Here is a 40,448-nt window from a genome sequence, read left to right as displayed (position 1 = left end):
CGCAAGGTGTTTTAACAAATCAAAAGGGGTTTTAATATCTTATTCAAAGCTGAAAGCTTTACGGAACCCCCAGCCTAGCTGGGGGTTTTCTATACACAACAAAAATAGAAACCCGCAAATAGCGGGTTTCTAAGAAATATTACATAATGACCAATATGATTAAATCAGCTCTTTCACTTCAAAATTTACTTCACCGCTGAGATCTGCATCATAATTGACACCATTTAGGCCGAAGCCAAACAAACGGAGAAACTCAGCTTTATAGCCTTGGTAATCCGTTAGCTCATTGATGTTATTATCATTCAGCTGCTGCCAAATTTCACGGCATGTATTTTGTACGTCATCACGTAATTCCCAATCATCTAAGCGTAGACGATGTTTTTCATCAGTATCTGGCACTGAGTCATTGAATAATTTAGTAGCAAATAAGCGCTGAATTTGTTCAATACAACCTTCATGGATCCCTTTCTCTTTCATAATTTTAAAGACAATAGAGATATATAAAGGCATGACAGGAATTGCAGAAGAGGCTTGAGTTACAACAGATTTTAGTACTGCGACATAAGCGGCTCCACCCTTAGCTTGCAATTTTTGGTTGATTGCATAAGCCGCACGGTCCAAATCTTCTTTCGCTTTGCCTAATGTACCATGCCAGTAAATTGGCCATGTTAAGTCCGTACCAATATAAGAATAAGCCACGGATTGTGCATTATCGGCTAAAACGCCTGCTTCATCTAATGCGTCCATCCACAGTTCCCAGTCTTGGCCGCCCATGACTTTTACTGTGTCTGCGATTTCTTGTTCATTTGCAGGTTCAACAACCGCTTCAATCAGTACATCTTTGTTGGTATCTAACGCAACAGATTTATACGGCTCGCCAATAGGTTTCAATGCCGAGCGTACAATTTCGCCCGTTTCAGGCATTTTACGCACTGGAGAGGCCAGTGAATAAACAACTAAATCAATTTGGCCTAAATCTTGTTTAATTAAATCAATGACGGTTTGACGGCATTCATCAGAGAAAGCATCACCATTAATGCTTTTCGCATACAGGCCTTCTTCTTTTGCTGCTTTGTCAAAACCTGCAGAATTGTACCAACCCGCAGAGCCTGTTTTACCTTCACTGCCTGGCTTTTCAAAAAATACGCCGATGGTAGCCGCACCACTGCCAAATGCAGCATTGATACGAGAGGCAAGACCGTAACCGGTGGATGCACCAATAACTAAAACTTTCTTAGGGCCATTTTTCAGTTCGCCACGTGATTTCACGTAGGCAATTTGCTCACGCACATTGGCTTCACATCCTGCTGGATGAGCTGTAGTGCAGATAAAACCACGAATTTTAGGTTTGATAATCATAGTAATTTTTTCTTGGTAGCTAACAATCAGGCTCTAATATACCTGATATTATCCATTTACTTAAGACAGAGTGACAATAAATAAGGAGAACAGACCAGTTTACTGATGACTTTCCCATTAATTGCTCATTTAAAACCAGTAGAACTTTAATAGCACGTCGTAACGGATCTAATTCCCGCGCTATTGTACCTGTCCAACATCGACGCGTATTTCCGCCTACTCGACAGCCATTGAAGAGTGCATCTAGAGACAAAACCATAGATGAAAACGCATTGCCAAACGAAAGAACAAATAGCATTAACGAGTATGAAATAGCTTAATAGCTGCTTATTGTGGCATAGTTGGTATTAAATTATGGATAACCATCACTGAGTAAACAATGTCTTTTTTATCGTGGATTTTACGAAAATGGGCATTACTAACAATACCGACCATAATCTGCATGCCACTTTTTTCATAAACCCGCTTAAATGGCGTTGTTTCGTCATCCGATATTTTATCTAAGAAATAAACATCCCGTTTATAGCGTTCAATGGTTTGCATTGGTAAACCATAAACTTCAAACATTTTCTGGTTAATTGCATCATACTCAGCCAAAATGGCTGATTGGTCTCGACTATCTTTTCCTTGGGAAGAAACTAGCATTAACGTATTATTCTCCCGAGAAAACATCAATAAAAACAGCTTATTTGCTATTTGAGGGGAGTCTGTTGATGAACATAATGCACCTCCTTCTTGAAACTCAGTACATTGCAATCCTTTTAAATGCAGTTTTCGTATCTGCTCGGGGGTTTGCCCCCACTTAAAACCATAAGGGGCATCTAGTTTTTTCGTTGTACAACCAGAAACGAGTACGAGTATTAACGTAAACAAAATTCCTTTTATCATCACTTCTCAAATTCCAATTAAGTCATCTAATTTGATACTATCAAAAACGAATAATTAATCAAAAAATTAACTTTTCTATAAGCACATTAAATGACTCGATTGATTTCTGCATAATTAAATCTGCCTTACTCTTTCTTATTTTCCTGCTGCTTAACCTCTGCCATGGCAATTTCCTTCAACCAGTCGGCTAATAAAGGTTTTGTTTTCACTGTATCTAATAATGCTCGTTCGTGTTTGGTTAATCGTACAACTACAACTTCAGTTTTCATGTTAGACATAGCTCGTTCCTCTTCAAGGATCAGAATAGTGACATAAAATACTAACGGAACGGTCTGACTTACGGTTTTTTACACGAATAGCGAGTTAATTGACACAATGAAACAACAGCTTCATTTTTTAATAAACCATTGAATATAAATAGGAAACATTACAAAGAATCGATATTAATTGAGCTGGTATAAAATACTTGAAAGGAAGTAAATACAAAAAAACCACCTAGAGGTGGTTAATTGCTAATTTCAAACCATAACTGATTTAAATTTAGATGGTGCCCAGGGCGGGACTTGAACCCGCACAGCCTAAAGGCCGAGGGATTTTAAATCCCTTGTGTCTACCGATTTCACCACCTGGGCTAAATTTTCGTTCTCAAAAACTTGGATAAATTATTAACTTACCCGGCTAACCCATATATTTGATATATTGTAGTCAGCTAAACTTAAAATAAAACACTTAATCGTGTTTAGATTACTTTAAGATGGTGCCCAGGGCGGGACTTGAACCCGCACAGCCTAAAGGCCGAGGGATTTTAAATCCCTTGTGTCTACCGATTTCACCACCTGGGCTAAATTTTGGAGGCGCGTCCCGGAGTCGAACCGAGCTACACGGATTTGCAATCCGGTGCATAACCGCTTTGCTAACGCGCCTTATCCGAATTTCTTTCGAAATTTGGAGCGGGAAACGAGACTCGAACTCGCGACCCCGACCTTGGCAAGGTCGTGCTCTACCAACTGAGCTATTCCCGCATAAGCTTCACTTATCAGCTTATGCTTTTCAAACTGGCTGATTTACTTATTTATTTTCGTAAACCATGTTGCCGTTCGATGCGTTGCATTCTACTGATTTCACCTATCGAGTCAATACAATTATTTAAATAATTGGATCGTTCGCTGTTTTTTCAATCATTTCGATCACGCTTCGCTCAAATCGGCCCATGCAGCCTTTAAATATTGGAACATTGACCAAAATGTTAAGATAGCCGCAACATACATTAGTGCAATTGAAAGATTTTCAATTAATGGCGTTGGACGCCACAATAGACCGACTAATGACATCATCTGAGCAGTTGTTTTAAATTTACCAATCCAAGAAACGGCCACACTGCTGCGTTTACCAATCTCTGCCATCCATTCACGTAAAGACGAAATAATGATTTCACGTGCAATCATCGTTGCTGCAGGCAAAGTTACATACCAAACATCATAACTTTCTGTAACTAATACTAATGCCGTTGCAACCATAACTTTATCGGCAACAGGATCTAAAAAAGCACCAAACTTTGTAGTTTGCTTCCACAACCTTGCTAAAAAACCATCAAACCAATCAGTTACCGCTGCAATAACAAAAATAAGCGCACATGCAAACGGCCCCCAAGCGACAGGGAGATAAAAGGCTAATACAAAAAACGGTATTAGGATGACGCGAAATAATGTCAACCACGTTGGTATGTTTAATTTCATCACGCTCACTAACTTTTTGACCAAGTTGGATATTATGAATATGTTGCCCTAAGACACTCACTGTTTCAATGCATTATAAATCTTTTCTGCAAGGGCGTATGAGATCGAGGGCACTTTTGCGATTTCTTCTATACTTGCATTACGTAAAGGTTGTAACCCACCCATATATTTTAGCAACATCTGCCGACGTTTTGGCCCAACTCCCTCGATTGACTCTAATGCACTCGTACTTTTGACTTTTGCTCTTCGTTGCCGGTGCCCCGTAATCGCATGATTATGTGACTCATCTCGGATATGTTGGATAACATGCAAAGCGGGAGAATCAGGTGGTAGTGAAAAACCTTCGCCCTCAGGCTTTAAAAATAACGTTTCAAGCCCTGCTTTGCGGTCACTACCTTTAGCAACACCAATTAACAATGGGTGTTTTTTATCCCAATCAACCTCAAGTGAATTAAATACATCCTTTGCCTGCCCTAGTTGCCCTTTACCGCCATCGATAAAGATAATGTCAGGAACTTTGCTTTCATCAATGTGTTTACCATATCGGCGCGTTAAAACTTGGTGCATTGCTGCGTAATCATCACCAGGAGTGATACCAGTAATGTTATAACGACGATATTCAGATTTCACTGGACCCGATTTATCAAACACAACACAAGAAGCGACGGTTTGCTCCCCCATCGTATGCGAGATATCAAAACACTCCATACGGTTGATATTTTCTAAATTAACCACTTTTGCAAGCGCTTCCATGCGCTGTTGCACCGTCGAGTGTTGTGCAAGTTTAGTTGAAAGTGCAATCGATGCATTCGTTCTCGCTAGTTTTAAGTAACGAGCTCTCACACCACGAGGCTGACTTTGAATATTAATTTTGCGCCCAGCGACCTCTGAAAGAGACTCCGCTAATAATTCTTTTTCTGTTAATGCAAAATCTAATAATATTTCGCCAGGTAACGTTCTATTTTCACTACCTTGCAAATAAAACTGACCTAAAAAGGTTTGAACCACTTCCTCAAGCTGTGTATCTGTTGGAATTTTGGGGAAATAGCTGCGACTTCCAAGCACTTTCCCTTGGCGAATAAAAAGTACATGCACACAAGCAAGGCCAGATTCAAAAGAAACACCAATAACGTCCAGATCATCGCTGTCACCCGATACATATTGCTCCTCAGTGACTGCCCTGACTGCTTGAATTTGATCTCTAAAACGCGCTGCATCTTCAAAACGTAGCTCTAAACTTGCCTTTTCCATACGGTCAACTAAGCCAGCCAAAACTTGTTTATCTTTTCCGGTCAAAAATAAACGGACATATTCAACTTGTTGGTTATAGTCTTCATCGGAAACTAAACCTTTGACACAGGGGCCTAGGCAACGGCCAATTTGATATTGTAAACAAGGCCTTGAGCGATTTCGATACATGCTATCTTCACATTGACGTATTGGAAACAACTTCTGCATTAATGCCAATGTTTCCCTTACTGCATAAGAGCTTGGGAAAGGGCCAAAGTACTCACCTTTAGCATGTTTCGCCCCTCGGTGCATCGAAATTCTAGGGTGAGCTTCGCTGCTTAAAAATAGATAAGGATATGATTTATCGTCGCGTAACAATACGTTATAACGTGGTTGGTACAACTTAATATAGTTGTGTTCAAGTAATAGTGCTTCTGTTTCAGTATGAGTCACCGTCACATCAATAGAGGCTATCTGCTTAACCAGCTGCTCTGTTTTGCGGCTCCCCACATTTTCACGAAAATAACTTGATAAGCGCTTTTTAAGATCCTTTGCTTTTCCTACATAAATAACCGTTTCCCCAGCGTCATACATTCGGTATACACCAGGTTGATTAGTCACTGTTTTTAAAAAAGCCTTTGGCTCGAACTGTTCTGACACTCGAATAAACCCTGTTTTGCTGTAATTAAACCATAACTGATGGCTATATGAGTTAATTCTACATCACTACAGATATTAAGTTTACTAAACATTCGATATCGATAGGTATTGACTGTTTTAGGGCTCAAGGAAAGTGACTCTGCCACCTGCTTGATAGGCATTCCCTGAGTGATCATCAACATGATTTCTAATTCACGCCCTGATAATAAATCATATAAATCTTGTTGATTACTATAGACTAACCGCTGAAGAGCAAGATCTTGGGCAATATCTGGAGATATAATCCGTCGTTTAACACTCACAACTTGGATAGCTTCAATGATATCCTCTTCTGTCACATTGATACTTAGTAAACCGAAAATACCGATATCTAACGCTTTTAAAAAAAACGAAGGATTATTTCTGACATTGTAAATAATGATCCCGACATCCGGCTGAGTTCGACGGAGTGTTTGTATGGTTTTTAGTGAGTCATAGCGGAAACTATCACTGCTGATTAAAATCATATTTGCTTTTTGGCATCTATTCCATGTAACTACATGTTCCACTGATGGAAACGAAGCAACAACTTTATAGCGTATATGACGTGAAAAAAACGCTTCAAAACCACGAATTGCAATATTATTATCGTCAATTATTATTATATTAATCAATTAATTCCCCTATTGGACTTTAAAATTAATTGCAAAAATAATAAATGAATAAATAAAAAAATTATATACACTTTTTTGTTTATCTTTGTTTTATTAAAAATAACATTAAATTATAATTTAAAGGAATGATTCATGGTGATTAATAATTAAAGACCACCTTATTGAGTGGTCTTAATATTAAAAATAAAATGATACGCTATTTTTTTCCAACTAAACGACAGATGGTTTCTGATACTAAATAGCTTTTCTCAAAAGAACGGACAGGTAGAAACTCAAAACATGAGTGGAAATTAAGTGCTCCCGTAAAATAATTGGGAGTTAAAATGCCTCTTGCCGATAAAGCAGAACCATCAGTACCACCACGCATCGGAATTACCTTAGGCTCAACCTCTTGGATTTTCAGTGCTTCAAAAATTAAATCGATCGCTGTACGGTCATCTCCCAATGAGTCACTAATATTGCTATACACATCAACAATATTACACTCAATTTTTGCACGCGGATGACGAGCTTTTATTAAATCAATCGCTTGTTCTATAAAACGTTTCCGTGCCGCAAAGCTATGGCGGTCAAAATCACGGATCGCCATTTTAATTTTAGCGTTATCTGGGTTTGCGATTAAATCTGTGACATAAAAATAGCCTTCGCGATGCTCTGTGTGTTCTGGGGTATCAAAGCGGTCAAAACAACCAATAAAATCATGTGCAACACGAATAGGATTCAACAATACATTCTTAGCTGACATGGGATGTGCGGTAATACCTTTAATTGAAACCTCGATAGAAGCGGCATTAAACGTTTCATACACAACCTCACCAAGTGCGCAACAATCAATGGTATAAGCAAAATCAACGTTAAAGCGGGATAAATCCATAATTTTAGAGCCACGCAGGCCAATTTCTTCATCCGGTACAAATGCAACGTAGATATCGCCACAATCAAAATCAGCATGCTGCAGCTTATTCATTAATTCCATAACAACCGTTACAGCGGCTTTATTATCGGCACCCAGAACGCTGGTTCCATCACTAAAAATAATATCTTCACCAACATAAGGAGCTGCTTCTGGATGCTCTGCTACCTTAAACCAAATATTTTCTTTTTCATTTAAACATAAGTCATGACCCTCATACTTCAAGGTTTGAGGCTTAATGATGGGAGATAAACCAACATCGACCGTATCTAAATGAGTTACAAAACCTATTTTTGGTGCTGAAGGTTTATTTCCTGGGCGCATTGCATATAAGATGGCATGGTCATCAATATAAACATCTTTGAGACCATAACTTTCAAGCTCTTGCGCTAATAATTTTGCTAGTTCACGTTGCCCCTCTGTACTTGGAACAATCGTGCTTGCTGCGTCACTTTGGCTTTCAATAGCGAGGTAGCGGTAAAAACGCTGCTCTAATTGTTTACCTAACTCGTTCATTTTATATTCCTTGCATTAACTATACTTACCCTATCTATTTATTTAATAGACAGGGTATTGGCTCTACCTATTGTGCAGGATGCCACGTGTAACCGCTATCGAAACCAATTGGGATATCAAAAGCCCAGAACAAATATAATGTTGAAGTCAAAATAATTAATAACCCAACAGTGAATGGGATCATCATTGAGCACAATGTTCCTATTCCTGCATTTTTATAATATTTTTGACAATACATCAGAATTAACGGATAAAACGGAAACATCGGTGTGCTCACGTTCATCGCAGAGTCACTGACACGAAATGCTGCTTGTGTTAATTCAGGTGAAATTCCCACAGCCATTAGCATAGGTACCAATACTGGCGCCATAATTGCCCATTTAGACGTCGCTGAAGTAATCATAATATTTAAAATAGCGGTTAATAGAATTACTCCAAAAACAGTCATTCCAGATGGCATATCGAGTGTACGTAATAACTCAGCCCCTGAAAGCGCCAATAATGTGCCTAAATTAGAATGTTGAAATGAATATAAAAATTGGGCAGCAAAAAAAGCGAAAACAATAAATGGGATAAGTGATTTAGTAATATTCTCCATTGCTTTAACAACATCTTTTGTTGATGTAAAAGATCTCGTCATGTAGCCATAAACAATGCCTGGCAAAGCAAAGAAAATAAACAGTAAAGGCACAACAATTTGCATAATAGGTGCTTTCGGGCTAGTTAAGCTACCGTCAGGCCCACGTAATGGTGAATTTTCTGGCCATAACAATGCAAATAACCCGATACCTAAAGCAATTAGCACTAAACCTGCAATTCGAAAAGCACGATTTTCAGCAACAGTAATTTTACCTAAATCTTTTTCAGAATCAGTGTCAACTTCATTTAAACTGATCGGGCAGTTTTTATTCAGCCATGGCTCAACAATTTTTTCAGTGATAAACCAGCAAGTAAAAATAACACCAAATGTTCCGCCCAAACTAAAGAAATAGTTACATAGAACATTCACGCTATAACCTGGCGCTAGCATTTGCGCAGCATCTTGCGTAAAACTTTGCATTATTGGGTCAATAATTGATGGTGTATAGCTTGCAGTAAATCCACCTGCTAAACCTGCAAATGCAGCAGCAATCCCAGCTAACGGGTGACGACCACTCGCATAAAACATCATCGCTGCAACTGGCATTAAAATGACATAGGCAGAATCCGAAGCAATATGAGAAACGATCCCGACAAATACTACTGTAGGCGTTAGCATTCTAGGTGAAATAAACGACAGCATTTTTTTCAATGCAGTATTAATAAAACCACTACTTTCCGCAATACCAATACCTAACGTTGCCACTATCGTTATACCAAGAGGAGGGAAGTTAATAAAATTTTTAACTGCCGCAGTAATAAATAATATTATTTCCTCATACTGAAACATATTAACTATAGCGATTTTATCTTTTGAAATAGGATGGTAATAACTAAAATCTACGAAAGAAAGCAGATAAGATAAAAACCAACATATAATCAGGGCATAAACAAACAGCATAGTCACATCAGGCATAACATTACCAATGCGCTCAACACGGTTTAAAAACCCTTTCTTCTTGGGGAGTGTTTTTGTTGTCATATTTACAAGCTACTTATGTTATTAGAATAGAAACTTTATAACAGTAAATAACCTATATATAAAAGTAAAATACTTTTGTGATTAGTTTTAACAGGATAAACCAGTTTCAAAATAAAATATTAGAAATTTTTATATTAATTTTAATTACCAAATATCACATATCTTAAATTTTATTAATTTATAGATTTAGATGCAGAATATATAGCTTAAGTATTTGCCTTCGATGTCACACATACAAAAAAAGGAATAATAATTACACCTTTTTTTGCATGCCAGTAAATTATATTAATGTATGCTATTCACGCTTTAATTTTTCAGTGTTTGCAATATAAAGTGCAACAACAAGTACTAAAATTGCTCCTGCATGCAAAAGCGTTGTCATTGGGTCACTATGGTCAACAATAATTAAACGAATTATTGCCGTTATACCTATATATATAAAGTACCTTAATGGGAAGTGATACCCTGACATAAAATACTTTATAATCAAGGCAATAAACTCAAAATACAGAAAATAAATGACAATGCCTTCTAATAATTCATAGGCCGTTGCCCCTTTTGAGCTACCAAACATTAATGAGGCCATTGTTACCGTTTCTTTAGCTAAAAAGAATACAAGTACAGCAGCGAGTGAGATCAAGCCAATATTTAGTATCCATTGTAGTACCCACGCAATATTACTCGCATGACGCATTCCTTTCATACTATTCATTTGTTATCCCTCTGAACAACGTTTAAACCTAGTTATTTTCTTAATTGTAAAACAAATTTAAATCACTCGCATGACAAACAAGAAATTAATTTAACGAATAGTATCAAAAAATACAGTCTGAACAGCTACCGTTAAACCCCTTATGGCTTACTATTAACGTAATAATTAGAAATTTTAATCCGATGACGGTGACATCATTTCCATAATGTCTTTCTCTGTCAACATGGGCGTTTTTTCTACAAAATTATAATATTGGGGCTTACTATCTATGTAAATCTGCATACTCATTTGCGCATCTTTACTCTCTTTAAATAAGGTTGCTGATACATAGTATGTTGAAGGTGAAAGTAAATGGTAAAAAAGGTGTGAACCACAATTCTTACAGAATGCACGCTCTCCCCATTCGGATGATGCAAAGATCGTCACAGCTTCTTGCCCCTCTACTATTAAATCGTTACCACAATCAACACTAAAACCTGGGCCACCATTCCATTTTTGACACATTCCGCAATGGCATACACTGACATGGCTAATATCTTTTGCTGTTGTGATTTTTACAGAACCACATAAACATTGGCCTTGATGCATAGAATTTCCTTTATTTAGATAGCTGATTTATTACTCAATATGAATATAACCACAGTAAAAATTTAGTTATTACTTACTTTGTATCTATTCTAAATTGCCGACCAGTAAAACGTTTATCATTAATAATATTACGCAGTTGAGAACTATCAAGCTCTTTTGTTTCTCGTTCAAACTCTATGTCTGCTTCACTTTGGTTTGTATTTTGTAACACATACTCATACGTCACTTGATTATGTGCTATAAATTCTGTTAATACGGTATTATTTGCAGCTTGAGCTACTATTGAAGAACCGGTCAAAATAACAATCACAATAAATATACGAGCCAGTAATGTTCTTTCCATCATTATCTCCTATTTCGTTATGATTGTTTTAGCGCAAATCCTTGTCAGAAAAAACAGACTAAAGGTAAGTGTGCTCATGCTTGAGTAAAGAGATGTCAGAATTGTCAAAGACGTAAATTGGAACCAAATAGGGTACTATTCCCTATTTGGCTAATAAATATATCTAGTTATAACTCTTCATGATTAGCTTTATCTGAAGAATTAACTTCTCTTAATAAATACCAGCAAAAATAGATCAATACTAAGATACCAATAAATAACAGTATCCATAAAGTAATTGTCAACCAGTTAAAATTATCATCAGCCTCTTCTACTGAAGTTAATCTATCTACCCCTCCCAACTCAATGATTGTGTTATCAAGAAATAACTGGGGGTAATTCGTCATTAATTCATCAATACTATCTGGTTTTCCTACAAGCTGACTTGTGGTTAATTTATCAAAGCTTGCTTGTTTATTTCCCCAAACAAGCAAATACGGCGAGGGACCTTGTAAATTAAAAATAAGGTTATAAGCATCTCGTTTTCCCGTTAATCTTGGCGGTTGATCCTCCCAACTGCCTTTGAGCGCAGAAATTTTTACTTTCCCTACCATTTCGCCATAAAGTGCAGTGCTTGGATTACTGACTAAATCACCATCTATTGTTTGATTATAGGCGACAATATTAGTGAGTAATTTCCAGCTTTCACCGCGATCAGATGAATACTCGATTTTTAAGGGGATCACGCGGTTTGGTTGTTGCAACTGTATTTGTAATTCACTTAACGGCAGTGCTCTAGGTAACTGATAGATTATATGATCTTTTGAAACTCCATCGTTCGTCATCTCAAAATGAAATAGTTCTTGACGGTGAGTTGAATTGAATACGCTAGAAGTTGCATCTACTTTTAATAAATCGGGTATAACAATATCTGGAGCACTTACAATTACAGCCATAAGATAAGGCGCATTTAATGCTTTTGAATTACCATTCAATAATTCAATATTATTACTTACAATAGTTTCAGAATTTAATTTTAAATTCATAATTGGCTGGTTCGATGCTACATTTAACCAATTTTCTTTATCATCGCTAGCAAAAATAGATACCTTTGCCTGCCACTCTTTCTCACTTTTAGCCCAGTCTAATGTCAGGCTCTTAACGGGGGCATCTTTAGTTTGGTTTTGATTTCTCGTTAATAAATAAGCCTGATAAGCAACATTATCTTTCACTTGCATACTAGGCAACTCAATTCTATTCACTTTACCTGGGATAGATTCGACTAGTAGATGTTGCCTTTCTCTACGCACATCATCATCGGAATTAACGCTGTCAACTTGGGTCACTAAACGTTGTGGTGTAAAAACCACTTTTTCATTAGAGACGGATTTTTCAGTATCAGAAAATAATACGGAAGGCATTTCATTACCAGTGCCATTAAAAACTCGAACATCTTGCAACGTTTTAGGGTACGCTGAATTAATATACGCATTTGCGGGAAGCTCTAACCAATAAAAAGGGGTCGATGTATCAAGCACATTTATTTCTGAGCCTTGATAAAAACTATAAGGTGTCGTCTCTTCTACTGTCTCTGCATTCATGTAACTAGAAAATAATGATAAAGAGAGGACAGCAATAAACTTTCCTAGTCTTGTGTTTTTTATTAAACTCATGGTTGCATCTCCTGTTCGACTTTCCCTTTTGCTTCTTTTGGTGGTAATGGCGAAAAATACCCAACAATTAAAATTAACAATGCAACACCAATAAAGGAAATTGCACGAGAAATACCACCTTGCCCATAAATATCAACTAAGAATAACTTGGCAATAACACATGCAAAAATACCTGCCCCTATAAACCAGCAAATACGGTTTTTCTTGAGAGCGGCAACAATAATGCAGGCTAATGCAGCCAATGCCCAACTGATAGAAAGTACAGTTTGTACTAAGCGCGAATCATAGAGGGTTTCATAATTCCAGCTCAGTGCTGCGAAATCTGCTGTTGCACGAATTAAAATACCGTTAAACCAATAAGCAGAAAGTGCAATAGTGGCCACTAATAAACTACGCAGAACCCAAAAATTAACCGCTGTCACTTTACGTATTTTCTGCGTGAACCCTCTACGTATCAAAACTAGCGCCGCGATACTAAATAACCCAGCTTCATCTAATGGATTGATTAATGGTATATAACTCCAAAACGTCAGTTTGCCATCTTCTAAATTAGCATAGCTAGACAATATAATTAGCCCGACAGCGACAGGAAGCATCGAATACCAATAAATCAGTCCATTTCGTTTCATCGGTGGCATTCTACTTTGTTGTAGCCAATACAGAACAATAATGGTTAGTGTTATGGCCATGATATACATAAAATACCCGACTTCGTGCATTCCCCAAGGTAAAATAGAAACGAACCAATTTACTTGAGTACCAATAAACGCAAGAATTAACCATAAATTAGCGCTATGGAGACATCTTTGCATCCAGGGGTCACGAAGCTTATATGCATGAATAACAAATAAAACAGAGCTGCCCAAAACAACTGGCCATATAAGAGAACCTTCGCCACGTCCCATTGGGTTTTGGTCGTTAACGAAATCTAAACTAAGATAATAATAGCCCGCAATCCACAAGATAGATTGGCACAGTAACAACGGCACCCAATTAATATGGATAGCATATAAACGCCAAAACCAAACAGAAATAACAACCAAGACTAAAATAATAAAGCCTTCAGATTCACGGCTCCACGATAAAATATCGGTAAATAAAGGTAACCAACAAAACCACGTTACCAACCCTATAATTAAGAAACCATAACTAAATAAAGTAAAGTTACTATCTTCTTTACGACGAGTATGGAAAAGCCCACCCGCCATAAAACATGCGACTAATAGCACTGGAACCATATAAGTACTACTGCGACTCCAATATAGATAAGGATAATCACTTAATAAAGTAATTGCGCTAATAACTATCAATAAAGAGCCAATCGCCGCCATTTTTTTCTGGTTTTGCTGTAAACCAAACCAAAGGATTAACAGACCTTCTAATGACCAAATAATGGAGGTCCACTCAAATGTTAACGCTAGTGGAATAGCTAACGTGATAAATCCAGCACCAATAATAATATTTACTAATGCCATATTCTTGCCAGCAGATTTATAGCGTTTATGCACTTGCAAACCAGTAACCAGATATAACAAGCCTATCATCAGAGAAATAAAAGCCGGCAGCAAACCTTCCCCTTGTGAAATAAAGAATTGAAGAGCAATACTGACAAAGGGAGGAACAAACAGAAGCGTATTATCAACAATAAGTTGCTTGCTATGTTCAAAACGTAGTGAAAATAGTTGAGTTAAAGCATTAAATACGACTAAATTAGCAATAATAAAGAGTTGGCAGGATAAATAATAGTCTGGCTGGTAATTATCTACCCCCCATAAAACGGCAACGCCATAAGTCATCACCATACCGACTAAATTTAAAGGGCGCCAAGCCTGCCACACACTAATAACTAAAATACCGATAGATAGCATCAGGTAATAAGAAAATAAAACAACATGGCTTCCACCACCAGTCGATAGTAATACAGGTGCTAAATACCCGCCTATTGATGCCAAAACCGCTAAGCTAATCGTTCGCTGCAATAATGCCAAAGCAATACTTGCAGCACAGATAAGCAACATAAATGCAAATGCCATTCCATATGGCACCATCGTATATAATTTAAAGGCAGCAAAAATAGTGATATACAAGCAGCCTATTGCTCCCCCTTGTAAAATCAACCCAAATAATGCCTTTTTATTCCGTAACCACCAGCCAACGCCAAGTAAGCCTAAGCACCCTACTGCACTGAAAATTAAACGCATTTGTGGTGAAATAATGTCATTTTGCACGCTATAATTCAGTAAATACGCCACACCTAGGAATAACAACAGAATACCTATTTTCGCAACAGGATTTCCTTTTATTAACCAGCTAAAGAAATGGCTGAATATTGATTTATCATGACTAACCGCATTTTGATTATTTTGATCTGTTTTACGTTCATTATGATTAAACCGATTTGGGTCTATTTGCGGTGCTGCCGAGTTATCAAACCTATTTGGGTTAATGTTTTCATTAATTGGAGAGCGTTCGAGAGGATCTTCATAGACAGTTTGTTCCGTAATGGGAACCGAGCTCGCATGACTAGATAAAGCATGATCAGATAAACCATGTTCTTTTTCAGCCTGCTGATAAGTAGCATGGCTCATTGAGAAGACATCTTGTTTTTCATCGAAGCTTGGTTGGGGAGCCGTTACACCATCAACAGATACACTTTGTGAGGGTTTAGAGTTAGAAAGGAGAGCTTCTAATGAGGAAACCTTCTGATTTAATAGCGAAATTTGATACTGCAACCGACCAGTTCGATTGATGGCAATGATAGCAAGTATCGGAGCTAGCACTAGCAGAAAAACTAATACGAGTCCTACTAGTATCCAAGTATCCACAAATAGGTTTCCTCATAATAAAATTCACAATTTAGAATCTGGAAAATAAAGACCACGATTACTGCTAGTGTAGATAGCATTGATCCCCTTGCCAACCAAATGTAATAAACTGTTACAAAATAATTCATTACACTCTACTTTTAGCTATACTCTGAACAAAAAAGAAGCAATACCCTCACCCGTTTTTTATGACTTATTAATACTCTCATTCGTTATTTTAGTAACTAAGAAAACCCTTAATCATCATTTAATGATAGTTTAATTCATGGAAAATAGATAATTGATTGAGTGTCTATTTTTCGATATTCATTTTCAGATACTTAACTAATTAATAATAAAAATTTTATTAGTACAATTATTTTTATTATGTTATTTATATAATATATTTATTTTAAAATATTTACTCTAATATTTATTATCCTTAAATGACTATAGCCACTTAAAGATAATATTAATTATTTTCTTTATTACACATTGATGAAATGTATAAATTTTTTAATTAGACTGAGATTAATCGCAAGGGAAAGTGTTAACTGTCATTTAACTGAATTTTTATGAAATAAGGCCTACCGCATAATATCGGGAGAATTTTTTAATGCTAACTCACATTATACTTGCTGCTTTAGGGCCCATTGTTCTTGGATTAGCCGTTGGTTGGCTATCGGGTAAATATGGGTTCATCAAACGAGAGTATTCCCAAGCTTTTGCTGACTTTGTTGTTAAAATAGCATTACCGTTTGCACTATTTCTTGCTGCTGCACAAGCACCACCCTCGGTATTACTCAATATTGACTATTTATTAGCATTGGCCGTAGGATTAATTGCAACATACGTGATTGGTTTTATTTTTGGTAAATTTATTTTTCGCCATAATAAAAAAGATGCAGCTATGCAAGCCTTGTCGGTATCTTTTCCTGATATGGCCTACTGTGGGCCACCTGTATTACTTGCAACTGTCGGCTCATCAGGCTTAATAGCAATGGTATTAGGTAACCTTATTTATACCGTTATTATTATTCCATTTACTCTCTTAATGATCAGCGGGTCACAACAAGGAAACAGTATCTTAAAATCTGTTGGTAAAGCCATTGCCCAACCCTTAGTTTTTCTTCCTATTCTAGGGGCAATACTGGCTATTTTGGGCGTTAAATTACCGGAGATATTACAAAATTCAGTCAATGAATTAGGGAAAACAGCAGGCGGAGTCGCCCTATTCTTCCTTGGATTACTCCTTTCTGGGATCAAACTGACAATTAGTAAGGAAATTGTATTTAACGTTTTTATTAAAAACTTTGTTCAAGCAGCCCTAATTTTAGGAACTGGACTCGCTTTAGGTTTACAAGATGATTTACTGAAAGCGGCATTTATTATTGGTGTATTACCCACCGCGACCGCAGTGCCCGCATTGGCCATTAGCAACCAAGCCTATACTGAAACCTCAGCAGGAACCGTGTTATTAAGTACATTAGCTGCCTTAATTTCGATTATTGGCGGTATCACTATCGTCGAGATGCTTTAATTTTCAATTAATGGTAGCCGATGTTTAGGCTACCATTACATTCTGCCGCCAAATTCTCTGTCGATTTAATCACCCATTATTTGCCAGATAGATCACAAAAAACGTATCATAGTGATAAATACTTTTCTTTTATACATCTGGGATACAAACAAAAAATGAAAATTAGTGATGAGTTAGCTTCTGCTATCGCTTCCGTTACCGAGGTCGCTGCAGTTGCTGCCTTCGATTGGGTGGGTAAACAAGATAAAAATGCTGCAGATAAAGCCGCGGTAGAAGCGATGAGAAATCGCCTAAATGAAATTGATTTTCATGGAAAAATTGTCATTGGTGAAGGTGAAATCGACGATGCTCCCATGCTATATATTGGTGAACAAGTTGGCAAACAATCTGGTTCTGTTGGATTAGATATTGCGGTAGATCCTATCGATGGAACTCGCATGGTCGCTTGCAATGAAAAAAATGCCATTGCCGTACTGGCGGCGGCACCAACAGGAACACTACTTCAAGCACCTGATATGTACATGGAAAAACTGGTTGTTGGGGCCGCAGCTAGAGGGGCCGTTCACCTTGCCAATCCCCTAGAGAAAAATTTAGAGTTCCTTTCCTCTGCATTGAATAAACCAATCTCAAGTCTTTCAATCGCAGTGCTTGATAAACCTCGCCATCAACATATTATTAAGACTATCCGTAATTTTGGTGCAAATGTGATTACCATTCCTGATGGTGATGTACTCGCCTCATTACTGACTATCCTTCCTGAGCACCCAATTGATATGATGTATGGAACTGGCGGTGCTCCTGAAGGTATTATCAGTGCAGCCATCGCACGTGCTTTAGGTGGTGACATGCAAGCAAGGCTAGTTTCTCGAGATAAAGCTAAAGGAGATAGCGAAGAAAACAAACAACTCGCGGCACAAGAAGTTTTGCGTTGCCAACAAATGGGGTTAGAAATTGGTGAGGTTTTATCTTTAGACCAGATGGTCAGCACTTCTGATGTTATCTTTGCCGCCACAGCCATCACACCAACAATCTTGATGGATGGCGTATCAATAGATGCGTACAGCCGTATTTCGAATACCATTTTGGTTAATGGCCGTGACCGCTCGCTAAAACTGATTAATAATCGCTATTTTAATTAATACGTCTATTACCGTATGTCACATATATCAAAAGGGCTTCTTAGCCCTTTTGATTACTGCAACTTAAGATGAAAATTAACGCTCAAGAGTCATACGATTTAACATCGGAGCGGTTAAAACCATCAAAATTGCAATCACACCAGTCACTAAACCAATCTTCAAGAATACGTCACTATACACAGCCAAAGATTCGACTTTGCTGGTAAGTTCACCTTCTGGTGCCGCCGCCATTGAGGCAACATATCCCGCAATAAATGCAGCTGCTGAGTTGGTTAGGAACCATGCACCCATAATGAAGCCCATTAAGCGTTGCGGAACTAACTGAGCCACCATCGCAAGCCCAAGGCCAGAGATCATCAGCTCACCAATGCTTTGGAAGCCGTAACAAATAATCAGCCATTCAACGGAAACAATACCGGCTTCATTTGCAAATTTAGCGCCTAGTGGTAAAACTAAGAATGCAGCTGAACATAGCAACATACCAATCGCAAACTTATGTGGCATTGGTAAGTTATCCCCCATTTTATTATAAATCGCGGCTAAAATTGGGCTTCCAATCATAATCCATAATGGGTTCAGAGCTTGATATTGCGCAGGTTCAATAGAAAAACCAAGAACTTCATGTTCTACGTTATGTAATGCAAAGAAGTTTAATGAGGTAGGCATTTGGCTATAAAGAACGAAGAATACTATCGCTTCAAGCATTAAAATCAATGCAACAATCATGCGACGGCGAGCCGTACCTTTCAGTGCTAATGTTTCTTTGATAAAGATAACTAAAATAACCAAAGAAATAATCGCTAATGCTGCACGTGCGATACCAAGGTTATGCAATAACCATGTAGAAATCGCAATTAATGCAATAACACCTGCAACTGTAGCAACTAACCTTGAAATAACGACAGGCGCAAAGTCAGGCTTTGAGCCATGTTGAGAAACCCATTTTTTACACATATAGAAGTTAATCAATGTGATAATCAAGCCCACAACACTAAGAGAGAACGCAACATCCCAACCATAATGTTTCGCTAACCATGGCGTTGCAATCATTGAGAAAAATGAACCAATATTCACGGACATATAGTACATGGTAAATGCGCCATCTAACCGTGGGTCATCTTTTTCATAGCAGGTTGATAAGAGTGATGATGGATTCGCTTTAAATAAACCATTACCAACCGCAATAGTCGCCAAGCCAACATAGACCATCGACACATCATGCCCTGAGAAAGCAACAAATGCATACCCTGCAATCAGAGTGATTGTTCCAAGAACAATCACACGTTTTGTGCCAAGGACTTTATCCCCTAACCAGCCACCTACCGCAACAAAGCCATAAACTAACGCTGCGAACGCTGAGAAAAGTGTAATTGATTCTTTTTCTGACATACCCAGCACTTGGCTTAGGTATATTGGAAGGATCCCTTGAAGACCGTAGTAACCAAAACGTTCCCAGAGTTCGATAGAAAAAATAAGATAGAATGAGCGAGGTTGCTTAAACGCGTTAAGACTAACTTCCTCTTTGTTATTTGTTGTGGACACAAGTTACCTCTAGTACAACCTGTACATATGCAAAAAAACCACGGAACGCTCTATACGCTCTCGCATTGTTATGATCTCAAGAATTCAAAGTTGAAAAGATTCACTTTTGGTAGGAGGAGTATCATTCCCTGACCTCAAAATAAACAAAACTGTGTGTAGGCTTGTTTATGGATCTCAAACATAAATTCAATGAGTTAAAGCACATTTGATTATTTATTCAACATTAACTGGTAGATAACCCGCCAAGAACCCAATAATCAATTGAGCCATATACGGTATTTATGCACCAAAATTAAAGAATTAGCTAGTATTAATTACTACATCAATTGAATTTAATCGTGATTAACTTCAATTTTTTACAAAATTACCAAATTATTATCGATTACTAATTAGTCATTTGTTCATTAAATGTTAAGAACATTATTCTGCATTGAAACTATAATGTCGCGATTTATAACCTTATGATTTATTGCTGTAAGTATTATGTGAAACAAAAATCATCCATATCAACCAGACGCTTTTTATTTTACTGGTAGGAAAAACTTTAAAGGAGTGCGGTGAAAAGTACATGCAAACTGGAATTTTGGATAAAAAAAAGCCCAGTAGTAAACTGGGCATAATGCATTCTACTCAAGGATCTTTTGCTAAATTCAAACTATCACTACGTAGATGCATTATTACATTACTTCATGTAAAGAAATGAATGATGAGGGTAAATATATGAATGTTTACGCAAGCAAACAGTATATAGATACTACTAAGAGTGGTTATAACGGAAAAAAGTTCATCTTTTTTTAAAGTTTTTTATGTGTTTTTTGCCCAATGTGCTAATAGCAACAATTAACCATTTGATTTAGTAGAATTAATATAAAATATCTATCAATCGTTGCAGGAACTTACCTAACAAGATAACTTAGCCATTGAGCGCTTAGTCGAAAGGATGTCATGTGAAAAAAATATTTTTATTATTTTTTATCTTTATTAACGTATTTTCTCCCCAGGCTTTCGCAGAAGAGACCACTCCACTCATCAATGAAGAAGCGCTAATCGCACTTGCAGAACAAGGGCAAGCTGAAGCTCAATTTAATTTAGGAATGTTTTATCAGTCTCATCAACAGTTTGACCAGGCTTTACACTGGTACCTTCTCTCTGCCAATCAAGGGTTTACAAAAGCTCAAATTAACCTTGGCTTAATGTACCAGCAAGGAACCGGTGTTGCACTCGATGAAAAAAAAATGCTCCATTGGATGCAAACTGCAGCCGAAAATGGTGACCCTATTGGCCAGATGAATATGGCCGAATACACCTTATACGGCCTTGATAATTTATTAGAGAAAAACCCAGAAGAAGCCGAACAGTGGCTAAAAAAAGCGGCTGAGCAACATTTTCAACCTGCGATGCTCACCCTAGCCTATTGGTATGAAGAAGGGAAGGCCATCACAAAAGACCCACAAAAGGCACAAAAAATATACCTTGCTCTCGCTGAGAAAAACCACCCTCAAGCACTCTATTTATTGGGTTATCAAGCTGCAGTAGGTATGTATGATAAAACAAACTACCCCCTCGCCTTTCAATATTTTACCCGCGCCGCAGAATTAGGATTTTCACCCGCCCAAAATAGCTTAGGTATGTTGTACTTAACTGGACAAGGCACTAAAAAAGATATCCAATCCGCCATAAAATGGCTAACCCAAGCGGCTGAACAAGGTGAAATGTCAGCTCAATTTAATGTTGCACTTATCTATGCACGCGGTGATGGTATCAAAGCTGACCAAGCGAAAGCATGTCATTGGTTTATAAAAGCTGCCCAGCAAAATAGTGCCGATGCGCAATATGCAGCAGGAGCTTGTTATCAATATGGCATGGGTGTTGAAACTGATGATAAAAAAGCCCTACGCTGGTATCAGCTTGCAGCGGCTAAAGGCCATGAAAGAGCTAAAAAGAAAGTGTTAATTTTAGAGCATCAACAGCAATAAATTCTATTTCTCAAGCTTACTGTTGTACCACCAATATAAACAAGGTAAAGAAAATCTGCATTGGTAATAACCAATGCAGGGCGTCTATCGACATATACTATGAATACAAACACTCACAATTTGCTACGGTAAATCCGCTGCGGCCGGCCAACTTTACCATACTCAATTTCAGCTTCGATTTTATCCTTCGCTAAACAATACTCCAAATAACGTCTTGCAGTGGTACGACTGAGCTTGATTGTTTCAGCAATACTTTCTGCCGTAAACTGCACATCAGGCTCTGTGAATAAAGCGAGTATTTTTTCGAGTGTAATAATATCAATACCTGTTGGAAGTTCTTCCTTAGATTCCCCACGTGCATAGGTATTAAACATATCATCAATTTTACTTTGATTCGTTTTACTGCTGTCTTGTAAAACAGATTTACGTTGAATATATCTATCCAACGTTTGACCTAAGCGCTCGTAGGCAATTGGCTTCACCAAATAATCAAAAACGCCTAAACGAATCGCTTCAGAGACTGTATCCATATCACTTGCAGCCGTAGTAAATACAATGTCTGCATTATTTCTTTCTTGTATTAATTCGTGAACCAGATCAATGCCTTTTCCATCAGGTAAATAGTTATCTAACAAGATCAGGTCTGGTTTCATGTATTCAACCATTTTTCTTGCTTCTGCAAGGTTACCAGCAAGCCAAACTTTGTCACATGCAGGATAGGCTTTTATATATTCACTGTGCATTTCGGCAAGCAGCAACTCATCTTCCACAATGAGGATTTTTATCTTAATCATTTTATATCTTCACTTTCGGAATAAATATTGAAAATACTGTACCATGCGGTTGGTTTTCTTCAATAAGAACCGCACCATTACAGCGTTTAACATAAGACGCAACAAGATAGAGCCCGATACCATGGTTATCTGCCACATCAGTTTTGGTTGTCACACCGCGCTCGAACCATTTACTTTGAATTTCTGGCGGGAAACCACACCCCTGATCCGCGACTTCAATGACAATCTCCCTTCCTTCATCAGAAAGGTATAATTCCACTTGTTTATTACCCTGATTATTTTGCAAACTTGCTTCAAATGCATTATCAAGTAGATTCCCCAATATGGCACAAAATTCAGTACTATTTAATGAATTAGGTAATTCATGTAACTGGCTACCTGCAGTAAATTTTAATTGTAACCCTAACTCTTTGGCTCGATGGTGCTTACCAAATAATAAACCAGCGACTTGCTTATCAAAAAACTGCCCACGGAGTGTATCAATTAATTGTTGCTGAGATTCTGATTCTCCTTTAATCAGTGCCAACGCTTGGTCATACTCTTTCATTTGCAATAACCCGCTAAGTGTTGACATCCAATTAAGGTGTTCGTGCCGTAAAGTCCGTAAACTCTCTATATATTGACGAACTTGGGTCAACTGAGAGTTTAACGATTCAATATCATTTTGGCTACGAAAGCTAATAACCGCCCCCACAAGATGTTCTTCATCACGAATTGCCACACGGCTTGCAATCACATTTAGGCCATTAAACTCACAAATTACATCATGCTTGGTCGTTTCAATATCAGTAATAAAAAAATCAACTGGCGAAATATGCTCCGACACAAAAGTGCCCGTTAACTGGCCCAATGGCTTGCTTAGAGATAACATTTTCCGAGCATTAGAGTTAATATTAATTATTTTCCCTTGAATATTTACTGCGATAATGCCTTCAAAAACAGCATCAAATATCCCTTTTTGCACTAAGACTAATTGCGTTATTTCTTCAGGCTCCATACCCAGCATTTGTTTTTGAATTAAACGTGAAAATGCCCACGATAAGAAGAGCAATATAATCAGTATCCCTAAAAAGGTAGCACCTGTTTGTACGAACAATTCACTACGTGATGTGTCTATTTTGTTGGATAGGTAACCAATGGACACAACGCCAATCACTTTGCCTTGTTCATCAAAAATAGGCGTCTTTGCTCTAACCGCATTTCCCATCGAGCCTTCACCATTAATGAAATAGCTTTCCCCTTTCTCTAAGGCTCCTGGCTTGTTCCACTGCATTTGAAAACCAATTTTTTGGCTATTTGGATGATATAAGCGAATTGATTTTTCATCACCAATAACCACATAATCTTAGTTAGAATCTTGGTTTAGTTTGTCAGCAATAACCTTCAGCCTCGGAATATCTCTATTCTTTACTGATTGCACAACACCATCAATAGAAGCAATCAGCTTTGCTTGGCTCATCGCCAATGATTGAATGTTCGCAATCAATCGATTTTCAGCTGTATCCGTAAAATATTTACCCAACCCGAGAGTTAAAAAAACAGAAACTATCAATAACAGAAAAAATACTCGTACTGAAAATGAAACTGAATTTACTTTTTTCAATGAAGAGAGCGCATATTCTTTTTTCATGTTATATCTCGTTACTGGCTGAAAAGTAAAAATTTTGTTAACTCAATAATGATAGGATAACCGATAAATCAGATTCAAGCCAAAGGTATAATACACATATTAATAATTAAACACATTAAAACCAAGCAATAAAAAACTTATCAAGTAATTAAAAACTTTAAAACCATTAAACAAATACAATCTCATTTGAGAAACATGAAATAGGTCAAATATATTAAATACAGTACCTTTAATATAAATATCAAAGAGGGTAATTAAATAAGAAAATCTATTTATTATTATAAGAAAAGCAAAAGAGAATTTATTTAATTAACTTTAACATTAGCAACATTTTAAAAACATCTCTAAATGAGATGCAGGATACTATTATGTTCGAAAACATAACGTTTAACCAAGTAAAACGTCATGAGAACAGGAAACTTGCTGAAATAACTCAGTTTTTAAAGGAAAACGATTTAGAGCTTGATTCAAGCATTGACGTTTTCATTACGATTTCTCGCAATGAAAAATTAATTGCGTGTGGAGGATTAGCCAAAAATGTTATTAAGTGCGTTGCTATTAGTGATGAAGCTCGAGGTGAAGGCCTTGCATTAAAATTAGCAACAGAACTGGTTAATCTTGCTTACGAAAATAATACAACTCATTTATTTATTTATACCAAATTTCAAAATGAAAACCTATTTCAACAATGTGGTTTTCATACCATTGCCACTGTTCCTGATATTATGGTGTTGATGGAAAACAGTTGTTGTTATCTAAAGCGTTATATCGAAAGTTTAAAAGCACAACGTAAAGAAGGAAAAAAGATTGGTGCAATCGTCATGAATGCCAATCCCTTCACACTAGGCCACCGCTATTTAATAGAGCAAGCTGCGAAATCCTGTGATTGGCTACACCTATTTGTTGTCAAAGAAGACACATCGCGTTTTCCTTATAAAGTAAGATTAAATTTAATCGAAGCAGGAACCAAAGGAATAGAAAACCTCACGATTCATAAAGGCTCCGAATATATTATTTCTCGGGCGACTTTTCCTTGCTACTTTATTAAAGACAAAACGGTTGCTAATAACTGTTATACCGAAATAGACATTAAGATATTTCGCCAATATATCGCCCCTGCTCTGGGGATAACCCATCGATTCGTAGGCTCGGAACCTTTTTGCCAAGTCACCAACCAATATAACCAAGACATGCGCTTTTGGTTAAAAACCGATGCTATGAATTTTCCACCTATAGAACTCGTTGAATTTCCGCGAACAATCATCAATGGAACGGCAGTTTCTGCCTCACAAGTGAGACGATTGCTCGCTAAAAAAGATCTTGCGGCAATTAAGCCGATTGTGCCTGAGGCAACCTATCAATATTTGCAAGAGATGGTTGCCAACCAAATCGCATCAGCTCAAAGCCACACCGAAAGTTCTGAATTAGCCATAGGTGAAATATGAAGATAAAGCACGCAGCAGTAGCTGGCACACTTGAATCAAGTGATGTCATGGTTCGCATAGAACCGCTAGAAGACACTCAAGAGGTCTCAATACAAATTACCAGTAGCGTTGAAAAACAGTTTGGAGATGCTATCGCAAAAATCGTACAAGACGTTATCCAACAACATGATATCCAAGGGGCACAAATCATTGTAGATGATAAAGGTGCTCTGGAATGTGTACTTAAAGCCCGTTTAGAAGCTTTACTGGCTCGCGCCTGTGATATCGACTACCTGCCTTGGGAGGATAAATAATGACTCCAGAACAAAAATCACGTACACGCAGAAGTATGCTATTTGTTCCCGGTTCCAATGCAGCGATGTTGAGCAATTCCTTTATTTATAAAGCCGACGCTTTGATGTTCGACCTTGAGGACTCAGTCACTTTACGCGAAAAAGATACCGCTCGTCGCTTAGTTTACCATGCATTGCAACATCCACTTTATCAAGATATTGAAACCATTGTACGGGTCAATGCATTAGATTCCGCTTTTGGTGTTGCTGACCTTGAAGCGGTTGTTCGCGGTGGTGCGAAAGTCGTCCGTCTTCCTAAAACAGATACTGCGCAAGATGTGATTGATATTGAAAGTGAAATCTTACGTATAGAAAAAAGTTGTGGCCGTGAAGAAGGTAGTACCGGTTTGTTAGCGGCTATCGAATCACCAATGGGCATCACTCAAGCAGTGAATATTGCTCATTCATCACCAAGACTTATAGGCATCGCATTAGGTGCCGAGGACTATGTCCGCAATTTGCGCACCGAGCGGTCTCCAGACGGCGTAGAACTCCTCTATGCTCGGTGCGCCATTTTACAAGCCGCTCGCTCAGCAGGTATTCAAGCATTTGATACCGTTTATTCTGATGCGAATAATGAAGAAGGTTTCCTACGCGAAGCCGCTCACATTAAACAACTCGGCTTTGATGGCAAATCATTAATTAACCCAAGACAAATTGAGTTACTTCATAATTTATATGCACCAACTCAAAAAGAAGTCGACCATGCACAGCGTGTTGTTGAAGCCGCTGATGCTGCAGCCCTTGAAGGTAAAGGCGTAGTTTCACTGAACGGAAAAATGGTCGATGGCCCAGTTATTGACAGAGCTCGCCTCGTGTTATCACGAGCAGCATTATCAGGAATTAGGGAAGAGTGAGGCAATAAAAATGACAAATAATACTCAGCGCCAGGCTCGCGTATCAGCCTACTTACAACCAAATATTGACGATGTTCTACGTGAATTTAAAGATATCGGTAAAGTACAGCAGCAGGTGCAAAAACCGAGAAATCGCAAATTGTGTGATGATTTGCAAGTCGCTATTCGTCGTTCTGGCCTTAAAGACGGTATGACAATTTCTTTCCATCACGCCTTCCGTGGTGGAGATCTTACCGTCAACATGGTAATGCAAGTTATTGCAGAGATGGGCTTTCGCAACTTAACACTTGCATCCAGTTCATTAAGTGCTTGCCATTCACCACTTGTTGAACATATTCGTCATGGCGTTATTCGTAAGATTTATACCTCTGGTATCCGAGGCCCACTCGCTGAAGCCATTTCACGCGGCGAATTAGAAGAACCTGTACAAATTCATTCACATGGTGGAAGAGCTAATTTGATTCATAGCGGTGAACTCGTTATTGATGTGGCATTTATTGGCGTACCATCATGTGATGAATACGGTAATGCAAACGGATATACCGGAACGGCTTGCTGTGGTTCTTTAGGTTACGCCAAAATTGATGCAGAAACTGCAAAAAAAGTGGTGATGTTAACGGAAGAAATACTCGATTACCCCCACAACCCATCCAGTATTAAACAGGATGAAGTCGATTATATCGTCAAAGTTAAACGTGTGGGTGATGCGGATAAAATCGGGGCAGATGCGACTCGTATGACGTCAAACCCTCGTGAGCTTCTGATTGCTCGTACTGCTGCTGATGTTATCGAAAAGTCGGGCTACTTCAAAGAGGGTTTTTCACTACAAACCGGTACGGGTGGTGCTTCTCTTGCCGTTACTCGTTTCCTTGAAGATAAAATGAGACGCCATAATATTACTGCAGGATTTGCCTTAGGTGGCATCACATCAACCATTGTCGACTTGCATGAAAAAGGCTTAATTCGCAAATTATTAGACGTTCAAAGCTTCGATAAAGCAGCGGCTGAGTCGCTCGCTCGCAACCCAAATCACATTGAAATCAGTGCAAATCAATACGCTTGTTTTGATTCAAAAGGTGCATCTGTTGATATGCTTGATGTCGTTGTGTTGAGTGCGTTAGAAATCGATACACGCTTTAATGTCAATGTATTAACGGGTTCTGATGGTGTTATTCGTGGTGCATCTGGTGGCCATAGCGATACTGCCGTTGCCTCTAAACTGTCTATTATTGTTGCCCCTCTAGTGCGTGGACGCATTCCAACTTTAGTGGACGAAGTGCTCACTTGCGTAACGCCGGGATCAAGTGTGGATATTTTGGTCACTGACCATGGGATCACCGTTAACCCTGCTCGCCCTGAATTAAAACAGCAACTTGAAAATCAAGGCATCAAAACCGTTTCAATGAGCTGGTTAAGAGAGCGTGCACAATTACTCACTGGAACGCCTAACCCAATTGAATTTACAGATAAAGTCGTTGCTGTTGTGCGTTATCGTGATGGCTCAGTCATTGATGTTGTTCATCAAGTGAAGGAGTAAACTATGTTTTGCCCACTGCCTGATACTCAAGAGCAATTTGAAATTTCTTTACCTGAACTGTTGGATAGCCGAGATGCCCGTCTGGCTCGTCAACAAGCATGGATTGGTCTCCATCAGGTAACCTTGATTTCATTTACTGTCGTTTTTCCAGGAGCTGTCAAAGACAACTCTCTTGTTAGACATGTGTTTAATCAGGGCCTAAATGCGCTTAAACAAATTGCTTCATGCGGGCAGTGGGTGTTTTTATCACAACAATCGTGGGCGCTAAAAACTGGGCCGGAATGTTTGGTCGCTGTTGATGGCGATGCTATCGAGATTAAAAAGGCGTTAATTCACCTAGAAGAGTCGTCCCCCGTTGGTCGATTATGGGATTTTGATGTATTTGATGCGAATGGGCAGCAATATTCGCGCTCCCAGTTAAATTTACCACCAAGGCAATGCTTAGTTTGTGAAAATGAAGCGAAAATTTGTGCTCGTCAACGGACACATTCATTGGTAGAGATACTTAATCGTATTGAGGAGCTAGCGAATGCAACCTATTAAACAGCTCAGCCATATAAATGAGAAATTAACTCGCTATTACAGCCAATTAGCATGGCAAGCGATGTTAGCCGAAGTGAATTTGACACCTAAACCTGGATTAGTTGATAAACACAATACCGGCGCTCATAAAGATATGGCACTCACTGACTTTCATTTAAGTGCCAATGCCATCGCGGTACATTTTCCTCGATTTTTACAGGCAGGTGCTCAATATAAAAATTGTCTTATCGATCAGCTATTACCCCTCATTCGTCCTATCGGCATAGATTGCGAGAAGTCGATGTTCCGCGCGACTAAAGGGGTTAACACCCATAAAGGCAGTATTTTTTCCTTGGGTTTAGTTTTAACCGCAATAGGCCGTTTGATTGCACAACAACAATTTGTTTCACCTGAAAGTGTAAGCTTATTGGTTGCCAGTATGTGTAAGGGAATTACCAATGAACTTAAACAAAAAACCGAAAACCCTACCGCAGGCCGCCGCTTATATCAGGAACATGGGTTAACAGGCGCAAGAGGTGAAGCGGAAGGCGGTTATTCGTTAGTAATCAAACATTCACTTCCTTATTATTTGCAACAACTTGCTAAAGGTAAACTAGCCGATATCGCCCTACTCGATACCTTAATTCTACTCATGAGCCTGAATGATGATACAAATATTGTTAATCGTGGTGGCGTCAACGGATTAACATGGGTAAAGCAACGCGCAGAACAGCTATTAGTCACTGGTATTAATACCCATGATGACTTAGTTAAGGTTAAACAATTCGACAGTGAATGTATTCAACTAAACATGAGTCCAGGAGGAAGTGCGGATTTATTAATTTTGACTTGGTTTTTTGCCCGATTACCCAGCCAGTCTTTAATTAACATGAAGTAATTATTTTAATATCAATTAACACAGGAATAATTTAAAAAATAAAAACAAATTAACCAAATAAAAACCAATTAATTATTTAAATAAATTATATACCTTAGAATGAATGAGTAATGAAAATAAGATTCATTATATTCATTCAAGATACAGCCATATTAAAAACATTGTCATTTTAACAAATTCCTAATATTAAAGTTCATTCAATTTAATATTAAATAAATTTAATATTGATTTAATCAAGGAAATTGGCTTATGCAAAAAGAAAAAATATGGAAGCTATTAGTCTTAATAGCCATTCCAATTATTATTGCTTTAATACCAACACCTGCGGGGCTACCACATATTGCATGGTTGCTATTTGGTCTTTACCTTGCCGCTATTGTTGGATTGGTACTTAAACCCTATTCAGAGCCTGTTATTTTATTAGCCACTATTGCTGCCAGTGCGGTAATTATTGGGGTAACAGGGACTAAAGATGTCAAAGCAAGTGAAGTTTTAAGCGGATATGCATCCGGTACGACATGGCTTGTATTTGCTGCATTTACTCTGAGTGCTGCCTTTGTTATTACTGGTTTAGGTAAACGTCTTTCTTATATCTTGATTGGCAAGTTAGGCGGTACAACATTAGGGCTCGGTTATGTAACCGCAATCCTTGATTTAATTATCGCGCCTGCGACGCCATCTAATACCGCACGTGCTGGAGGGATTGTTTTCCCAATCATCAATAGTGTGGCCGTTGCTTTAGGGTCTGATCCAGAGAAAAGCCCACGAAAAGCGGGTCACTACCTCCTCGTCAACGTCTATATGGTGACCAAAACCACCAGCTATATGTTCTTAACCGCAATGGCACCGAATGCACTCGCCCTTGCCATGATGAGTGACATTATGGGCATCCATTTAAGTTGGGGCGGATGGGCGCTTGCAGCCTCTGTACCTGGTTTAATTATGCTGATTTTGACGCCATTAATGATCTACAAACTGTATCCACCTGAGTTGAAAAAGGTGAACAATAAAGAGATCGCAGCCAAAGGCCTTGAAGATTTAGGCCCAATGACTATGCGTGAAAAATTGCTAGGTATTGTCTTCATTATCGCGCTGTGCGGCTGGATTTTCTCTGATCTTATCGGGGTCAGCGCTTCTAGCGTCGCGATTGCGGTTATGGCATTAACTCTGATCCTCGGTGTTGTAACTTGGGATGACGTGCTGAAGAATAAAGGCGGCTGGAATACCCTGATTTGGTACGGTGGTATTATCAGTATGTCAGGCGTACTCACAAAAGCAGGTTTCTTCAAGTGGCTCGCAGATACCATGAGCCAATACCTTTCTTTCGGTGACCAAGCAATGCTAGCGTTCTTTGTCATCATGTTCATCAGTGTTGCCATTCGCTACTTATTCGCCTCTGGTGGTGCCTACGTTGCAGCCATGGTTCCGGTATTTGCCACTGTGGGTATGGTTGCTGGGGCTCCTCCGATGTTGCTCGCACTGGGATTATTGTTCTCAAATGCCTACGGCGGAAGCGTTACTCACTATGGCGGCGCGGCAGCACCTATCGTATTCGGTGCAGGTTATAACGATATCCGTTCTTGGTGGATCATCGGTGGGTTAGTTGCCTTCATTAGTTTATTCGTTCACATGACTATCGGTTTAGGTTGGTGGGAAATTTTAATCAGTACTGGATTAATTTAATTCTTAGTCAATAAATCGACACGACGGGCACCATCATGATTGTGCCCTATTTAACAACAAAATGATTAATTTCTCGCTGTTCCAGAGTTATTTGCAGTCTTGGCGCTATAACGTGAATTTTATTGGAGCAAGCTTAATTCTTTCTTAGGTTTACCTAATAATATTAGCCCAGCTTACCCTAAATAGTTCACGTTGTAGCAAGGCGGCAAAACAAAGACATCCCAAGGAGCATACATCAGTATGTGACTTGGGTGGCTGAGTGTAGCCAACACAGCTACAGCGCGAAATATGACGGGTAAACAGATGAAAAAAATCCCTTGCACACTAATGCGTGGCGGAACCTCAAAAGGCGTATTTCTATTAGCCGATGACCTTCCCACTGATATTCAACAACGTGATGAACTGATCCTCGCTATTATGGGTTCTGGCCATGCTTTGCAAATTGATGGCATTGGTGGAGGCAGCCCACAGACCAGTAAAGTCGCTATTATTAGCCCTTCCTCCCACCCTGATGCCGATATTGATTACCTATTTGCTCAGGTTTCTATTACTGAGCATCTTGTTGATACAGCACCGAATTGTGGCAATATTCTTTGTGCAGTGGGTTCTTTTGCTATTGAAAAAGGATTGGTGCCCATCACGGGTGAAACAACCACGGTTAGGATCCGCAATGTAAATACGAATACTTTCATCAACTCTAGGGTACAAACCCCTGATGGCCATGTAACTTATGATGGTAATACCGAAATTGCTAGCGTACCCGGCCATGCAGCGCCTGTTGCACTGACATTTTTAAATGCTTGTGGAACAAAAACAGGGAAATTGCTCCCTACAGGCCATGCGATTGATACTATTGAAGGTATTGATGTCAGCTGCATTGATATGGCGACGCCAGTGGTATTAATTGATGCCCCTCAGCTTAACAAAACAGGTTATGAAACCGCGGAACAACTTGAAGCAGATACCGAGTTTATGCAAAAGCTAGAGGCTATTCGTATAAAAGCGGGTGCAATGATGGGGCTTGGTGATGTAAGTAAAAAAGTCATTCCTAAACCCATATTGATTTCACCTGCCATTCACGGTGGAACAATTAATGTCCGCTATTTTATGCCACATAAATGCCATGGTGCGCTTGCCGTAACGGGTGCTATTGCCATTGCCACAAGCACTATGATCCCGGACAGTATTACTCAGCAATACATTCAGCCTGTTGATATGAGCAACATTTCCATTGAGCATTTAAGTGGTAAATTTGAGGTATCATTAAGCCCGCAAGGCAACTCACCGGAAGGGCTTCAAGCATCAATTGTTCGTACGGCAAGAAAACTGTTTGAAGGCAACGTATACGTTCCTTAAAACTAATAATAGCCTGCCTCTTATCTAGAGGCAGGTGATGAATTTTATTTTTCTGCAAGTAACGGTTCAAAATTGCCATCAATGTAATAGGAAACTTGATGAGCTTCATCTGGCGTCGGCAATTCCAACTTCCCGGCCATTTTTTCCATCACTTGCTCCGGTACCGCATATTGACGCTGTTGATTTTGTTGCCGCCACTGTTTAAATGGTACTTCCAAGTAAACTAAATGGATTTTTGCTTGATAGCGTTCAAATAAACTGATCATTGTTCCCCGTAATGAGGCACTCAGTGACGTCGCATTCCAAATAAAATGGGTTTTCGTGCGTAATAACTGTTTCGCTTGTTCTTTCGCTTGCTGAGCGACCCACCCTTGTGCATTTTTATCTGCTGGGTTGATTTTATGTTCTCGGCGAATATCATCTAAACAAACTACTGCCGTTTGTGGGTAAAACCGTTTGATGAAATGGTCTTTTCCCATCCCCGGTAAACCACATAACATAATCACTTCGCTTCCATTCTCTTCAAAAGGCTGGTAATCCGTGGTGCCTTTTTGATGATGAAAATACTGGAAGCGCCCAGCCGCTGACGCAAATAATTTAGGTTGGTTCCAGCAGCCCTGCTCACGGCAGAACAACTCAAATAGCTCGATTCTGACCAATAATTCTGCTTTATCTTCACACGTACGCCCTATCGCATCAGCTTTCGCTAACATGCACAATAAAGACATTTCAACCCGTAAAGATGCGGCAAATAACGTGCGTTCAGGATCTGGCTTTTCCATTAACCAAAGCGGTAAACCATGGAATCGAACTAAAGCCGCAATTTGTTCGCGAATAGCAAAAGGAGTTTCTATTTGTCGAAATAATATATTTCTTACAGATAACTCACCTTTTTTGGCATGTCCAGGTGAATGGATCCGCCCCTCTTCATCTTCTTTTGTCGTACTGCGTTTTTCGATGTCATGCAGCAAGGCTGCAGCCCAAACGATTTGTTGTTTAAGCTCAGGAAGCTGTTGATATTCAGGCAAACCTTCTAAAGCAGCTAACACCATTTGGGTGTGAATAGCCACGTTACCTTCCGCATGGTGCAAGCGGTCTTGCGGCACATACTGCATATCACGCACAAAATCGAACTGTTTTTCAAGCTGTGTCCAATCACGACATTGGGTTAATTGCCAACTCATGGTTGTTCTCCTTGTAATTCAAAGGCCAGCTTGGCTCTCTGCCAATGCCGCTTCCAGTGGATATCCGTTTTAACATGGTTTTTACGCACATATTTGAAAACATGCGCCATAAAATCATCCACATGAAAGCCTTGGCTATCGCGGCTCACAATACCTTCCATGCTACAAGATTTACCCGTGTGAGTATCACGCGCAATAAATTGGCTATCTAATGATGCTGCAGTAATTAATGAACTTGCATATTCTTGCTTGCTCATGTGTTTACTGAGTGATAAATCTAATTGAGGGACGGATGGGAAATCAAATAGAGCCGCATAGAATTGCACCTCTTCCCAACTGAGCCAATACTCCCCCTGCCTCACCGCAAACACATAGAAGTAATCTTCAATATATTGATATTCAATGGAATGTATTGCGTAAAGGTTCTCACCGAATAGTTCAATATCCCCTAAATCATCTTTAATCAGCTGCCAACGTTGGCGAATTTGCTGGCTCCATGCTGATTGGGTTGGCGCTCCATGAGAGCGTGCAAAAACCCCGTGACGGTTTAAACAATTATTTTCACCATCCAGTTTTTCTGTATGAACCAGTTTGTCTATATTTTGGATGTGCGACCACCAATCGCTATTGATGCGATCATCACTCGTCGTACCTGGGGAGAACGGATAGTGATACGTTCTACCATACTTTCTTGATTGCATATTCATCATGCTTTCTCTAAAGAAATAGAAATAACCACAAATCTTTTTGCTAGATTTGCGTCTTTAATTGTTGAGAAATCAAGTGTAGGTATTACATATCTATTCCGAGTGACGGCCTCATTTTTACTTGGCTAATGGTTAAAATTAGCGAAATTGCAGGAAAACAATTGAATTTTAGTCTATTTGTCAAGAAAAAGGCTATCAATTTATTCCTAATTTAGCTCTACACACAAAAATCACCTACTCCCTATTAATCTAGAAGCCCAAATAAGCCTATTTGTTTAGTTTATCAGTGAATTGAAACCACTTATTAACCTGTATAACGTGGTTTTCAAAAATATTGGAGTAACTTAATGACTGATTTTGATAAATATAAAACAACCTTGAAAAAGTTAAAATACTACGTATACGCATTATGCGAGCTAACAGATGAAGAGCGTCGCCCTTTTTATATAGGAAAAGGAGTGAATGATCGTTGCTTACAACACATATACCAAGCTATTGATATAAACTCAGAAGAAATAGATAAAGATCTAGTTGAAGAATTAAATGAGAAAAAAGAAAAAATAGAGAAATTACACAAGCAAAATAAACTAGGCATTGATATTTTACGACATGGCATGGATGAAGATACCGCATTTGTTGTGGAAGCTACTTGTATCGATCTACTGGGTGTCGACAGCTTAACAAATAAAGTGAGAGGCAAAACAACTAAACTAGGACGATTGAGTTTAAACGAGATACATGATCTACATACTGAACAACAAGTTGACATTAAAAAAGAACATTCCGGTTTGGCCTTTCTTTTGAACAAACTCTATAAATCAGGTATGGATGAACTTTCTTTATTTGAAGTAACCCGTGGGGTTTGGGCTAATATCCCAAGAAATGACAGTAATATCAAATACGCCTATGCAACATATAACAATATCATTAAAGAAGTTTATGAAGTGCATGGATGGGTAAAAGCAGGTACACAGCAATATTTTACTCGAGACAATATTAAACGTGATAGTGATAGGTGGGAATTTATCGGACGTAAAGCTGACGATTCTGTTCGTAAACTTTATGTAGGAAAAGTAATTAATAGAGATAGGAGCTATGGAACACCTTTCGTTAAGGTTGGATATTAATCTATTACAGATATCACGAATAGTCTTCAAGATGAAAAAGCAATAATCATCTTTTGATAGTGCTTGAGAACACCTTCAATATTCCCAAGCACTTCAGATTAAGAGTATTTAATACAAGCCGAGTACCGCCCCAGCCGCTAATAAAAAGAAACTAAACAACCAAATCCAACCGAACGAATAACGTAAGTGGCGCCCCATATCAATTCCAGCTAATCCCATTGCTAACCATGCTGCTGGAGAGAACGGGCTCACGAAGGTTCCTGCATTGTTACCTATCGCCATGGCATAAACAACGGAAGATGGGTCAACACCAACTGTGCCTGCAATTTGTTGAATTATTGGTAATAGTGCAAAATAGTAAGCATCGGTACTGGTAAAAATATCCATTGGCACACCTAAAATACCAACAAAAATATGAACTTTAGAAACCCATTCTGTTGGTAAAATAGCGGTTAAGTCTGTTGCGATTGACTCAAGCATGCCACCTTCAGATAAAATACCTAAAAATGCTCCCGCCGCTAAGATAATGGCAACCATTCCCAATGCTTGCGGAGCATGGGCTGCCAAAACTTTCATTTGGTCTCTAGGGTTAGGGAAGTTAACCATCAAGGCAATAGAAAGGGCAATCATAAAAACATAAGGTGCAGATAATAAACCAAATGCTAAACACACAACGGAGGCAACAATTAACCCACCATTAATGAGTGGTTTTTTAGGCTTATGAACCGTTTCCGCTATATCTGCAGTGTCGTCACTGACAGGTAACAAAGAATCCATTTCATATGGCGTTGTTCCTTTCAAACTTGCTGCGGCAATACGTCTTTTCTCACGTAATCCCATCAAGATAGCAAATACCACTGCTCCACCCATACCAATGAGTTGTACTGGGATCAAATGTTGCCATAAGGTCGAAGCATCAATTCCAGTGACAGCCGAAGCACGGCCTAATGGCCCGCCCCAAGGTACCATATTCATAACCCCCATGCTGGCACACATCAGCAGCAACATAAGGTATGGACTCATCCCCAATTGACGGTATAAAGGTAATAGTGCAGGAATGATAATTAAGAATGTCGCTGCGCCTGAACCATCTAAATGGACAACTCCTGCAATTAACGTTGTCATAATACAAACAACAATAATATTCCCACGCGTCATTTTAACCATTAAACGGATCAACGGAACAAAAATATGCAGGTCTTTCATTAAGCTAAAAAATAAAATCGCAAATAAAAACATAGCTGCGACTTTTGAAACTTTATTAATTCCGCTTTCAAAGAATACTGAAATTTCAGCAACAGAGTAACCAGCAAATAAAGCACCAATAAAGGGAATACAAGACATTGCGATAATTGGGCTAACTTTCCCCATCATCAATAATGTTACTATCGATATAATGATTAAAATACCAATAATTGTCAGCACATCAACTTCCTTCTTAGAATTATATTTTTCAGGTGAACACAAAATTCAGCTTGGCTCGCATTAGCTTAATAAGCATGTTTCTTATATAAACCATTTAATATAACCGCAAGGAATATTTTATAATTTTGCTTCACAAACAATGCATTAATTCTTATTTAAATTATCATTTAAAATAAAAAAATAGCTTTATTCTCTATTAGAACCATTAAAACCATAAGAGGACATTAACGCCACTCCACAATGGTGAATATTAATTTTATTTATAAGTTACAGAATTATAACAATCAAAAATTAATAACTATTATAATATTTTATTTTTTATCTTATTTTTTTATATTTTTTCCCTCTTTTTTCATCATGTTGCTAGGGAAATATACTTTTTATGCTTTTGGCCAAATATGCAAAAATTTACTTGATTTTCTATCACCGATCCGCTGTAAAAACAAAATTTAGCCCGTAATACCACACCATCTCACAAAAAAAATTTGGAGAACTAAGTATAATATTAAAGTAATTTAAGTTTGCTAATAAGGAATGTTCCAATGAGCCGCCTTTTTTCACCTGCATCAATAGGCCAAGTTTCGCTGAAAAATAGAATTATTGTTCCCCCGATGTGTCAATATTCTGCAGAAAATGGCATGCCAACAGCGTGGCATAACGCCCACTATATGAACCTTGCCTTGTCAGGGGCCTCCTTAGTGATTGTAGAAGCCAGTGCCGTTGTTCCTGAAGGACGTATTACCCACAAAGACTTAGGCTTATGGAATGACGAACAAATGGTAGCCATGCAGAAAATGCTCAGCGATATCAGACATTTTTCAGATGCGCGTTTAGGGGTACAAATCGCCCACGCAGGTAGAAAAGCATCAACCGAGTTACCTTGGTTAGGGGGTAAAAGTATCCATCCTACACAACCAAATGGTTGGCAAACCGTTGCACCATCAGCAATCGCTTTTGGTGAGAATGCAATCCCACATGCATTATCTATTGATGAAATTCTACAGGTCAAACAGCAATTTATTGACGCTGCAATTCGTGCTGAAAAAGCCGGTTTTGACGTTATTGAGATCCATTCTGCTCACGGATATTTACTGCATGAATTCTTATCACCGGCATCAAACTTACGACAAGATGAATATGGTGGGTGCTTTAAAGGGCGTACCCGCTTACTTACTAATATTTTTCATGAGATGAGAGAAATAATTAACCCTAATGTTGCAATTGGCGTGCGGATCTCCGCAACAGATTGGCTTGAATCGGGTTGGAATGTACCAGAATCAATTGAGCTAACAGAATTATTAGAGGATTTGGGTTGTGATTATGTCCACGTTTCGTCAGGTGGCTTATCAACTGAGCAACAGATACCATTAAGTCCAAATTATCAAGTCCCTTTAGCCCAAGCTATTCATGAAAACACCATGATGCCTGTTATTGCGGTAGGCCTTATTACCGAACCTTTACAAGCAGAAGCCATTGTTGCAACCCATCAAGCTGATTTTGTCGCTATTGGTAGGGGGATTTTATTTGAGCCACGATGGCCTTGGCGAGCAGCGAGTGAATTGAATGAACAAATAGACGTTGCGCCACAATACCGGCGCTGTGCCCCACATCAATTTAAGCACTTATTTAAGTAAGGTAATAAACTCGCAGCTATTGCTAATTGATAATAGCTGCGAGTAATAAATAATTAACGCGCGTTAGTCGAACACTGTTGCACAAATTCAATCATCGTTTTTTGGAATTCAGGTTCTGCAGTACCTGATTTTTCTAGCTCCGCATCCATACGTTTAAACTCGGCCAAACCATATTTTTCAATTGTTTTGTCGTAGGCGCAACCACAAATTGCAGTCACTGCTTTTGCCGTTTCACCTTGAGGATTACCAGATGCAACCACACAAGTATTTACAAAATTTTCTTTGTATTCAGCAATTTCTGATTTTTCATCAGAACATGCAGACAGCACAGCCATCGCTCCCGCCATACCTAATATTAATGCTAATTTTTTCATTTTATGCCCATTTCCTATTTAGCTTTAACTAAGATGATAATAATAAACCCCTATTATTCCTAGTTCACGCTATTTTGGATATCTCGTTTATGTTTTCAATACCATTAATCTTAATTCACCAAATAAGACGTTCTTATTAAGATTAATATCCCTATCACTGACTATTCATATTAATCATAGCTGTTTTCTTATAAAAAATCTGTATTGCCCCATCTTTTATTATCTGTATTTCACTTAGGTAATGAATTAGAACAACGCCATCGATAATAGAATAATGATGATAAAATTAGCACACAGCCAACAATTTGGATAAAAGGCATTCTTTCACTATACCAAATAGCCGCTACAAATACGGTCATAACAGGTTCAAGGATCATAATAATTGCGGCATTTCCTGCGGTGGTATTTTTTTGGCCAATAAGCTGTAATACAAACCGTAAACTCGTTGCTATCACCACACTAGCAATAAACCACATCATAGTGGGTATCGTGATGCTACTTGGCCACTCTTCTAAAAAAAGTGACAAAACTAGTCCTGTAATTCCAGTACAGGCAAGTTGAATGGTCGTTAACGGTAAAAGAGGAATTGTTCGAGTATATAAACTGGTATAACAAAAATAGATAGCCTGAACAATTGCGGCGCCAAGAAACCAAAGTTGGCTTGCTTTAAACTCAAGCTGAGCCTTGAATAGTGTTAAACATGCCAGCCCTAATACAGCGACAGGAAGTGCCTCCCAGAAATAACGTACAGGTTTATTTTTTAAAATCACCCATGCGACTAAGGGAACAAACAACATCGCCAGGCTCATGATAAAAGCCCCTTCGCCAATTGAGTCTGTTATCGCAACTGCGTGGATCCAAAGCACCATATTTAATGACATCCAACCGCCTGTCATTAATATTTTGGGTAATTGCTTCACCGCTATTCTATTTTTTTTCCCCCGACAAAAAGGGGCTAAAATGATGGCCGCGAATAAAAAACGGCTACCTAGGAAGGCAAATATTGGCATTCCCTGCACTGCTTCTCGGGAAAATACCCATCCCCAAGCTGCAATTATCGTGGTAAGCACC

33 protein-coding genes, 4 tRNA genes and 1 pseudogene (1 of these 38 cut by a window edge) are annotated in these 40,448 nt (G+C 38.5%); 13 read left to right on the top strand and 25 right to left on the bottom strand.

All coding sequences use genetic code 11. From position 1 onward, the window contains the following. Positions 1-159: 159 nt before the first annotated feature. The 17 genes from fabV to G6Q48_RS13605 all read right to left on the bottom strand — a co-directional run bounded on the left by fabV (position 160) and on the right by G6Q48_RS13605 (position 15,696). Entirely contained in the window at positions 160-1,359 is a 1,200-nt protein-coding gene (gene fabV, locus G6Q48_RS13685) for an enoyl-ACP reductase FabV (protein ID WP_102139268.1), read from the bottom strand. A 327-nt stretch (positions 1,360-1,686) separates the two neighbouring features. Beyond that, a complete protein-coding gene (locus G6Q48_RS13680) occupies positions 1,687-2,247 on the bottom strand; it encodes a hypothetical protein (protein ID WP_102139269.1) in 561 nt (186 codons plus the stop codon). Positions 2,248-2,372: 125 nt separating this feature from the next. Next, positions 2,373-2,525, bottom strand: a complete 153-nt coding sequence (locus G6Q48_RS13675; RefSeq protein ID WP_102139270.1) for an MbeCy — start codon at positions 2,523-2,525, stop codon at positions 2,373-2,375. Positions 2,526-2,792: 267 nt separating this feature from the next. Further along, positions 2,793-2,879, bottom strand: a tRNA-Leu gene (locus tag G6Q48_RS13670). A 123-nt stretch (positions 2,880-3,002) separates the two neighbouring features. Next, positions 3,003-3,089: transfer RNA gene (locus G6Q48_RS13665), tRNA-Leu, on the bottom strand. Positions 3,090-3,096: 7 nt separating this feature from the next. Next, a tRNA-Cys gene (locus G6Q48_RS13660) sits at positions 3,097-3,170 on the bottom strand. Positions 3,171-3,193: 23 nt separating this feature from the next. Next, positions 3,194-3,269: transfer RNA gene (locus tag G6Q48_RS13655), tRNA-Gly, on the bottom strand. Between the two features lie 165 nt (positions 3,270-3,434). Continuing rightward, positions 3,435-3,983 (bottom strand): CDP-diacylglycerol--glycerol-3-phosphate 3-phosphatidyltransferase, encoded by a 549-nt coding sequence (pgsA, locus tag G6Q48_RS13650; RefSeq protein WP_102139271.1) that lies wholly within the window; start codon positions 3,981-3,983, stop codon positions 3,435-3,437. A gap of 57 nt (positions 3,984-4,040) precedes the next feature. Next, the gene (uvrC, locus tag G6Q48_RS13645; RefSeq protein WP_102139272.1) at positions 4,041-5,873 is read right to left on the bottom strand and encodes an excinuclease ABC subunit UvrC; all 1,833 of its coding nucleotides are present in this window, start codon (positions 5,871-5,873) and stop codon (positions 4,041-4,043) included. Then, on the bottom strand, positions 5,840-6,526 hold the full coding sequence (locus G6Q48_RS13640) for a LuxR C-terminal-related transcriptional regulator (RefSeq protein WP_102139273.1): 687 nt from the start codon (positions 6,524-6,526) through the stop codon (positions 5,840-5,842). Before G6Q48_RS13640 ends, uvrC begins: the two co-directional genes overlap by 34 nt. 196 nt (positions 6,527-6,722) lie before the next feature. Continuing rightward, complete coding sequence (pepT, locus tag G6Q48_RS13635; RefSeq protein WP_102139274.1) at positions 6,723-7,955, bottom strand: peptidase T; 1,233 nt, start codon at positions 7,953-7,955, stop codon at positions 6,723-6,725. A 67-nt stretch (positions 7,956-8,022) separates the two neighbouring features. After that, the gene (locus G6Q48_RS13630; RefSeq protein ID WP_102139275.1) at positions 8,023-9,576 is read right to left on the bottom strand and encodes an AbgT family transporter; all 1,554 of its coding nucleotides are present in this window, start codon (positions 9,574-9,576) and stop codon (positions 8,023-8,025) included. Positions 9,577-9,871: 295 nt separating this feature from the next. Then, entirely contained in the window at positions 9,872-10,279 is a 408-nt protein-coding gene (gene psiE / locus G6Q48_RS13625) for a phosphate-starvation-inducible protein PsiE (protein ID WP_172412229.1), read from the bottom strand. A 183-nt stretch (positions 10,280-10,462) separates the two neighbouring features. Next, entirely contained in the window at positions 10,463-10,876 is a 414-nt protein-coding gene (locus tag G6Q48_RS13620) for a GFA family protein (RefSeq protein ID WP_166266981.1), read from the bottom strand. A 73-nt stretch (positions 10,877-10,949) separates the two neighbouring features. Then, positions 10,950-11,222 carry a hypothetical protein gene (locus G6Q48_RS13615; protein ID WP_166266979.1) on the bottom strand — a complete coding sequence of 91 codons (273 nt, stop codon included), beginning with the start codon at positions 11,220-11,222 and terminating at the stop codon, positions 10,950-10,952. A gap of 164 nt (positions 11,223-11,386) precedes the next feature. Then, a complete protein-coding gene (locus tag G6Q48_RS13610; protein ID WP_166266977.1) occupies positions 11,387-12,871 on the bottom strand; it encodes a DUF3999 family protein in 1,485 nt (494 codons plus the stop codon). Beyond that, positions 12,868-15,696, bottom strand: a complete 2,829-nt coding sequence (locus G6Q48_RS13605; protein ID WP_166266975.1) for a DUF2339 domain-containing protein — start codon at positions 15,694-15,696, stop codon at positions 12,868-12,870. The genes G6Q48_RS13610 and G6Q48_RS13605 overlap by 4 nt, the downstream gene beginning before the upstream one ends. A 595-nt stretch (positions 15,697-16,291) precedes the next feature. Here G6Q48_RS13605 and G6Q48_RS13600 point away from each other — a divergent pair. Together G6Q48_RS13600 and glpX are read left to right on the top strand one after the other, a co-directional pair. Continuing rightward, entirely contained in the window at positions 16,292-17,215 is a 924-nt protein-coding gene (locus tag G6Q48_RS13600) for an AEC family transporter (RefSeq protein ID WP_102139280.1), read from the top strand. Between the two features lie 161 nt (positions 17,216-17,376). Beyond that, complete coding sequence (gene glpX / locus G6Q48_RS13595; RefSeq protein ID WP_195698777.1) at positions 17,377-18,354, top strand: class II fructose-bisphosphatase; 978 nt, start codon at positions 17,377-17,379, stop codon at positions 18,352-18,354. Between the two features lie 75 nt (positions 18,355-18,429). Here glpX and dtpA read toward each other — a convergent pair whose 3' ends face one another. Further along, positions 18,430-19,896 (bottom strand): dipeptide/tripeptide permease DtpA, encoded by a 1,467-nt coding sequence (gene dtpA / locus G6Q48_RS13590; RefSeq protein WP_166266971.1) that lies wholly within the window; start codon positions 19,894-19,896, stop codon positions 18,430-18,432. A gap of 947 nt (positions 19,897-20,843) precedes the next feature. On the opposite strand from dtpA, the gene G6Q48_RS13585 reads away from it, so the two are divergent. Next, complete coding sequence (locus G6Q48_RS13585) at positions 20,844-21,872, top strand: tetratricopeptide repeat protein (RefSeq protein ID WP_166266969.1); 1,029 nt, start codon at positions 20,844-20,846, stop codon at positions 21,870-21,872. Between the two features lie 113 nt (positions 21,873-21,985). Here G6Q48_RS13585 and dpiA read toward each other — a convergent pair whose 3' ends face one another. After that, on the bottom strand, positions 21,986-22,666 hold the full coding sequence (gene dpiA, locus G6Q48_RS13580; protein WP_102139284.1) for a two-component response regulator DpiA: 681 nt from the start codon (positions 22,664-22,666) through the stop codon (positions 21,986-21,988). A gap of 1 nt (position 22,667) precedes the next feature. Beyond that, positions 22,668-24,296, bottom strand: a pseudogene (gene dpiB / locus G6Q48_RS13575) (sensor histidine kinase DpiB). 368 nt (positions 24,297-24,664) lie between these two features. Between dpiB and citC the strand changes: the two are divergent. From citC to G6Q48_RS13535, 8 genes are all read left to right on the top strand, one after another. After that, positions 24,665-25,741 (top strand): [citrate (pro-3S)-lyase] ligase, encoded by a 1,077-nt coding sequence (gene citC / locus G6Q48_RS13570; protein WP_166266967.1) that lies wholly within the window; start codon positions 24,665-24,667, stop codon positions 25,739-25,741. Next, positions 25,738-26,034: a citrate lyase acyl carrier protein gene (citD, locus tag G6Q48_RS13565; RefSeq protein WP_102139287.1), complete on the top strand. Its 297-nt coding sequence runs from the start codon at positions 25,738-25,740 to the stop codon at positions 26,032-26,034. The genes citC and citD overlap by 4 nt, the downstream gene beginning before the upstream one ends. Beyond that, positions 26,034-26,930, top strand: coding sequence for a citrate (pro-3S)-lyase subunit beta (gene citE, locus G6Q48_RS13560; RefSeq protein WP_102139288.1), 897 nt, complete (start codon positions 26,034-26,036; stop codon positions 26,928-26,930). The genes citD and citE overlap by 1 nt, the downstream gene beginning before the upstream one ends. A gap of 10 nt (positions 26,931-26,940) precedes the next feature. Further along, positions 26,941-28,467, top strand: coding sequence for a citrate lyase subunit alpha (gene citF, locus G6Q48_RS13555; protein WP_102139289.1), 1,527 nt, complete (start codon positions 26,941-26,943; stop codon positions 28,465-28,467). Positions 28,468-28,470: 3 nt separating this feature from the next. Next, positions 28,471-29,010, top strand: a complete 540-nt coding sequence (citX, locus tag G6Q48_RS13550; RefSeq protein WP_102139290.1) for a citrate lyase holo-[acyl-carrier protein] synthase — start codon at positions 28,471-28,473, stop codon at positions 29,008-29,010. Continuing rightward, positions 28,997-29,887, top strand: coding sequence for a triphosphoribosyl-dephospho-CoA synthase CitG (citG, locus tag G6Q48_RS13545; RefSeq protein WP_166266965.1), 891 nt, complete (start codon positions 28,997-28,999; stop codon positions 29,885-29,887). The genes citX and citG overlap by 14 nt, the downstream gene beginning before the upstream one ends. A gap of 249 nt (positions 29,888-30,136) precedes the next feature. Further along, positions 30,137-31,570 carry an anion permease gene (locus tag G6Q48_RS13540; RefSeq protein ID WP_102139292.1) on the top strand — a complete coding sequence of 478 codons (1,434 nt, stop codon included), beginning with the start codon at positions 30,137-30,139 and terminating at the stop codon, positions 31,568-31,570. A gap of 303 nt (positions 31,571-31,873) precedes the next feature. Further along, the gene (locus G6Q48_RS13535; RefSeq protein WP_166266963.1) at positions 31,874-32,926 is read left to right on the top strand and encodes a 4-oxalomesaconate tautomerase; all 1,053 of its coding nucleotides are present in this window, start codon (positions 31,874-31,876) and stop codon (positions 32,924-32,926) included. A 44-nt stretch (positions 32,927-32,970) separates the two neighbouring features. Here the strand turns inward: G6Q48_RS13535 and G6Q48_RS13530 are convergent, their stop codons facing one another. Then, positions 32,971-34,110: an AAA family ATPase gene (locus G6Q48_RS13530; RefSeq protein ID WP_166266961.1), complete on the bottom strand. Its 1,140-nt coding sequence runs from the start codon at positions 34,108-34,110 to the stop codon at positions 32,971-32,973. Continuing rightward, positions 34,107-34,817 carry an RNA ligase family protein gene (locus G6Q48_RS13525; protein ID WP_166266999.1) on the bottom strand — a complete coding sequence of 237 codons (711 nt, stop codon included), beginning with the start codon at positions 34,815-34,817 and terminating at the stop codon, positions 34,107-34,109. The genes G6Q48_RS13530 and G6Q48_RS13525 overlap by 4 nt, the downstream gene beginning before the upstream one ends. Before the next feature lie 347 nt (positions 34,818-35,164). Here G6Q48_RS13525 and G6Q48_RS13520 point away from each other — a divergent pair, with 347 nt between their 5' ends. Then, on the top strand, positions 35,165-35,944 hold the full coding sequence (locus tag G6Q48_RS13520; protein WP_102139295.1) for an LEM-3-like GIY-YIG domain-containing protein: 780 nt from the start codon (positions 35,165-35,167) through the stop codon (positions 35,942-35,944). A gap of 108 nt (positions 35,945-36,052) precedes the next feature. Here the strand turns inward: G6Q48_RS13520 and G6Q48_RS13515 are convergent, their stop codons facing one another. Further along, positions 36,053-37,369, bottom strand: a complete 1,317-nt coding sequence (locus G6Q48_RS13515; protein WP_166266959.1) for a CitMHS family transporter — start codon at positions 37,367-37,369, stop codon at positions 36,053-36,055. Between the two features lie 542 nt (positions 37,370-37,911). Between G6Q48_RS13515 and G6Q48_RS13510 the strand changes: the two genes are divergently transcribed. After that, the gene (locus G6Q48_RS13510; protein ID WP_166266957.1) at positions 37,912-39,003 is read left to right on the top strand and encodes an NADH:flavin oxidoreductase/NADH oxidase; all 1,092 of its coding nucleotides are present in this window, start codon (positions 37,912-37,914) and stop codon (positions 39,001-39,003) included. Between the two features lie 53 nt (positions 39,004-39,056). On the opposite strand, the gene G6Q48_RS13505 is transcribed toward G6Q48_RS13510, so the two are convergent. Both G6Q48_RS13505 and G6Q48_RS13500 read right to left on the bottom strand, forming a co-directional pair. Continuing rightward, entirely contained in the window at positions 39,057-39,377 is a 321-nt protein-coding gene (locus tag G6Q48_RS13505) for a hypothetical protein (protein WP_166266955.1), read from the bottom strand. A 230-nt stretch (positions 39,378-39,607) separates the two neighbouring features. Next, positions 39,608-40,448: the 3' portion of a DMT family transporter gene (locus G6Q48_RS13500; protein ID WP_102139299.1), read on the bottom strand. Its footprint extends 32 nt past the window's final position; only the last 841 of its 873 coding nucleotides appear in the window; its start codon lies beyond the right edge, outside the window; the stop codon is at positions 39,608-39,610.

The sequence above is a fragment of the Providencia sp. M-27 genome, assembly GCF_011077905.1.
Classification (GTDB): Bacteria; Pseudomonadota; Gammaproteobacteria; order Enterobacterales; family Enterobacteriaceae; genus Providencia; species Providencia huaxiensis.
Note: the sequence above shows the minus strand (reverse complement) of the source record. Positions and strands in the feature narration are given on the sequence as shown.

Excerpts from the sequence above, each read along its gene's own strand:
- fabV (WP_102139268.1), bottom strand. The coding sequence starts at position 1,359 with ATGATTATCAAACCTAAAATTCGTGGTTTTATCTGCACTACAGCTCAT.
- G6Q48_RS13680 (WP_102139269.1), bottom strand. The coding sequence starts at position 2,247 with ATGATAAAAGGAATTTTGTTTACGTTAATACTCGTACTCGTTTCTGGT.
- G6Q48_RS13675 (WP_102139270.1), bottom strand. The coding sequence starts at position 2,525 with ATGTCTAACATGAAAACTGAAGTTGTAGTTGTACGATTAACCAAACAC.
- pgsA (WP_102139271.1), bottom strand. The coding sequence starts at position 3,983 with ATGAAATTAAACATACCAACGTGGTTGACATTATTTCGCGTCATCCTA.
- pepT (WP_102139274.1), bottom strand. The coding sequence starts at position 7,955 with ATGAACGAGTTAGGTAAACAATTAGAGCAGCGTTTTTACCGCTACCTC.
- G6Q48_RS13630 (WP_102139275.1), bottom strand. The coding sequence starts at position 9,576 with ATGACAACAAAAACACTCCCCAAGAAGAAAGGGTTTTTAAACCGTGTT.
- psiE (WP_172412229.1), bottom strand. The coding sequence starts at position 10,279 with ATGAAAGGAATGCGTCATGCGAGTAATATTGCGTGGGTACTACAATGG.
- G6Q48_RS13620 (WP_166266981.1), bottom strand. The coding sequence starts at position 10,876 with ATGCATCAAGGCCAATGTTTATGTGGTTCTGTAAAAATCACAACAGCA.
- G6Q48_RS13615 (WP_166266979.1), bottom strand. The coding sequence starts at position 11,222 with ATGATGGAAAGAACATTACTGGCTCGTATATTTATTGTGATTGTTATT.
- G6Q48_RS13610 (WP_166266977.1), bottom strand. The coding sequence starts at position 12,871 with ATGAGTTTAATAAAAAACACAAGACTAGGAAAGTTTATTGCTGTCCTC.
- G6Q48_RS13600 (WP_102139280.1), top strand. The coding sequence starts at position 16,292 with ATGCTAACTCACATTATACTTGCTGCTTTAGGGCCCATTGTTCTTGGA.
- dpiA (WP_102139284.1), bottom strand. The coding sequence starts at position 22,666 with ATGATTAAGATAAAAATCCTCATTGTGGAAGATGAGTTGCTGCTTGCC.
- citC (WP_166266967.1), top strand. The coding sequence starts at position 24,665 with ATGTTCGAAAACATAACGTTTAACCAAGTAAAACGTCATGAGAACAGG.
- citD (WP_102139287.1), top strand. The coding sequence starts at position 25,738 with ATGAAGATAAAGCACGCAGCAGTAGCTGGCACACTTGAATCAAGTGAT.
- citE (WP_102139288.1), top strand. The coding sequence starts at position 26,034 with ATGACTCCAGAACAAAAATCACGTACACGCAGAAGTATGCTATTTGTT.
- citF (WP_102139289.1), top strand. The coding sequence starts at position 26,941 with ATGACAAATAATACTCAGCGCCAGGCTCGCGTATCAGCCTACTTACAA.
- citX (WP_102139290.1), top strand. The coding sequence starts at position 28,471 with ATGTTTTGCCCACTGCCTGATACTCAAGAGCAATTTGAAATTTCTTTA.
- citG (WP_166266965.1), top strand. The coding sequence starts at position 28,997 with ATGCAACCTATTAAACAGCTCAGCCATATAAATGAGAAATTAACTCGC.
- G6Q48_RS13540 (WP_102139292.1), top strand. The coding sequence starts at position 30,137 with ATGCAAAAAGAAAAAATATGGAAGCTATTAGTCTTAATAGCCATTCCA.
- G6Q48_RS13535 (WP_166266963.1), top strand. The coding sequence starts at position 31,874 with ATGAAAAAAATCCCTTGCACACTAATGCGTGGCGGAACCTCAAAAGGC.
- G6Q48_RS13530 (WP_166266961.1), bottom strand. The coding sequence starts at position 34,110 with ATGAGTTGGCAATTAACCCAATGTCGTGATTGGACACAGCTTGAAAAA.
- G6Q48_RS13525 (WP_166266999.1), bottom strand. The coding sequence starts at position 34,817 with ATGAATATGCAATCAAGAAAGTATGGTAGAACGTATCACTATCCGTTC.
- G6Q48_RS13520 (WP_102139295.1), top strand. The coding sequence starts at position 35,165 with ATGACTGATTTTGATAAATATAAAACAACCTTGAAAAAGTTAAAATAC.
- G6Q48_RS13510 (WP_166266957.1), top strand. The coding sequence starts at position 37,912 with ATGAGCCGCCTTTTTTCACCTGCATCAATAGGCCAAGTTTCGCTGAAA.
- G6Q48_RS13505 (WP_166266955.1), bottom strand. The coding sequence starts at position 39,377 with ATGAAAAAATTAGCATTAATATTAGGTATGGCGGGAGCGATGGCTGTG.